Source organism: Atopobium minutum 10063974 (assembly GCF_000364325.1).
GTDB classification, from domain to species: domain Bacteria; phylum Actinomycetota; class Coriobacteriia; order Coriobacteriales; family Atopobiaceae; genus Atopobium; species Atopobium minutum.
The window spans coordinates 170,847-228,517 of sequence record NZ_KB822534.1 but is presented as its reverse complement, the minus strand read 5'-3'; the positions used below and the strand labels follow the sequence as shown (position 1 = coordinate 228,517).

The window sequence follows — 57,671 nt, the reverse complement described above, 5'->3', positions numbered from 1 at the left end:
ATTGCCTTTGCCACAGTTTTGGCTTCGACGCTTGGTTATTTTATCCCTTACTTCTTGCCAGGGAATAATATAGGGTCCATTCTTATGGGTTCCGTTGTTACTTGGCTGCTCGTGTTGCTTGTTATCCGTGGTATCGAAAGTGCTTCGTTCCTCAATGCCCTTATCATGATTATTAAGGTAGCAGCGCTTGTGATGTTTTGTGTCTTTGGTATTGCGTTGTTTAATGCGGGAATTTTTACCGCTGACTTCTGGGGCAATATTCACGACGCTGCAGTTGCTGCTGGAAGCACGGGAAAAGATGCGGTAAGTTTTGGCAGTGTTGCCAACCAAATCACAAATTGCCTCATTACCATGATGTGGGTCTTTATCGGCATAGAGGGTGCAAGCGTTGTGACCAAGCGAGCCCGCAAGCGTGAACAAGCCGGCGTTGCCACCATTATTGGGTTGCTGATAGTGCTGGTTGTTTATCTGGGTGTTTCGCTGCTGCCCTATGGCTATATGTCGTATATCGAAGTCGCCAAGCAACCGTATCCTGCGCTTCTGTATGTGTTTGAGCAAATGGCACCTGGTTGGGGCGGCGCATTCATTTCTATTGCCATGCTCATCTCAGGATTTGGCTGCTGGCTTTCCTTTACTTTGCTTCCGGCTGAAGTCACCAAAGACATGGCAAGCGATAAGCTCTTAGGAAGCTGGTGGGGCCAACTCAATAAGAACAATGCACCTGCTCATTCACTCATTGTTGTTGGCTTGTGTGCACAAATCTTTTTGATTACCTTGCTTTTCTCGGGGGACGCCTATAATTTTGCTCTTTCGATGTGTACTATTACGATTGCTATTACCTGGTTTTTAGCTGCTGCTTATCAGGTCAAGCTTTCGTATCAGCGTCATGAAACTGGTCAGCTTGTTGTTGGTCTTATTGCGGCTGCATTTATTGCGTATGGCACCATTATTAGTGGCTGGTCCTATTTGCTGCTGAGCTGTTTAGGTTATATACCAGGCATCATCTTTTATGTTCTTGGGCGCAAAGAGCAAAATCTGAGCAGTTTTACCAAGCGTGACTATCTGCTTATTGCTGGCATCTGTGTGGGTGCTGTTGCAGCAGTTGCTCTGTTGTTGGTGGGCATCATTACCATTTAATCTTAGAGTAGCATTGCTGATAAACAAGGTATTTTTGATAAACTAAGGGCTTGCGTTAGAGTTGATGTATTCCAGAATTTTGGGGATGCAAGAAGCTACGCAAGCCCTTTTCTTTATACAGAGAGATAAGATTTAATATATATTTAGCAAGAGCGTGCTCAGGCTTGATTTTTATAATTAATTTAACCCTATTTTATCTTTCCTAAAAATAAATTTAGTTTTGTAATTTTGTGTTCATAAAACCACTTAAATGAGAGCATTTTGCTTTTTGTGAAACAAGTTCTCAAAGACATGTGCTAAATTGTCTCCACAATTTTGAACGGGAGTATATTTTAGGGGGTGACAATGCTGAATGTCATGCCGCTTTGCGCTGCTCTGTATGGACTCATTTTTTCGTTTATGTTGCCTCGCTTAACAGAGATGCTCGTTGATTTTAAGCAGGCTCAGCGCAAACGTGAAATCATTGCAAATAATTCTAAGCTTGCATTTACTGCGGCCGGTTTTGCTCATGCACTATTCTGCATTGCCTGTGGTGTTTTGCTTCCTGTGCCCCTTGTTATTCCAGTGCTTCTTCTGACAACCATTTGTATTGTCAGCTCTTTGGTAGACAACATGCTTCGCATCATATCCAATGAAGCGGTTTTAGCTGTTTTGCTCATTGGCATTGTGTATTGAATCCTTGAGGCTGGACCTGTTTCTCTTCTTACAGGTGCTGCTTGCATGCTTGGCATAGCAACAATGTTCTTTTTAGCTATGGCTATTACAAAAGCACGAAGCGGTTCACGTGGTGTTGGTGCTGGTGATATTAAGCTAGCGATGGTATGTGGCTTTATTGCGGGATGGCCTGCTGTGGTGTATTTCCTTATGGGTCTGGCTGTCTCTTCCATTGTTTATTTTGCCGCCAAGTGGCTTATGAAAAACTTCACCTTCATGGCGTATTTTCCCATGTGCTCCTTTATTTCCATTGGGCTTGCAACTGCAGTCTTGTGCCCATACATCCCAAGCTTTACACAGGTCTTAGGAGTTTCGTTTTAATGAATACCTTTGCGTACATATCAAAAAATTTGTGCAGGAGTCATTTTGTTAGTGTATTGGCCGATGAGGAGTCTGGTCAAGCGCTTGTAGAGTACGCCCTAATACTTTGTTTTGTGGTGCTTATTTGTATTGGCTCATTACAAGCAATGGGAAAAGCCGTAAAAAGCCCTCTTAAATTAGTCGTCGATAATCTGAGCAAACCAAGTCATCCCTAATGCTCAGTTTCGAAATAGTTAGTTCTGTAAGGTAGGCCAATTGCGTTTAGAAAGGAGAATACTATGAACAACGCAATTGCTTGGTTTAAAGATGAGGAAGCTGGTTAGGGTCTCGCAGAGTACGGCCTGATCATCGCTCTTATTGCCGTGGTCTGCATTGCTGCACTTGAAGCAATGGGTACCGGTGTAATGTCTAAGCTGAATCAGATTAATGAGAAGCTGAAGTAGTATCTCGGATTTGTCGAAAGACAATTGGGTCGGCAGCATTGTCTGTCGGCCCAATTCCCCTTTTTTGTTGGATGTAATACGAGCAGATGAGAGGCATAGATGGCCGGTTTACCTGTGGATAAGAAAAAACAGCTGAGGACTATTGCTGTCGTCTCTGCTGTGCTCATTATTGTTTTAGCTGCCTATCTCCTGGTAGTCCCAAGGATAATCCAGAAAGGCGGTCAGGAAAACGAATCAATTCGTAAAGTTGTTGTGGTTAAGAATTCCATTCCTGCATTTGCTCAGATTATATCCGATATGTTGGAAGAAAAAGAAGTGCCCGCAACAGAGCAGAATGCAAATGCGGTTAAGTCCATTGATGAAGTAACAGGCTCCTACACGCTTGTGTCGATGGTTTCTGGGGAACCCATCCTAAAGAACCACATATCTAAACCTGATCAAAATGGTATGAGTTCTGGATTAGGTACCAAACTTGCTCAGGGTATGCGTGCCATGACGCTCAAGGTTGACGATGTGTCTGGTATTGCTGGATTGCTCAGAGTTGGCAACCGCGTAGACATCTTGTTTGCTATGAACGCGGATAAGTCTGCTACGTCTGGAAGCGTTAACCATGAAGTCAAAAACGACACCACTGCCGTGTATCTTGTTCAGAATGTGCCTATTTTAGCTCTGAACAAAAACCTTACGTCAGAAAATAAGACTTCTGAGGGTGATTCCTCTGCGGCTTCTTCGTCAAATATTTCATCGTATTCGCTGGTAACGATGCAGCTTACTACCGAACAGGCACAACAAATAACCGCTGCTATGGCATCGGGTGGCAAGTTGTATTTGGCATTACGTCCTCAGGATGATGGCGATGCAACAGTACAGACTGCACCTATTAGTACAAGCGACATCATTCTTAAGTAGTGGAGGGTCATCGTGACAACGAACGTATATTTGTATGGTGACGAGTCCGCGTGCAAATCGGTGCTCTATCCTATTTTTACTGGCGAGGAAACCTACAAGATCGTAGGAGCCTGCTCTCGCGAGACTGATGTATTGCGCGGAGTAAGCGGTGCTGGTGCTGACATATTGGTTGTGTACGTAGATGGTTCTGATGCCGTGCTTCGTGGCGTACAGCAAGTATATGCACTTAGACCAGGCATCATAATCGTGGGTATTGTCGCCCAGTCCGCAATTCAAGATACAAGAACCCTGTCTTCTGGTATCCAATATGCCTACGATGAGCATATGTCCAAAAAGCAAGTACTTGATCAGCTGCACGTGGTACTTACGGTGGAGCGCAGTCGCATAGAAGCGCTGTCCGGTGCTATGGTTGTGGCCGATACCAAGTATATGAGCTTCGTTTCTGCAAAAGATGGTGTTGGTAAGACAACGGCACTTGTAAATACAGCGGTTGCCTTGGCACGTTGCAACAAGAAGGTTGTCGTTGTTGATTGTGACATGCTCTACGGCGATGTGGGCTGCTACTTTGGTATCGACTCAGGCAATAACGATATTGGTGAGCTGCTTCAGGAAGTAGGGGAACCCACCATTGACGATATTCGCCAGCATCTTGTTATTCATGAGTCCGGCGTAAATGTTTTTGTGCGGTCCTCGTGGACCTGAGATTGCCGAGAAGATCAGCCCTGCGCAGGTATCTAGGGTTCTTATGGCTTTGCGTGGCTATTACGATTATGTCTTAGTGGATACTGGCACTACCATTGACGATACCTTTATTGCAATTTCTGAGGCAGTGGGTGACATTTTTGTGTGCGTACGTCCAGACATTGCTGTGCTTAAGCATACTAAGACACTTCTTTCACTGATGCACAGCCTGGGTATGGCATCCAAGACGAGCTTAATCATTTCTTTTGTCAGCCCCGATACGCGCATTACTACGAATGACGTTGTGTGTGTACTTAAAACCAACCTTGCTTTTGAGATTCCCTATGATTGGGCAAATTGCTGCTCTGCTAGCAACAATGGTGTGCCCATAGCGTTAAGCGCACCTAAAAATCCCGTTTCTCGTTCCGTAGTGGATCATGCGGTGCGTATAACGGGGCATGTTGCAGAGTCCGTTGCAGGGCGTCATAGCAAGGGCAGAAAGAATTCTGGTGGTCCAGTACCGCTTACAGTTGCTGAGACTTCTCAAAACAGGGGCAAGCGTCGCGGGTTTTTTGGCTTAAAAAAGGGATTTAAATGAGTTTAATCGAGCGCCTTGAGCAGGCACGTACTGGTATAGCGAGCACTGATGTAGGTTCTTCTGGGGGCTTCTCGTCAGCAGAGGCTTCTGTGGTAACGCCTACAGCTAATCGTTATGCCATGCTCAAGAAAAGTGTTCAGGCAGAAGTAATCAGGCAGGTTAACTCACAGGACCTTTCTTTAGATGTGGAGACCGAAGAGGGTATGCGTGAGCTTATCGCTCGTATCCTGATTGCCGAGGCCGCAGAGGTACCACGCGCAGATCGTTCTGCCATTGCTGATGATGTGTATTCTGAGGTTGCTGGCTTAGGTCCACTGGATCGTCTGATGGATGATCCTTCCATTTCCGAAATTATGGTCAATGGTCCCAAGCGTGTGTATATTGAGCGCAAGGGTAAGCTGATTTTGAGCAATGTTACCTTTGAAGATGACGCCCATGTTGTGCGCATTTTGGATCGTATCGTAAGCAAGGTTGGGCGTCGTGTTGACGAAGCAAACCCTATGGTAGACGCCCGTTTATTGGATGGATCCCGCGTTAACGCTATCATTCCACCCATTGCGCTGAATGGTCCCTCCATTACTATTCGCCGCTTCTCGTCCGCGCCTTTGCAGATTGCCAATCTGATTGAGGGTGGTTCGATCAATTACGCTATGGCCTCATTTTTGGAGGCTTGTGTTAGAGGCAAGGCCAACATGGTAGTTTCTGGCGGTACCGGCTCTGGTAAAACCACCTTGCTCAATATTTTGTTGGGTTTTGTTTCTGGCGATGAGCGCATTGTTACCATTGAGGACGCCGCCGAGGTCCAACTTGAGCAGGATCATGTGGTTTCGCTCGAATCACGTCCCGCCAATGCAGAGGGCAAGGGTGCTGTTGTTATTAGAGATCTGGTAAAGAACGCTCTGCGTATGCGCCCTGACCGCATTATCGTTGGTGAGGTTCGTTCTGCAGAGACCTTGGACATGCTGCAGGCCATGAATACCGGTCATGAAGGATCGTTGACTATGGTACACGCAAACTCTCCTCGCGATGTTATTTCTCGTATGGAAACCATGATTTTGATGGGTGGCATTGAGCTGCCGGTTCGTGCAATTCGTGCTCAAATTTCTTCTGCTTTGGACATTATTGTGCAGCAGGCACGCTTTAGGGATGGTTCACGTAAGATCGTGAGCGTTTCTGAAGTTCTGGGTATGGAAGGCGACAATATCACCCTGCAGGACATCTTTGTGTTTCAGCCAGATGGCCTGGATGCAGGTGGACGCATTAAAGGCAGCTTTGTAGCAACGGGTATTCGTCCCAAGATTTTGAAGAAGTTTGAAGAGTCGGGCATCATGATTCGCGACGAGTGGTTTGTCTAGGCGGTAGCTATGGATACAATCATCATTTTATAATCGTTGTCTGTGCTCTCCTTCTGGGGCACTGTCTCTATTTGCTGCATACATCGAGTACTATTGCAGAGCGTTTAGAAGAGATAGAAAACTCTGATAACGACAGTTATGCTCAGCGTCCAAGTGATAAAAAGACAGAGCGCAAGCAGATTAAGCTGAATATCCAGGTATCTGATCGCCCGAGGGAAGAAATTCGTAATTCAGGTCTCCAGATACGGGTTGAGGAGTTCTTGCTTTTTTGGATTACCGTACCTTTTGTCGTGGGTATTTTGAGCGTGTTTCTTACGCATAATTTGTCTCTCAGCGCCATAGCGACCCTTGCTGCGTCGGCAATACCTCCTGTTGTTCTGCGTATTGCTCATGCTCGGCGTTTAGCAAAGTTTGATTTACAGCTCTACGATGCCGTTATGCTACTGTCAAATGGTCTGCGTGCTGGTTTTTCATTTGAGCAAGCTCTCTCTTCTGCCGCTGCTGACATGCCTGAACCTATCGGAGAAGAATTTGCCCGTGCTGTTGCAGAGATGCGTTTGGGCACACCGCTAGAAGATGCGCTTGAGGGTATTTGTGATCGTACCAATAATGCGGATATGCGTCTGATGACCTCTGCTGTTATGGTACAGAGGCGTGTGGGTGGCAATTTGTCACAAATTTTGGACAATATTGCCGATACCATACGTGAGCGCGTCCGACTTCGTAATAAGGTTAATGCACTTACAGCACAAGGCCGCATGTCCGGCCTTATTGTGGGCTCTTTGCCCGTGGTCATGTATTTCATTATTTCAGGTATAAACCCAGGCTATATGAGCACGTTCTTTACCTCTGCCTTAGGCATGGCATTGCTTTTGGCCTGCTCAATTCTTGAGTTTGTAGCCTTTGTTCTTATTCGTAAGATCACAAAGATTTAGGAGGTGAACAGTGGAATTTAGTTTTCTTGTCATAGTAGTGCTGGTCGGTGTGTACCTTGTTCTGTTTTTGATTCTTTCAAAGCGTTTAAGGCACGATCGTGTTTCAGATCGCTTGGAAGCTATTGAGCAGATGGATGCATCGGTCCTTTCGATGCCCAAAAACGAGCCAAAGACACTGTATCAGCGCGCTCTTAAGCCCTACATGGATCGTGTCTTTATGGTATTTGGTAACGCTATTCCGCTGGACACTAAATCTCAGGAACAACTCACTAATGATTTGCGTAGTGCTGGTAGTCAACAATCCGCTCGAGAATGGCTTGCTCAGCGCGTATTACTGTCACTGATCATGGGCGCTATGGGTTGGGTATTTATTAGGCTCCTATTTGGCATCATATTTGTACTGGGTGTCTATATCTTATCGCGCTTTATGCTTAAGGCTCAGATTACAGAGCGCAAAAATCAGATTGAAACGGATATGCCTGGCTCACTTGACCTGCTAAGTTCTTGTGTGAGTGCCGGCCTTGGTTTTGACCAGGCACTTCAGCACGTTGTCAATCGCACCAGCGGTCCTCTTTCTGATGAGTTCAAAACAACGCTTCGTGAGATATCTTTAGGCGGATCAAGGCATGAAGCACTGACTTACCTCTCTGAGCGCTGTGGGGTAGAGCCCATGCGCAACTTTGTAACTGCTGTTAATCAGGCGGATAAGCTCGGTGTTCCCATTGCAAATATCTTGGTTGCTCAGTCGGAGTCAATTCGTGAGTACCGTGCGGCGCAGGTAGAAGAACGTGCGGCAAAAATGCCCATTAAAATGATGCTTCCGCTCGTAGTGTGCCTGCTGCCTTGTCTTCTTATTGTGCTGCTCGAGCCGGCGGCTCTCAACATTATTGAGACCCTGCATTTGGGTTAGGTTTTGTTTGATGGTTGTAAGGATGAAATACCAAGATGTAGGGATGAGACGTCGACAAAAATGTCAGAAAAGGAGCATGCGCATACCATGACAGTTTGTGTGACCAACAAAGAGAAGACATGTGAGGTCAAGGTAGAAGAGGCTACAAGCTTTAGCTCTCGTCTCCGTGGCCTTATGTTGCGTAAACCGCAGGACGTTCATGGGGGTCTTTTGTTGTGGAACTGCTCGTCAGTGCATTGCTGCTTTATGCGCTTTCCTATAGATGTGGTGTATCTGGATGGCAGTATGCACGTGCTCTACAAAGAAGAAGTCAAGCCGTGGCGTCTGGGCGCGTATGTTCGTGGAGCAAAGCATGTTCTGGAGTTGCCGGCAGGACAGGCGGCAGCCCTGAGCGTGGGTGACACTCTTAGTGCCCAGCCAATAACACCATCTGAATACAGGGATAAAAACTAGAAAGGGGTGCGGTATGGAAAATACAGCTCGCACAATGGATACCGCGCAAGACAAGAATATGACCGATGCTTCACAGGGGTAGGAAGCATTTGGTTTGGAAGATCCTGAAGGCTCATGGTTTTTCTCGGCACCCAAGGAGTTTGATGTGAGTAAGCTTTCCGAAGACGAGCGTAAAAATCGTTTAAATCTTATTGATACGCTTTCCAATGCGTTTACCGAGGCGGAGTCTGAGACTGCGGGTAGAGCTGATGTTGCTGGGGCCGTGAGGGCTGCCTATGGTCTGCAAGCTCAGGATTCTGCTGTTGAAGCCGCCAATGGGGCTGCGTATGAAGGCGTGTCTGCCGATAAAACCGGCGTGCTTGGGGGAAATAACGGTGTGCTTATTTCTGGTGGCATGTCTTTTTCAAATGACATGACAAGTTCAGATGGCACGACTGCTAGCAGCTTTGTAACAAGTGAGGACACTGTTTTGGACGGAAGCTCAGCGGTGCCTGACAGCACTATGATGCCTTCTTTTGATCGTGATGAGATTTCTTTTGCGGGCTTGGTTGATACGCAAGGTCGGCCCACTATTGATCTGCAAAGCGTGCTCAAGCGCTCCATGTTTGGCGGCTATTCTGAGTCCAGTGTCCATGATCTGATTGATGAAATTTCTCATTCCGATGCTCAGATGCGCGCGGGCTTTGAGCGCCAGATCCAGGATTTGTCTCGTGAGGTTGCAAGCTCTACCAGTGAGTGTAGATTGCTGCGTAATCAGATGGAGCAGATAGAGGCTCATCGTGCAAAACTGGAAGCCTCTTTGTCCGAGGCCTCCACGCAGCTAGATCTTGCTCGTGAGCAGAGTGAAGACAAGCACGAGCAGCTCTCCGGTATCCGCTCACAGCTAGAGCAAGCTATGGACATGAAGTCCAAGCTTGAGCAGGCGGTTGCGGAACTTGAGGCTCACAAGCGTGATGCAACTGCTCAGATTGACCGCCTCAAGGACGAGCTTGACCGCGTGTCCAATGAGCTTACCCATGTATCTAAAGAGCGCACTGATGCTCTGGATCGTCTGGAAGAGGCCTGTGCAAGCATGAAGGAAAATGCCTCTTTGCTTGAGGCTGCTCAGCATAAGAATACAGAGCTTGAGCAGCAGATTGAGACGCTTACCAATGAATTGTCCGCCGCACAAAAGCAGGTTGCAACGCATGCAGATCTTGTCGAGAAGGTCGAGCAAACCGTGCAAGAGTGTGCGGAGCTGTCTGACCGCATTGAAGAGCTCTCCAAAACCAACATAGCGCTCGTAGGGCAGAACAATGAGCTTGCTGCTCTTTGCCAAGACTTTGAGACTGAGTGTACTCAACTGGTTGCTCGTGTAGCTGCTGCGCAGGACGAGGCTGCACGTGCCCGCAATGAGGTTGCCGCTGCTCAGCAGCAGGTGGCTCAGGCAAAAGATGAAGCTACTCGCGCATATCGTGAGGTTGCATGTGCTCAAGATGAAGCTACTCAGGCGCATGATGAGGCAGCTCAAGCGCGAAACGCCGCTGCTTATGCACAAGATGAAGCAGCTAAAGCGAGAAGCGTGGCTGCGCGCGCCCAAGATGAAGCTGTCCGCGCTCAGAATGAGGTTGCCGCTGCTCAGCAACAGGCTGCTCAAGCACAACAAGACGTTATGGCTGCGCAGCAGCTCGTAGCTGAGTACAAAACTGCTCATGGCGCCATCCAAAAGCGTTGTGATGAGCTAAACGCTACACTCACCACCGCTACCAGGCAGTATGAAGCTGTTCTTACAGAGATGACAAAAACACGTACGGATAACCAGAGGCTTGCAGAGGCTTTGCATGAGGCTCAAGCCACGAATAACCGTCTTACTTCCGTATGTGGCAAAACGTATCAAGTACTTGCTGCACTACTGGGTGAGTTTGATGAACTCAGCGCCGACGCATCAAGGCTGGCGCCTGAGGTGGTTGACTTTGCACCTGATGCAACAAGCGCTGCTACTGATACTGCTACCAGCGCTTATCCCAGTTCTGGTGCGGATGCAGCAGACAGTCCAGCTAAGCATTTTTGTGATTTGAACGACGATTCGGATGAGTGTGCACCTGAGTCTGAGCTCAAGGAAGCTCCCAAGGAGGCTCGTTCCTTTATCTTGGTGGACGAGAAACCCGCTGAGCCTGCCGTTCACAAAATGAGCGCCGAAGAGTATCTGCGTCAGCGCAATTCTCGTCAGTAAGCAGATCTTGTCCGTGTGCAGCCACTGTGTTGCCGTATTTTGTAGTATCCGCACTCACCCATATTTGAAGGAGGGGAGTCATGAATGGTAAACCTACCACGCACAATCGTTTGCGTGGATCCTTACACCGCATTTTGCGTTACGTAGCACGTACTGAAGAGGGGCAGTCTTTTGTTGAATTTGCTCTTATCGTTTCTGTCATGTGCCTTCTCGCCTTGGTCCCCATCGATCTGGTGCGGTATGCTTCGCTGCGCATGGCCCTTAATGAATGCAACTGCCTCATCGCTTTCTAGCGTAAATTACGAGTCTCTTACTCAGGGCAATTATCAGGAAAGCATCAACGCATCACTTCAGGCAGCTGGCCGCAAAAAGCTTACCAACCTTCGTGTGGCGTCTATCGATCTTGGTGCTGCAGGTCAGCAGGCATATACCTATCGCGTTTACTCATCCGATAAAGAAAAGGAAGGCAACTTCAACGAGCGCTTTGAAGATCGACCTTCCAACTATAGCTACCAAACCATTACCGTGCGAACTCAGTGTGAAGGTCAAGCCATTACGCCACTTGGTGCTTTGTTTACGGGCGGCATGGATTGGACCATTACCAGCGACCCTATGAGTCGCAACGTGTATGCGAGTGGATATAAGGAGTGATATGATGCAAAAATTATCAGCAGCACTCCGTTGTAGCGTTTCTCGTCAGGCACATCGTGAAGAGGGCCAGGCGCTCTTAGAGTTTGCGCTGGTATTTCCCCTCTTTGTTCTGCTTATTTTTGCCACCATCGAATTGGGTTGGGTGGGCTATCAACACATAAGTTTTGAGTATGCGTGCAGCCATGCTAATTGGGGCTACGTCAAAGAAAAATACAAGGATGCAGGCGATTATGCAGACACCGCTCCTACCGATATTAACAGCGGTGTCGATACGGTAGTTAAGAAAGCCATTACCGATTCTGGTTGGTTTGGTATGGACGCCTCCAAGCTTGTTGTTTCTGGTGCTGAAGTAACGCTTACGAGCACGTCCAGCTCGTTTGATGTGCCTAACTACGATAAAAAACCGCATGATGCCACGCAGTACACGCGTCATATGCATGCCCGCGCCACTATCAGCTACCGCGTAAAGCCGCTAGTAGGACTCTTTATTACAGAGCATGGGATGGAACGCACGGTTGATTACGACCAGATTATTGGTCAGCAGAGGCGGAGCTACTAATGAAGTTTGGATTGCAACATATACGCCGCGCGCACATGTGCAAGGCGGCAGCCTAGGCTCAGGATGAGCAGGGAAATGTTCTTGTCATGTTTGCTGCTGCGCTTGTAGTCATGATCTTTTTTGTAGGCTTGGCTATGGATGCCAGTATGGTGCTCATGGCGCATAGTCGTCTTAATAGTATGTGCCAGCTTGTGGCTCAGGACCATCTTACATATCAGGATACGGTGCGCTACAGTGAGCAGCCAGGTACAGATTTTTCTAAATGCATTATAGAGACCCTGGGTGCGAATGGTTTTACCAACAAAGGGGAGCTGTACTTTACCGAGGATGTACGCTCTGAGAATGCACGTCACTATAAAGCACGTATTGTCTTGCATGGCTCATGTGATACCTATTTCCTCAAACTGTTTGGTTTGAAAAAGATCGACTTTGCTGCTCAGACTGATTTTGATGATACCTACGGTGAGCCTAATGACAACGTGGTCTGGTCTCCCTCGGCTTCTGCATCACAATACTCTGAGCGCTACAGCTTTGATAAGGGCGCTGTTACTAACTTTAATGCACGTGATCTACCTAATGGATGGACTATTGAATGAATGTTCCCGTTAAGCGCAATGCATCCATAGGTGCTTATCGCAAGCAATATGAGCAACAGCGCAAACAAAAAATTAAAAAAATAGCGGTTGCAGGCTTTGCCTTTGTGGCCTTGTTACTGCTTGTGGTTTCTTTCTTTAACTCAGTAACCATTGTGGTGCCGCAGTCGTTGAGCGGGGCCATGCTTCCGCTTTCGCTCAAGTATGGCATTACTCACCTAAGTATGGTTCATATGCGCGTGGTCCCGGATTCCGAGCTTACTAGCTCCACCATTGCGGATGTTATGAAGCGTGAGGGTGCCAGTTTATGTATTTGGCCAAACTCTATCAATGATGGGTTAGGTACTACGGATAAGTTGGGTGACCTTAAAGAAGTAGCAGCAAAAAATTATGATCGTCTTATGGTTATGCCCTATTCCACTGCAGTAAATCCTGCTGATGATTCCAAAACTGCTTCTACAGATGGCCAGGGCGTGATTAAGGGTGAATCGTCTCTTAATTATGGTAACTCTGATGGTGCAGAGGCCACTGCGGCAGCAATTAAAGAGGCGGGCGGCATACCCTCTAATGAGGAACTCCAAAATGATACGGCAAAAAGCAAGGAAGAGGACCAAGAACAGGCTGCAAAGAAGGCAGAAGATGCAAAGAAAGCAGCGGCTAAAGCAGGTGACTCCTCTGGCCATGCGCCTGAGTTTTGGGGGGGTTGCAAGTATTCCTTTAGTAGGTAACGTAAGCGCTTTTGTTTACAATCCCAATTCCTTTAATGATGCAAAAGCTCAGATTCCGCAGTCCAGTGAGGGTGTGGTTGCGGTTGGTCATAGCTATCCCGAGCTGTTTCCCCAAGGGGTGGGGATGTGGGCTGCATCTGATAAGTAGCTTTCGTCGTTGGTGTACCTTACAGATTCTCTTGACCAAGGGGATTTGAATTGGCCTGTTGCAACTCAGCGTTATATGAGCGAGCTGTATAACTGGAAGGCAATAACTTCTGATGACAGCACCATTGCTCCCAACCTTACATCACTGCCGTCCCGTGAAGAAGTTCTGTCGTCGTTTAAAGAGGGCAAGCTTGCTGGGTTTATCGGCAGTTCCGAAGAAGCGATGGAGCTAAAGGATCAGGGTGTCAACTGTGAATTTATGACTCTTCCAGGAACTTCTGACGATAATCCCGCAGTATTTTATCCACGTTACTCCGCTTCCATTTTGCCTGAAGTGGGATCGCGTGAGCTCGATCTTCTTAATTGGCTATTGGGGGACGATGCACAAGCTTCTTTGGCGCATGATACAAAAAGCCTGCAAGCTGCATACAACCCAGACGAGAACACCACTAAGCCTGCCAATATTTCTTTACAGCACAAAGCGCGTATTACCTTACTTGAGCGTGTTGATGAGCAGCGGCGTAAAGATGCTCCTGATGCCGCTCATACGGCTGTCTCTCATATAGGAGGGACTTCTGATGAATGATCACTCTTTTTTGCGTGCAAAACCAGTGGCTGCGTTAACCAGTATGTGCATAGCGGTCTTTGGACTTGCTGTTGCTCTTGTAGGTGGTCTACCTGCGCAGACAGCGTACGCTCGCGGAGGATCAACGCTATATGTTGAGACCGTTATAGATAACTATGATGAGTTGTCAGATGAGTCAAAACATGTCGTAGATACATCTGGATTTTCTTATGACTTTAAGTTCTTTTCACAAGTAAAGCAAATTTATCATACTGTAAACGGTCAAATCCCTACAGGGGAACAGGTAGTAAGTCAACAGCTCAGACGGGGCCAAAGTATGGTTTCAGCTGGCAGAAGAATCCCCTATTTCTATGCGACGCCTAATGATAGGACTAATTCTCGGATTAGTTTTGTTGGGATGGAATTTAGTGGTGGAGTGTCTCAGCTGGCATTCCCAATGGCACCAGGTAAAAGATGGGAACTTCCTGGCTATGGGCAGTTTTTTACCAATAATTATGTGGGTACTATCACGCTACACTTTCGCTATAACGAGGAACTTGGCCCCGTTAAGCCCCCCAAGCCCGATATCGGGATCAAAACTACCAAAAAGATTGACTATTTAGGTGATGGCAATCCTAACGCAGATACACAGCGTAAAGGTCCCAATGATTATCGTACGTATTTGTCGGCACAGGCGGCAGATAACTCTAACTTCCCCAAGTACCGCCGTAAGAATTTTATTATTGTGGCTGATGTTTCGGGTTCTATGAAGGAGAGCTATATACATGGTTCTCGCGAGTCTAAGATAGACTCACTCAAACGTAATCTTTCTACAATGATTCATACGCTTGGTACCTTTGATTCTAATAATACGTTTTCGATTATTACTTATGCCAATGAGGTAAAGGCAGTTTTAAATAAAGGAAGCTATCGTCAGGCGGAGTGGGCAATTAGGCAATTATATGCTGAAGGTGGCACCAATACTGGTGGTGCTTTGTTAGAAGCACAGCGCTATGTGGATCACAGTCCGGATGTAGACAATGTTTTACTCTTAGTAACCGATGGTCTGCCTACCGAGGTTCCGTATAACTACTTTGGTGCGAGCTATGGTGGCTACACCAATGCAGGAGATGTTGTATATCCAGCAACGCAGATGCTGCTCAACCAGCTTAAGGGTGTTGATTACTTGTACTCCATCTTTATTGGTTCTGGCCGCGGTGCTTCAATACTACAAACTATTACCCATAGTGTAAGTACCAATAATGAGAAGGCTGCCTTCTCAGTAAATAGCGATACTGAGATGAAAAACATGCTTGACCGCCTTACGCAGCGTCTCAGAAATCCCGAGGTGTACTTTACTATTTCTTGCCAGCTGAGTGAAAACGTGAGTTTGTATGGCAACTCTTATAAGCTGGTAGCAACCGATGCTCAGGGTAACAAGCGGGACCTCAACTATGGCGTAGACTACACCGTTACCTATGATGGAGCGACCCGTACGGTTACCGCAACCATCACCAATAAGGTAAAAGAGGATACAAAATACGAGTTTTCGTTTGATGAGCGAACGTCTACAGCCGCTATTAAGAAATGGCTTGCTGCTAATGAAAGCTATCCTGATGTAGGCGATGCTGATACTGACTATGACTTGGTCAACCCCACCTCTTCTGCAAGGCCTGGTTTTTATGATATTGATAAGGCCGAGGCGCAGGTACAGTATGTGGCTCAAGATGGCACGAGCTCGGGAGAAACGTTTGCGTATCCCAAGCCTGTTGTGCAGGTGTACTTCAAGCCCAGCAACAAGGGTAAGATAAGCCCGCATGTTGTGCTGTACAACATGAAATTATCTCCCAATATGTTCATGTTTGAGCTATTGGATGCAGATGGCAATGTCTTGGAACAAGCCGGTAATGATGAGAATGGTGATGTCGACTTTAAGGACATTGAGTATAAGCGTGAGGGCGTGTACCACTATCTGATTCGCCCCTATGTTCCTCAGCCAGGTCAGGACGGATTCATAGAGAATATGCGCTTTGATAGCCATACGATTCCCGTTGTGGTTACGGTCGAAGTGAAGGACGATGACTTCTCTACACAGGTTGAATACGATCCGGACAATATGTATCACGAAAGCTATGGCCTTAAGGGCGTTGTGAACTAGCGTTTATAGCCACGAGTCAGCAGTGCCTCTTTCATAAGCTACGATAAGGTACTGCATACCAGCAGCAGGCTGTTCCATAAAGGAGCAGCCTGCTTTTTAATAGGCACACAGGTAAGCAGTATCGCCCTCAAATACGAGTTGCTCGTTTACATTAAAGCTATTCCAGTTCTTGTCCTTGAAGTAGCGCTCCTTTACCTCATCGAGCACTGGCACATCAATAAGCTCCATGCCGTTCATATAGTTAATGAGGCAGTAATATGAATAGGGGACAGTCAAAATTCTGTTGCTCAATTCGTAGCGATTGTAGCGTGTTTCAAAAAAGGCACCGGTGGGCTTTGTGTCGGTAGTCAAGCCAATCTTTGTTACTTGAATACCACTTTGCTGCTCATAGGTACGAATGGCAGTACCAATAGCGAGAGCATATATGCGGTCGGCTTCGTTAGAAATATATACGTCTTGAGCAATGTCTTGGACGGATAGAGCAGTAAATACCAGCATAAGCATGAGCGCACTTTTAAGTATGGTAGGCAGGCTTAGCAGGCGATTGCTTTGCAGAATGCCTTGATTGTGCCAGTTCACAATCACCAGCAACACAAGCGCCGCAATAAAGGACCATACCGCAATGTTGCTGCGTGGAGTAAGGAGAATATGGGATTCAATGATGTGTGGCGCAAAGGCCGCTACGTATGATAGTACAGCTGTGAGAGCAAAGAGCTTTTTAGTGCGGCGAGACGCAGTGTGCAATACGCGCACCAGACACAACACGACAACAGCCATAAAGAGCAAGATAATGCCCGGAAGAAAGAGGCCATCTGCATTCCAGTACAGAGCTGGCTGATACGTAAGTATCTCAAAAAGGTTATGTAAAACATTGAGTGGAGAAAGGTCTGCACCGCGGCCAGAGTTGCCGATAATATTGAGAGCCCGCAAAATCTTTACCAGTCCCACATTGAGGATTGCGCCAAAGCCAGCGCTTACACAGGCGATGCCACCACGTTTTAGTGCTGCTTCATAGTCTTTATCGGTAAGGTAGTGCGTAAAACTACCAAACAAAACCAGCGCTACGTAGATGCCAATGAAGCTCTGATAAGTGCCCAGCGCAAGGTACAAGAGGAGGGCAGATGCAAGTTTTGCCACAGCTCCTTTCTTAAAGAAGAGCTTGACGGAAAATCCTGTGGCAGCAATTCCTGCGGCGTCGGATAGCGCAAGCTCAGGGAACAAAATAAGGTCCATGTGAAATACATTAAGCCAGCTTAAAGATGCCGCGGCAGCAAGTAATAGCTTAAGAGCTAGCTCGCCCGTTTTGGTGGCAGCAGGTTTGCAAAGACTGTAAAATGCCGTGGTTACCGCGTAGGTTGCTGCAGCACAAGCGACAATCCAAAACACGAGCAGGATCCTTTGGGAGTCAAGCGTGCCAATGCCCAGAGCGTCGGTTAACTTGTATAGAGCAAAGCTGGTATAGCGGCCAAGCGATAAATGCCAGAAGGGTGCGATGTAATCCCTGACAAGATATGAGTCGGTCGAGAAATGATTACGCCACAGCAGGCAAAAAAATATGAGAGTAAACGAGGACAAGATAATGGCAAATACCAAGCCATTTATATGATTAAGTGCTTTTGAAAACAGTGTTTGCTCAGAGTCGGTTGATGGGTGGAGATCCGTGCGCTTTACGGAGTTTGCCTGCGTTACGTCTGATAGATGGTTGAGGTGATGAGGCGTATCACTCTTTTTCTTGTGGGAGGGGGTTGCCTGTCGCCTTGTTGCGCGGTAAGAAGTGTTCATAAAACCTCGGTGTAGTTTGTGCACGAAATGCGTATTTTGACTCAGATTTAAATGATAGGAGTTTGTGCCTATTGTCGCTGTTCTCTTAAGTACATACGTGCGGATATGGGTAAAACTAGTAAAGCAACAGAACTAAATGCTTCTTTTCTTCTCACATTTTGGTGGTATCAACCACAATATCTGGTATGTTTATAAGGATTCAGCCCCAATATATTCTATTCATATCATATTTGAGGTCCCTATGAACATTATTAAACGCAGTGGTGCAGTTGAGCAGTACGATGGCCAAAAGATTATTCGGGCCATGCAAAAGGTTTTTGTTGCAACGTCTGAACAGATAACTCAGGCGGAGCTTGAGCAGCTTTTAGCTCAGGTAGAGGCGCGTGTGTCCACTACGACTCAGCCAACGGTAGAGCTTATTCAAGATGTGGTTGAAGAAACCCTTATGCGTGCCGGTCACTTCCAGCAGGCAAAAAGCTACATTTTGTATCGTTCCAAGCGCAGTGAGCTGCGCAGCCAGCGCTCCGAGCTTGTCCGTCTTGCCGCGGATGAGGGCTTGCTTCCCGTTTTGTTAGGTATCGAGAAGGACTTTGAGCAAGAGCTTTACCCGCTGGATGCATGGGCTTCTCGCTTTGAAGGACTGGTCAAGCCAGAGATGACACGTGCCCAGCGCTTGGATACCTTGGCTCGTGCCGCAGTGGAGCTGTGCGATCGTGAGGCTCCGCAGTGGAGCCATATTGCCGCAAGGATCATGGCATATGCAACCCATCAGACGCTTGAGCAAACCATGGCACGCCACGGCATTAGCAATCTGTATGACAAAATTCAGCTTCTAACGGATGCCAACCTTTATGGCAGCTATATTTTGGAGCAGTATAGCCGTGAGGAAATTTTGCAAGCGCAGGAGCTTCTCGATAATACGAGGGATAAGCTTTTTGATTATGCAGGTCTTGACCTGGTGTTGCGTCGCTACGTTATTCGTTCGCATGAGGGAGAGATCCTAGAGACTCCCCAGGAGATGTTCTTGGGCGTGGCTCTGCATCTGGCCATGAAGGAGGATCACGCCAAGCGCCTGTCTTGGGTGGCTCGGTTTTACAACATGCTGAGCACGTTGGAAGTTACTATGGCAACCCCTACGCTTTCCAATGCGCGCAAGCCTCATCACCAGTTGTCCAGCTGCTTTATTGATACGGTGCCCGATTCTTTGGAAGGTATTTACCGCAGCATTGATAACTTCTCGCAAGTGTCAAAATTTGGCGGCGGCATGGGTATGTACCTGGGTAAAGTTCGTGCTTCTGGAGGCAGTATTCGCGGCTTCCAAGGCGTTGCTGGCGGCGTCATTAGGTGGATTCGTGTTATCAATGATACGGCCGTGGCGGTAGACCAGCTGGGTATGCGCGCGGGTGCCGTGGCTGTGTATCTGGATGTATGGCATCGCGACCTTCCTGAGTTCTTGCAAATTCGCACCAATAATGGCGATGATCGTATGAAGGCGCACGATGTTTTTCCTGCGGTCTGTTACCCCGATCTATTTTGGAAGCTTGTTCAGCAAGATATGTCCCAGCAGTGGCATCTGATGGACCCGCACGAGATTCTCACCATTAAGGGCTATGCGCTTGAGGATTACTTTGGTGAGGAGTGGGAGCGTCGCTATCTAGAGTGTGTGGCAGATCCACGTATTTCTAAACGCAGCATACCTCTGAGAGAGATAGTCCGCCTGATTATCCGTTCTGCTGTGGAGACGGGCACACCATTTGCCTTTATGCGTGATACGGTCAATCGTGCTAATCCCAATCCCCAAGCAGGCACTATTTACTGCTCAAATCTGTGTACGGAAATTGCACAAAACACCTCTGCTATGCAGACGGTTTCGCGTGAAATTGTAACGGATGAGGGCGACACCGTAGTGGTTACTACCGTGCGGCCGGGTGACTTTGTTGTGTGCAATTTAGCAAGTTTGTCGTTGGGCAACATTGATCTTGAGAACACCGCGCATCTGCGTGAGCTTACGCATACGGTGGTCCGCGCTTTGGACAACGTCATTGACCTCAACTTTTACGCTTTGCCTTACGCCAAGATTACCAACCATCGTTACCGCTCCATTGGTTTGGGCGTGAGCGGCTACCATCATATGTTGGCTAAGCGCGCTATTCGCTGGGAGAGTGAGGAGCACCTCGCGTTTGTAGATCAGCTGTTTGAGCAGATCAATCGCTTTGCCATTGAAGCTTCTTGCAATTTGGCTGCCGAGCGTGGTTCGTATGCTTTGTTTGAGGGTTCTGACTGGCAGACGGGTGCATACTTTGAAAAGCGTCAGTATGTTGGTGCACAATGGGATGAGTTGCGGGCTAAGGTTGCGGCCAATGGTATGCGCAATGCGTATTTGCTTGCGATTGCGCCCACCAGCTCTACCTCTATTCTTTCTGGTACTACAGCTGGTTTGGATCCCATCATGCAGGCATTTTTCTTGGAAGAGAAGAAAGGCATGATGCTGCCACGTATTGCCCCTGAGCTGAGCGCTGCAACCTATTGGTATTACAAGGCGGCACACACGATTGATCAGCATTGGTCTATCCGCGCGGCCGCTATCCGACAGCGCCACATTGATCAGGCACAGTCCATGAATTTGTACATCACCAACGAGTTTACTATGCGCCAGGTCCTTGATCTGTATCTGGATGCGTGGGCGCGCGGCGTAAAAACCATCTACTATGTGCGTTCCAAATCTCTTGAGGTGGAGGAATGTGAGAGCTGCGCTTCTTAAGCGCTGCCACGTGGACGCTTTTGCGCCTGCACGGGTGCATCCCAGTGTTGCTGAGTAAGCAGATGCAGGCAAGGTAAGCAAGATATACAACAGTTACATGAAGTGGAGAGACCATGACCGTTGACAAAAGCATGAAGTTGGAGCGTCGTCCCCTGTTTAACCCACAGGGTGATATTGATGTGCGCGAGCGCCGCATGATTGGCGGCAACACCACTAACCTCAACGACTTTAACAACATGCGCTACCAGTGGGTGAGTGACTGGTACCGCAATGCTATGAATAACTTTTGGGTTCCAGAGGAGATCAATCTGGCTCAAGACATCAAGGATTATCCGTTGCTGTCCGAGCCTGAGCGCACCGCTTACGATAAGATCCTCAGCTTTTTGGTGTTTCTCGACAGCTTACAAAGTGCCAACCTGCCCAATGTAAGCAGCTATATTACGGCCAATGAAGTCAACCTCTGCTTGGGTATACAGACCTTCCAGGAATGTGTCCATTCTCAGAGCTACTCCTACATGCTGGACACCATTTGTTCCCCCGAGAAGCGCAATGAGATTTTGTATCAGTGGCGCGATGATGAGCACCTGCTTGCCCGCAACACCTTTATTGGCGATCTCTACAATGAGTTTTTGGCGGAGCAGAGCCCTCGCGCGCTCTTGCGTGTGTGTATGGCCAACTATATTTTGGAGGGCGTGTACTTCTACTCTGGATTTATGTTCTTCTATAATTTGGCACGCAATGGAAAAATGCCTGGTAGCGCCCAGGAAATCCGCTATATCAATCGAGACGAGAACACGCATCTGTGGCTGTTCCGCAATATTATTTCTGAGCTTCAGCGTGAAGAACCCCAGCTGTTTGACGAGAAGGTCGTCCAGGAGCTGCGTGAGATGTTGCTCGAAGGAGTGCGCCAAGAGATCGCTTGGGGTCGCTATGTAATTGGCGATAAAATCCCTGGTCTAACGGGTGATATGGTGGAGCAGTATATCCGTTACTTGGGCAATCTTCGCTGGAGTGGCCTGGGTTATGGGCAGTTGTTTGAAGATGTGTCTGGTGAGCCTGAAGGTATGGAATGGGTATCTCAATACTCCAGCGCCAATATGGTAAAGACGGACTTCTTTGAGGCGCGTTCTACAGCATATGCCAAATCAAGTGCTTTAGTAGATGATTTATAAGTTGTATCCGACAATACAAGTTTTCATGTCAGCGCTCTTCTTTATGGGAGCGCTGATTTTTATGCACGCTGTCTGTTACACGCTGTCTGTTACACGCTGTCTGTTGCACAAGCCATTCTGATGTCCGCCATCCACTGTGTAAGCCATACGGCAATTCCAAGCACAAAGATAGCCAAAGAGCCATAAAAGTGCAGGTAACCATATCTGTCACAGCTGCTGTGACAATTTGGTGCTTAACTTTGCAAAGGTCCTCGTGAATACTGTGAGTATGGAAGTCATAGTGTTGTTGCATAGTTAGGAAAGGCATGGGGAACCATGACGCTTTTTTCTCAAGACCACATGCTGGGGACCTTGCAGGCTGCCAATCAGGCGGAGGTATTTCAGGCGCTTGCTAACCGCGCCCAAGAGCTTGGGGTTGTCGCCAATACGTCTGCAATCATAGCCGACTACACCCAGCGTGAGGATGAAGCAACCACGGGGTTTGGCGGTGGCATTGCTATTCCTCATGCAAAGTCTGCGCAGGTTCTAACTGCGACCGTGCTGTTTGCAAAGCTTGATCCTGCGGTGGATTGGGACGCTATTGACGATAAACCCGTGGATACCGTGATCTCTTTACTGGTTCCATTGGGAGAAAACGCAGAGCACCTCAAGCTTTTATCGGCACTCAGTCGTAGGCTTGTCTACCCTGAATTTGTGCAGGTGCTCAAAAATGGAAGCACTGATGAGGTATATGAGCTTATTGCTAGTGTGCTTGCAGGAGATTAGGCAACAAGCTGCCGAGCCGCTCAGCTAACGAAGCAACGAGCTTATGAGTTTGTTTTTGTAACGAGTTTGTTTTTGTAGGCAAATCCAGCAACAAGGATGCTGGTAAGCATAACAACGGTGAGAGGAGGGCCTATGTCTCAGTCAATTGTTGCAGTAACCAATTGTCCGGCAGGTATTGCACATACCTATATGGTTGCGGAAGCAATTAAGACCAAGGGCGAGGCTGCGGGGTACGAGGTTCATGTAGAGACGCAGGGCGCAAACGGTATTGAGAACGCGCTGACTGCAGAGCAGATCAAACGTGCCGATTACGTAATTCTTGCACTGGGTAAGGGCATGACCGATGATGACCGCGTGCGCTTTGATGGAAAGAAAATCGTAGAAGTGCCGGTATCCAAGGCACTTAAGGATATGGATACCATCGTGTCCAATCTGGAGACACAAGCTCAGGTGTATCGTGCTACCGCGGTTGATTTGGGTGGTCGCGCAGCTAAAGAGGCATCGGTAAGCGGGCTTATGTCTCATCTTATGGCTGGAGTATCCGCTGCTCTACCCTTTGTTATTGGCGGCGGTTTGCTCATGGCCATTGGCTCTATCATGGCTCAGTTTGGTGCACCTAATGTAGAGCCCAATGTGGAAACGGGCACAGTTGCCTCTTTGGCTTGGGTACTCAACACCATTGGTGGCTTGGGCTTCTCATTTATGGTTCCTGTTATGGGTGGCTATATCGCTCAGTCTATTGGTGGTAAGCCCGCTTTAGCACCTGCGTTTATCTGCTCTTATTTGGCAAATCGTTCTGATTTGCTGGGCACTCCTGCAAATGCAGGCTTCATTGGTGCTGTTGCTATTGGCCTGTTAGTGGGCTATTACGCCAAGGCTATGAAGGACATCAAGCTTCCAAAGAACATGCAAGGACTCATGGGCTTTTTGATCATTCCGTTTACCGCACTTCTTATCTTTGGCATCTTGACCTACTACGTGTTGGGTCCCATTGCTGCTGGTATGATGAACGGCTTGGTGACCATGCTTCAAAGCGTCCCCGAGAGCGCTCGTTTGTTTGCAGCATTTCTTGTGGGCGCTATGCTTGCCTTTGATATGGGTGGCCCTGTTAATAAAGCAGCGTGGTTCTTCTCATTCTCATTGGTTGCCTCTGGCGTGTATGAGTGGTACGGCATCGTTGGTGTAGTAACCTTGCTACCTCCTGTAGCTGCGGCTATTGCTACTTGGATTAAGCCTGCTCTGTTTACCGAGGCAGAGCGTGACGCGGCATGGCCTGCTTTGATTGTTGGTGCAACCACTGCTACCGAACCCGCCATTCCTTATGCCTTAGCAGCGCCTTTGCCTATGATTTCTGCGAACGTTTTGTCCGGTGGTATTGCGGGTGCTCTGTCTATGGCGCTTGGGATTAAGCGTATGGCTCCTGGCATTGGCGTGTTTGATCCCTTGCTTGGTCTTATCACTCCGGCGCCACAGTATTACCTTGTATTCTTTGCTGGCCTTGCACTCAATGTGTTGTTTATTATCGTATTCAAGTCCGCTTGGATGAAGAGGCGCGCTCAGAAGAATAATGCGTAAGCAGCTTATATGCGCACCTGTTGTATGCGCGCCTGTGAGATACTTCTCACAGGCGCGTTTGTGCCCTTGCTCTAAGGAGGTTTTCTCATGCAGCTAGAGACGCTACACTATGATTTTGATGCCGTTATCGACCGTCGGGGTAGCTATAGCACGCAGTGGGATTATAGGGCAGATCGCTTTGGCACCAATGACGTCATTCCTTTCTCGATCTCTGATTCTGATTTTGAAGTCCCTACTCCCATAGTTGAGGCATTACAAAAGCGCTTGTCTCATCCCGTGTTTGGCTATACGCGCTGGAACCATCAGGACTTTAAACAGCCCATTGTGCAGTGGTTTTCCAGGCGTGGTGCTGCAAAGGTGGATCCAGACTGGATTGTGTATAGCCCCAGTGTCATCTACTCTGTGGCAACACTGATTCGTATGCTGTCTTGTCCAGGAGATGCGGTGGTTACGTTTATACCTCTGTATGATGGGTTTTACGGGGCAATCCAGGCAAACGGACGAGAAATGCTTCCGGTGTATATGCCTGCAGCACATGAGGGCTATCATTTTGATTTGGATGCGTTGTACGCGGCTTGTGAAAACCCACGCGCAAAAATTTTGCTTCTTACCAATCCGCATAACCCTACGGGCAAAGTGTTTTCTCGGCAGGAGCTTACTGATATTGTGGCGATTGCCCAACAAACCCACACCTTTATTATTTCCGATGACATTCATCGTGACCTCATTTTAGGGGATGTTCCCTACACGCCTATTACAGAGATCACTACGACCGGCGTGGCGCTTGCGTGCTCCAGTTCCAAAACGTTTAATACGGCTGGGCTGATTGGCTCGTATCTTTTTATTCCAGAATCGAATATTCGTGACGAGTTTTTGGTGGAGCTCAAACAGCGCAATGCCTTGTCTAGCGTAAGCATTATGGGTATGTATGCTCAGATGGCGGCATATACCAGTTGCGATTATTATGCAGATGGGCTGGTAGAGCATACGCGCTCAAACATGCAGCGTATCAAGGAGTTCTTGAGCAGTGCTATTCCGCGCATCAAGTTTGAAATTCCGCATGCTACCTATTTGGCTTGGATGGATATTTCTGAGTTGCAGCAAAGTTCAAAGCGCCTGCAACAGGCATGCGTAGAGCAGGGTCATGTAGGCATTATGAGCGGTGCAACCTATGGGGATGACCGCTTTATGCGCATGTGCGTGGCCTGCCCGCGGTCCAAGCTGGAGCAGGGACTTGAAGGACTGCTCAAGGGCGTGCAGAGCCTATGAGGCTAAACGGACGAGAAAAGCAGCTTATCCAGCTCTTACAAGAAGCTCCAGCAACAGGGCAACAATTAGCCGCAGCATTAGGCGTTTCTCGGCGTACGGTTTTGCGTGATGTCACCCGTCTTAACACGCTTTTGGAGTCTTGCGGTGCAGGCCAGATTGAGTCGGGGCTTAATTATCGCTTGCGTATTGACTCTCCGCGTGCGTTAGATACGCTGGTGCAACATGCCTACGATGAGGCCACGGAGGTGTTGCTTGCGCTTTTGACCACGCCTTCCACAACGGTGGGCGAGCTTGCCGAGTATACTGCTCTGCCTTTGGTCACAGTGCGTCAGTCAATAGACAAACTTAATATGCGATTTCGGGATATTTTGCATATTACCTCGCGCGCAGGACATGGCTTGAACCTCATATTTTATAAGCTTGGTCCAGTGGATTTGCTCACGGCACTGTGTGCACAAAATAACGCTCTTAAAAATGATATCGAGCTTTTAGCCAACGCCGGTCTTACGGCCCTGGGATCTTTGGTGCCAGAGGTGGAGGAGTATCGCGCCAAGCTCAAGCCCTGGTTGTCTACCGCTCAAGTAAACATGCAGGTTAATGCCGCTATTGCAACAGCGGGGTTTGTGCATAAAACAGCTACTTCTACCAATACATATCGCAGTGCGCTGCGTGCGTTTATCGATAAGAAAATGCAAACGTATACCTGGCTAAGCGATAAGCGCTATGAGCTTATGGGCCTTGCAACAGACATGCTTAATCAGCATGGCGTTCAGGGTGTGAGTGCTAATCTGCCACATTTGATTTTTGCGCATGTGGCTCGCGCTTCGTTGTTTCCAACCATCATGGACGATGAGTTTTGCACGCAGATTGAAGAATTGCGCATGGCTCATCCGTTTGAGTTTGATTTTGCCCGTATTTATTGCTCGCGTATAGAGCTTATGTACCCTGGGCTGTTATTAGAGCCAGAACTCTGTGCGCTGTATGTGATTGGCAGCTCGGCACGCGATTATACAGCGCCTACAACTATTTTGCTGGTAAGTGCTCGTAAGTCGCTGGAAGCTATCAATTGTGCGTTACTTGAACAAGCCATGAGCGATACCACCATTGTTGTGGTGGATGATCTTGCTGCTGCCGCCGCAAAGTATCGGACACAAAATTTTGACCTTCTTATCCGAGATGAAGCTTGCAATGGTCCTGGAGCAGATGATCTACCTTGGGATTTGCTTACCCATGGAATTTTGCGTGATAAGGACATAGCACAGCTCCAGCGCAGCGTGCTGTATACCTCATATAAAAGATCGCTTGCATCTATGTTGCCGAAAGAAAACTATGTGGCACTACAGACAAAGGGTTTGAGCTATGAGGCAACCCTCACCAAGGGTTTGGATATGCTGGTATCTTGTGGTCGCATGAGCAAAGAAGAAGCCACTGCTACTTTAGCGCGTGAGCTGCAGGCAGATCGCCTCGAGTTTAACGGCGTGGCCGTTCCTCATTGTGTGACTAAAACGCCGTCTCACAGCTTTAGGCTTTTTGCGATTTGTCCCACAACCGCTGTGCCTACACCACAGGAAGCTATTAAGCTGATCTTGATAGTGTTTGCAAGTAAGCATCAAGATGATAAGAATACGATCTTCTCGTATCTGTATTCTACGCTGTCTTCTCAAGCGTCCATTGAGCCAAATATGAGCTATCAGCAGCTCATGGGCCTGCTCGGTTTGGAGAACTAGTATGGATCATGCACACCAGTCAAAATCCTGTGGAGCGGACACTTCTGTCGTGCGCCTGCCAACCCACCAACAGATTGAGGCTTTTGTAAACCAACACTGGGAGGATGTTGTTGCGGATATTGCGCAGCTTGTTTCCATTCCCAGCACAGAGGATCCATCAACCGCTTCTGCCCAAAAGCCCTTTGGAGAAGCCGTAGATCAAGCACTACGCTGCGGTATGGAGATTGCTGTGCGCTTGGAGCTTGACGCACATTCCTGTGATGGGTATCTTGCGTTTGCGGATGTGCCCCTCTCAAAGTTGCGATCTCATGCGGCGAGCGACAGCTGCCCAAGAAAGCAAATCGCCACCATGGCACATCTCGATGTTGTTCCTGCGGGATCTGGATGGGATAGGGACCCCTTTTTGTTGCAGCGCCGTGATGGATATCTGGTTGGACGCGGCGTTTTGGATGACAAAGGCCCGGCAGTTCTGACTCTATGGGCGGCGCATTTCTTTACGCAGCCAGAATTTGCGCCATATCATAGCCTGCGGGTGCTTTTGGGTGGCAATGAAGAGACAGGCATGAAGGATGCCCACTATTATCAATCAAAATATGAAGCCCCTAATTTTCTCTTTACCCCTGATTCCTCTTGGCCTGTAGTGTGTGGCGAGAAAGGCTCATATAACGCACTCATTTCTTTTCCCGTGCAGACAGACGGACGTATTATTTCCATGGAAGGTGGCACCGTACGCAATGCGGTAGCGGCTCATGCTCATGCACTGGTACGCGCTGCGCTTAATGAATTGCCACAAGCAGAGCATATTTCGTTTTCCCCTGAAGGCGAGGGTTGTGTGCGCATAGCTGCTCAAGGTATTGGAGGCCATGCCGCCATGCCTGAGGGGACCAACAATGCTCTTGGGATTTTGGCAGAGTATCTCCTAGAAAATGGTCTGTACGCTCCAAGTGAGAAGCGCTGGTTAGAATTTCAGCAGCTCATGCATGGGGCATGGGATGGCTCTTTGTTGGGTGTAGACGCCACTGATGACATTTTTGATCCGCTTACTATTGTGAGCGGTGTTATGTACGTCCGTGATGGCATGTTTGTCCAGACCGTGGATAGTCGCTATCCCAAATCCACTACGCCTGATGCGTTGTGTGTTCAGCTTCAAAAGGTCTGTGCTCAGCATGGTTTGGAATTCGAAGAAGTGCGCCGCGGCAAGTATCTGTATGTCGATCCGCAAAGCCCTGAGATTATGACGCTGCTTAAAAGTTATGAGGAGTGGACTGGCGAGCACAAACAACCGGTAACACTGGGCGGTGGGACCTATGCTAAGCATTTTCCGTATGCTGTGGCTTTTGGTCCGGAAGAGGATCCAGATCCTCATGCGCCTGAATGGGTGGGTACCATCCATGGCCCCCAAGAGGCAATACCAGAGGCTTCACTCAAGCGTGCGCTTGCAATTTATATTACCGCGCTTGCCCAGCTGCTTAACGGGTAACAAGCGTTGCATAACGTCCGTTCAGCGTCTCTTATGCCTAGCGCGCACCCAGGGTCTTGCGGAGTTTCTTGGCAGTGGTAAGCGCCTTGTAATACACAGGGCGCAAAGGGATGTCTCTACCGGCTGCAACAGGAGTAATCTCGCTGGTAAACTTGGTTTTGAACTCATTGAGACCTTTAAGTGAAGGTGCAAAGTCACTGCCAATACCCATAAGGTCATAGTGGGTAATGCCCATCTCTCCCAGTAGACAGCACTCGGAATACAAGAGCTTATCGGTAACGTGCATGCGCATAACCTCAGAACGCATGCCAGCATAATAGCGTACGGCTGTGTGTCCCATGAGGGTTACGATGGACCAACCAACCACACGATCATCAATACGGGCAGCAAAGACGCGACAGTGGTCTTGGCCAAGCGCATTGAGCATGTCAGTGTAGTCGGACAGGGGAGCAGGAACAAAATTATCGCGCTTGCCCGTGTCTATCATGACCTCGTAATACTTGCTAAAGTCTTGGTAAGCACGATCGGTCTCATCCAGGCAGGTTGCAGGGCATTCACGCAACGCTTTGCGAACATCGCGCCTTCCTCGGCTTTTCATCTGCTTCAGAATTGCTTCATCGCCGCCTTCCAGCGGAATGACAACGGTTTGATCGTAGGGAACAGTGCTCAAAACGGGGAGTGCTAGATTGTCGTACCAGGTATCTACACGCATAAATACCAGGTGTTTATCGCTTTGCTTGAGCTGTGTCGCCAAAGCCTGCAAAACCTGCGTTTCTGTTTCTTGACTGGGATGCTCAAGCCAGGCAGGACCATGTACGGAGCGCAGATAATGGTAGCCGTGGGTCTCAAAGTCGATAAAAGAAATAAACGCGAGCGGCTGCCCATCCTGTTGGATAACAAAACTACCCCAAGGCTTGCGTCCCTCAATGGTTGCCTGGTAGCGCGCCCAGGCGGCAGTCTGTTCTATGGGAAGTAAAAAATCGCAGCCCTGGGCTGCGGATTCTAGCTCGGATATGCTTACTTTTTTAACGGTAATCATGCTGCTCCTTATACGTATTACGCGGCTTTATTATACCGAGCGCACTCCGAGCGGGGTGCTCTTTGCCTGGTCTGCGTGAAAATTACGTGATTGTTGCGGACAAATCTAAGAAATCGAGGGCGGGGCGTGACCTTTATTTTGGGGTGGTGTATACTTTTAAAGCTATTTTTGTAGAGCCCCGTAATCTCTGTAAAAGAATTAGCAGCAGTTGTTCGTCCAGGAACAGCTACGTATCCGTATGTTGGAGGAGTCAAGTGAACAAATCGACTCATTACGCCAAGGCCGGCGAAGTCGAGCGCAATTGGGTGCTCGTTGACGCTGAGGGTGCTACCTTGGGCCGTCTTGCTACTCAGGTTGCAATGATTCTGCGTGGTAAGAATAAGCCTCAATACACCCCTCACACTGATACCGGAGACTTTGTAGTAGTTATCAATGCCGATAAGGTAGTGCTCACTGGTGTTAAGGCAGAGCACAAGTCTTACTGGCGCTACTCTGGTTTTCTTGGCGGTCTTAAGACCGAGTCTTTCAAGGTGGCTATGGAAAAGCATCCCGAGCGTGTAGTAGAGCACGCAATCAAGGGCATGCTCCCCAAAACTCGTCTTGGTGCTCAGCAGTATCGTAAGCTTCATGTATACGCTGGTTCAGAGCACCCTCACACCGCCCAGAACCCTACCAAGATTGATTTGGAGGCATAACCGATGGCTGATAACACCGCTGTATACACCGGCACTGGCCGTCGCAAGGAGGCCGTCGCTCGCGTACGCCTCGTTCCCGGCACCGGCAAGGTTACCATTAATGGTCGCGAGGCTCTGGCTTACTTTGGTCGTCAGCAGCTCGTAGACAATGCACTTGCACCTTTTAAGGTCACAGATACCGTAAACGCTTTTGACGTCATTGCTCGTTGTGATGGCGGCGGCATCAACGGTCAGTCTGGCGCACTTCGCTTGGGTATTGCCCGCGCTCTTCTCAGCGCTGGTGAGTATCGTCCTGAGCTCAAGAAGGCCGGCTTCCTTACCCGTGATGCCCGTGCTGTTGAGCGCAAGAAGTACGGTCTGAAGAAGGCCCGTAAGCGTCCTCAGTTCTCCAAGCGTTAATCTGTTATTTATTTCAGATTCATCGAAGGGGTTCGTCCTAGTGGCGAGCCCCTTTTTTGTTGGGTTACCATAGTACAAGCCGAAAGAACGGGAGACAAAATGAAGTATTTCGGGACTGATGGATTTAGAGGTAAGGCAAATGAAGGCCTTACGGTAGACCATGCCTTTCAAATTGGTCGTTTTATTGGTTGGTATTATGGTGCCAAGCAGGAGCGCAAGGCTCGTGTGCTTATTGGTAAGGACACACGTCGCTCCAGCTATATGTTTGAATCTGCTCTTGTAGCAGGCGTGGTTGCCTCGGGCGCTGACGCCTACCTGTTGCATGTCATTCCAACCCCAGGTGTGAGTTTTGAGGTGGTTGATGGCAATTTTGACTGTGGCGTCATGATTACTGCCAGCCACAATCCGTATACCGATAACGGCATTAAGCTGGTCAACAACGATGGCTACAAGATGGAAGAGGACATCTTGGAGCAGGTTGAGGACTATATTGATCATAAGTTTGAGCTGCCTTTGGCCACGGAAAACGCAATCGGCTGTACGGTGGATTACATGCAGGGGCGTAATCGCTACATTGCCCATCTCATAGCCAGCGCAAACTTCTCGCTCCAGGGTGTAAAGGTGGGTCTGGACTGTGCCAATGGTGCTGCTTCCAGTGTTGCCAAACCTGTTTTTGATGCCCTTGGGGCAGATGTACGCGTAATCAATAACTCACCCAATGGCTTTAATATCAATGTGGACGCGGGATCCACTCATATTGAGGTTTTGCAGCGTCACGTGGTGGAGCAGGGCTTGGACGTGGGCTTTGCCTACGATGGTGATGCAGACCGCTGTATTGCTGTGGATGATCGTGGTCGCGTGGTAGATGGTGACCTCATTTTGTACGTGTGTGCTAAATACCTCAATAAGCATGGTCGTTTGGCGGGCGGTACGGTAGTTCCTACCGTTATGTCCAATTTTGGCCTGTTCAAAGCCTTAGATGTCGCCAAGGTTGCCTATGAGAAAACCGACGTGGGCGATAAAAACGTCTTTGCCTGCATGCGCGCGCATGGCTACTCGTTGGGTGGCGAGCAATCTGGTCATGTTATTTTTGGCGACATAGAAAATACCGGAGATGGCATCATGACCAGCCTTCGAGTAATGGAAGTTATCCGTGCGGAGCATGAGACCTTGTCCGAACTGGTTCGTCCTGTTTCGCTGTATCCTCAGCAGCTGGATAACATCCGTGTGGCCAACAAGCAGGCCGCTATGGAATCTTGTGAGGTCAAGGCTGCGGTGGCGGCTGCCGAGAAGTTCCTCAAAGGTAATGGCCGCGTTTTGGTTCGCGCATCGGGTACCGAGCCACTGGTGCGTGTGCTGTCAGAAGCACCAGACGAGAAGCTTTGTCGCGATGCAAACGCCATTGTTATTGCAGCGCTAGAACCCTTTAAGGCTTAGATAGACATCAGTCCGGATCGTTAGGATAGGTATGTGCGGAATCGTTGGCTATATTGGAACAAAACAGGCGGCGCCGTTTTTATTAGAGGGGCTTGCCGCTCTTGAATACCGCGGATATGACTCAGCGGGCGTGGAAGTGCTGTCTAAGGACGGTGGGTTGCACGGGGTTAAGTGCGCTGGTCGTGTGTCTGTATTGGCGCAGCGCTGCTCTACGGCAAATCTGTTGGGTACCAGCGGCATTGCTCACACGCGTTGGGCAACTCACGGTGCTCCCTCGGATAAAAACTCTCACCCTCATGTGGACTGCTCGGGACGCGTGGCCATTGTCCACAACGGTATTATCGAGAACTACCGCGCGCTTAAAGAGGAGTTGCTGGTAGCGGGGCACAGTTTTGTATCCGATACAGACTCTGAGGTGATAGCCCATCTGATCGAGGAGTCTTTAGCCGGTCCGGCTCAAAAAAACCTGCTGGAGGCGGTGTGCATTGCAACAAGCCGCTTGGAGGGTTCGTGGGCCCTGGCGGTCTTGTGTGCAGATACCCCTGATGAGTTGGTGGTTGCTCGCAATCGTTCTCCGCTGATCATTGCTCAGGCACCCGATGGTGTGTATGCCGCATCCGATGTTTCTGCACTGGCCGGCAAGGCCTCTGAGGTCATTCAGTTGGACGATAAGCAGCTGGCGCGTCTTTCCAAGAACGGCAACGTGAGCGTCATCAGCTCCGAAGGCTCGCTTGTTGCACAACCCAATAAATACACGGTTGATTGGGAGGCTTCCGCAGCTACCCTGGGCGGCTATCCAGACTTCATGGCAAAAGAAATTGCCGAGCAGCCCGAGGCGCTAGAGCGTCTGTTGCATGAGCGCATGTCTGATACGGGCATCACACTGGATGAGCTTAAAATGTCCAATCAAGATATTGCTGCTATTGATAGGATCTATGTCATTGCCTGTGGTACCAGCTATCATGTGGGGCTTATCGCCCGTACCGTGATAGAAGCCTGGGCAAAGGTGCCCGTTGTGGTAGAAACGGCATCAGAATTTATTTATCAGGATGTGTTGGTAACGGATCATACGCTGTGCGTGATTATCTCTCAGTCCGGAGAAACAGCCGATACCCTCTCTGCCGCTCGCAAGATGCGTAGCTTGGGTGCGCGGGTGTTTGCCATCACCAACGTGATTGGCTCTACCGCCGCGCGCGAAAGTGACGGCGTGCTGTATATTCAAGCAGGTCCTGAGGTATGCGTCTGTTCCACCAAGGCCTATACGGCTCAGATGGTTGCAGCTGTTCTGTTGGCGCTGTACTTAGCACACCACAAGGGCACTATGAGCTACGAGCAGGTGCAAGACAAGTATTCTGAGCTGCTCAAACTGCCCGATCAGATGCGTGAAGTGCTCAAGCGTGGTTGGCAGGACAAGGTGGTGTCTCGGGCCTTTGCCCAGGCAAACTCCAGCTTGTTTTTGGGGCGTGGCGTTAATGCCACAACGGCTGCAGAAGGCGCCTTAAAGCTTAAAGAAGTGAGCTATCTTCATGCAGAAGCCTATGCTGCCGGTGAGATGAAGCACGGTCCCATTGCGCTTCTCGAGAAGGGCTTTCCTGTTGTGGCGCTTGTGCCGCAAGATCGCGTGCATGATAAAACCGTTTCCAACATAGAGGAAGTTATCGCTCGTGGAGCTACCTGCATTGCTGTAGCTACCGACGGCGATGCGGATGTGGCTGCGCTGTGTCATCATGTGCTGTGGATTCCGCCCATGCAGGAGGAGCTCTTTGTTCCCATTGTGGCCGTTGTTCATTTGCAGATGCTTGCACGTAACGTGGCGCTGGCGCGCAAGTGTGATGTCGATAAGCCACGCAACCTGGCTAAATCGGTTACGGTTGAGTAGGGCAAAGGTGGCAAGACTATGGCACTAGCTGGTGTTGGGGTAGACATTTTTGAAATTGCACGCATGGAGCGCGCACTTGAGCGCTATCCTCATCTTGCTGCGCGCGTGTTTACACCCCAAGAACAAGCGTACTGCAATGCCAAAGCGCGTCCCGCTCAGCATTATGCCTGCCGATTTGCAGCACGTGAAGCTGTGCTTAAGGCTTTGGGCACGGGTTTTTCACAAGGTATTGGTCTGTCCGATGTGAGTGTTGCGCACGATGCCAATGGCAAACCCATGGTCGTGCTGTGCAATAAGGCGTTTGCCATTGCGCAGAAAAACGGTGTACTTGAGGTGGCGCTTTCGCTATCGTTTACTCATGAGTTTGCCGTAGCCAATGCCGTTGCTGTAACGGCTCAGGCTCGTCCCAAAAAGGACGAGAAGCCCGATCCAAAGGAGCAGCTTGCCGCCTCATTCAAGGAAGCTCGTTGCGTGATAGATGAGCTAGAACGTGTACAAATTTCTGCCATGGAGCCCCTAGGAGCACCGCGTGCCCAAAAGCAAGCTGCTGATCCTACCGGCACGACCATGCTTGATGTTGTTGATGTTGCCAACCAGTCCACCGAGGAGTAGTGATAGTCCATGCAACCAGTTCTTAATGTCGAGGACATTAAGCGCGTTGAGAGTAGTCTTAATCGTGCTGGGGTAAGTGTGTCCGAGCTCATGCATCGTGCGGGTGCGGCTGCGGCGGCAGAAGTTGCTCATATGGAGGATGTCCATTCTGCCCTCATCTTTGTTGGTATGGGCAACAATGGTGGAGATGGCTGGGTTGCAGCAGAAGATCTCCTTAAGATGGGCTTGGCTGTTACGGTGGTCTGTCCTGTTGCGCCAGAGGCACTGCGTTCGGATTTGGCGTTGGTTGCTGCTCGCAGCGCTGTTGCAGCGGGTGTATCGGTACGAGTGGCCCCGCCGCGCTCCCAGCTTGATGAGCTGTTGTTTGAGCATGACGCGTGTCTGGATGCCATGTTGGGCACCGGGTTTCATGGCGTTGTTTCCGCTCCGTTTGACATCTGGATTGATGCCATCAATATGAGTGGTATTCCGGTTGTGTCTGTGGATGTACCCAGTGGTTTATCGGCACAAACAGGGCATGCCTCGGGTCTTTGTGTCTATGCGGACATCACGGTAACCATGATTGCATTAAAGCCCGGCCTTCTGGCGGATGAAGGCCGTGATGCTTGCGGCGCCATTGTGATTGCTCCGCTTGACGATAAAACAGAAGAGCTGGTTTTGAAGGCCGATCCCGTAGCGTGGCGTGCCGAGACAAGCGACTACATGGATGTGATTGCTAATCGTACCAGCGCTATCGATAAGTACACGCGTGGCAGCGTATTGGTCGTGGCAGGCTCCACGCGCTATCCTGGCGCAGCAATTTTGGCAGCGCGCTCTGCTGCACGAAGCGGCGCGGGCTATGTAACACTGGCGGTTCCTGCTTGCATTGCTGCAATTGTGCAGGCACAGCTTATAGAAATTCCCGTAGTACCCTGTCCCTATGACCCTGAATCCGGAACTTTTTCTGAGGATGCGGTTGATATTATCGTAAAGCTTGCCGGACGCGCTAACTCCGTTTTGGTTGGCCCGGGTATGCGTGTTACTGCAGCCACCGTATGTTTGTGCTCCCACTTACTGTCCACTAAAGTTCCACTGGTTATGGATGCAGATGCGCTTAATTGCTTAGCGCGACTTACAGAAAATCGTCTGGATAACTACCCGGAGCTGATCCGCCGTCAGTCCACCTTGGTCCTTACGCCACACCGTCGTGAACTTGGTCGGCTTATGGGCTTGCCCGATACCCCACCAGATTCTCTTACCTCTGCACTTGAGGCATCACGTCGTATTGTTTGGTCTGATGGTGGTTCTGAGCTTACGATTGTGGCAAAGGGCAGCGCTACCGCTTGTGTGGGCGTTGAATCTGCCGTGTTACCTAAGCCCGGTCCTGCATCGTTGGCAACGGCGGGTTCTGGAGATGTACTGTCTGGTGTTATTGCAGCACAGTTGGCGCAAAACAAACCAGAGGGTGCACTGCTTCCCTTGCTGTGCGCTTTGGCCTGCGAGATTCATGGTGGTGCAGCAGTTATGGCAGAAGCACGCTTTGGAAGCCGCGGTGTCATGGCGTCCGACCTTATCGACAGTCTGGGCCTAGCAACTGACCAGATAGAAACGCAGGCTGCCATGCCAGAAGATATGGACTTTAGCCTTGATTCGCAGCACGGCACCGAGGGAGATGACCGGATTGCTTAGTAAGGCGTGCCCCGACACTCGCTGGGCGTGGGTAGAGATTGATCAAGCTGCACTGCGCTACAACACCCGTGCTTTTAAGGCTCGCCTTGCACGGGGCGTTAAGATGATGTGTGTGGTTAAGGCGGATGCCTATGGCCATGGGGCGGTGCCTTGCGCCAAGATTATGGCTGCCGCTGGAGCAGATCAATTTGCCGTAGCGACGGTAGAAGAGGGCGTGCAGTTGCGGCACGCTGGGATTCTTGAGCCAATTTTGCTGCTATCAGAACCTCCCGTAGAGGCCATTCCTACTCTTATTGAGTACGATATTATGCCTTCAGTGTATACCGAAGAGTTTGCCTATGCACTGGGTGAAAGTGCATCGCTTGCAGGCAAAGTGGCTCACTATCATATTGCCGTAGATACGGGCATGAGCCGCATTGGTTTGCGTCCTTCAGATGTGCTGGAGTTTCGTCGTAATGTAGAGTTTCATGCAGGGCTTGAGTGTGCCGGAATTTTTACACACTTTGCTACGGCAGACGAGCCTGGCGGTTGGGACTTTGAGCTGCAATATAAGCGCTTTATGGACGCGGTGCACTCCCTTGATGAAGCGGGTTTATCGTACGGCATTGTGCATTGCAACAATACTCCTGCAACCATGCTACATACAGAAACACAGCATATGATGTGTCGTGTTGGAGTTGGCCTGTACGGCATGCATCCCGCTAGCACAACGGTGTACACCATGGAGCTCAAGCCCGTTATGAGCGTGCGCGCTCGGGTGACACACACCTGCTATCCCGCAGTGGGTGAGGGCGTAAGCTATGGTCTTACGTATCGTATTCCAAAACAGAATATTCAGATTGCCACCATTCCTCTTGGGTATGCCGACGGACTTTCTCGCAATCTTTCCAACAAGATGGAGGTGTTGGTTAATGGGCAGCGCTGCAAACAGGTTGGTCGTATTTGCATGGATCAGTGCATGTTTGCTGTGGACGTAAATAGTCGGAGCTATAAGCCCAACACCCCTGTTGAAGTGGGAGACGTGGTAACCATCTTAGGCACCGATGGCCAGCAGGCCATTACCGCAGAAGACCACGCATATATACGCGATACCATCAACTACGAAGTTACTTGCAATTTTGGAATGCGATTGCAGAAAGTATATGTATAGCATATGGCTCGTGTGCGAAAGGAGCGCCCATCGCTAGCGGACGCTGAAGGGACTATATACACCATGGAGATTCCGGGACATCCACATCCAAAACCCGGTGAGGTTTCACTGGATGAGCTTGCGGCTCTTATGCAGGATTGTCGTAAGTGTACCTTGTGTGACACGCGTACCACCATTGTGTTTGGTGATGGCAATCCGCATGCGCGGGTGATGTTTATTGGTGAGGCTCCCGGCCGTAATGAGGATTTGGGAGGCAAGCCATTTATTGGTGCTGCAGGTCATAAGCTGGATGCCCTCTTAAGCTGTGCAGGTTTAATGCGAGAAGAGATTTTTATCGCCAACGTACTCAAATGCCGCCCGCCCGCAAATCGCAATCCGCGCTACGATGAAATTCAAGCCTGTTCACCCTACTTACGTGAGCAAGTGCGCTCTATTTGGCCCGATGTGATTGTTTGTTTGGGTAACTTTGCTTCGCAATGGGTACTAAAAACAGAGCAGGGCGTAACCAGTTTGCGTGGACAGCTGTATCAACAAGGACACTTTGTTGTCTGTCCAACCTTTCATCCGGCGGCGACCATCTATCACAGGGAGTGGCAGCCACTTTTGGAGGAAGACCTGCGTCTTGTGGGTGCGTGGCTTACGCAAAATCCTCGTTCGGGCAGTGCTCAAGCTGATCGAACACAACTCCCTAAGGAGTAGGCATGATGTTACTTCCAACCAAGCTTGACGATACGAGCTACGAGTCTGCCTGTTTTGAGCAAACTATTGGCTTGGGAGCGCAGCTAGGTGCTTTGTTGCAAGCGGGAGATGTTGTGGTGCTTACGGGTGATCTGGGAGCAGGAAAGACACAGCTTACCAAGGGTATAGCACAGGGCATGGGTATCACAGATGAAATAACCAGTCCTACCTTTACCATTCAGATGATATATCAGGGTACATCCATGCCACTCTATCATTTTGACCTGTATCGCCTGTCTGATCCAGAAGAGCTGGGTGATGCCGGTGTGTGGGACGCACTGGAAAGTGATGGCCCCTGTGTTATAGAGTGGGGCGAGCAGTTTTCTGAAGAGCTGGGGGAGGAGCGCCTCGACGTGTTTCTCACCAGATTGGATGATCAAGCAAAAGCTGGTCAGGAGCCAGCTCGTCAAATCAAATTTGAACCAAAGGGAGAGCGCGCACGAATTCTTGTGTCGCAGCTTGCCTGTGCAATTGAGTAGAGGTTTTTATGGCATTAGCAGATGGGCGCAAGCTTGTTCTTGCGCTTGATACGTCTTCCGACATGCTGGTGTGTGGTGTTGCCGCATGGGACGAGACTGACCTTGGCAGCGCATCCACAACTACCGGTTCTGCCCAGAAGCCCCGCGCTATGGTGCAGATGCTGGCTTGTCGTGACCACCTGTGTCGTCGGCAAGCAAATGTAGAGTTGGTAAGCACGGCACAGCAAGCACTGAGCGATGCGGGACTAAGCATAGAAGATGTGGATAGCGTGCTAGTGGGTCGTGGTCCTGGTTCATTTACTGGTGTGCGTATTGGTATTGCTACGGCCAAAGGCCTTGCTTGTGGTGCAGGAACTCCCTTGTGGGGTGGCTCTACCCTCGATAGCATTGCGTGGACTGCCTGGAAGGCTGGTGTGCGCGGCACTTTGGGCGTGGTAGCAGATGCTATGCGTGGCGAGGTCTATCCTGGCACCTATCAGCTGGATGATATGGGGGCGTGTCGTCTGTTTGGCACCGAGGTGGTTCGCAAGGCTCAGGTCTGCGTAGACCAGTGGCGTACACAGCTCAACGCTGCAGAACTTATCTTGTGTGGTGACGGCTTGGTAAAGCATCGTGAAAAATTTGAACAAGCAGGCTTTACCACCATTCTTGATGAAAACCTTTGGCGCCCTACCAGTGAAGGCTTGTTGCTTGCCTATGCCGCACCCAATGCTGTGGCGGATAGGGCTGCGGGAGATCCGGCATTGGTATTGCCCGTATACACCCGTCTGTCCGATGCAGAAGAAAACGAGCGCAAACGTTTGGGTATGCAGGTGCCTGCGAGCGTAGCAATTACAGGCACGGCAGATGTGCTTGCCGATATGCACCTGCGGCTGCGTCCCATGAGCGTTAACGATATAGATCAAGTGGCTGCCCTTGATGCCCTGTGTTTTGAGGACTCCGTTCATATGCCGTGGACGCGCACCATGTTTGAAGAGGAGCTTGCCGCACCAGGTAGGAGTTGGTGGGTTGCTCATGATATGGATCAGATTATTGGTGTTGCAGGTGGCATGCTTGTGGGCGACGATATGGAAATCAGCACGGTGGACGTACTGCCCGCTCGTCGTCGCGAGAAGATCGCGTCGCGCCTGATTGCACGACTTGCCTACGATGCGCAAATGCTCAATGCACAAAGCATTTCCCTTGAGGTATATGAGCACAATGATGGGGCACTAGCCCTGTATGAAAGCATGGGATTTGTACAAGAAGGAGCACGCCCCAATTATTATGGCGCTGGTAATGCGGCATATATCATGCGTGCCAGCCTGCCTTTATCGGTAGATACACAGGTGGATACCGTTGTGCCTACCCCACAGGCATCCATTCGCCCTTGGCCCATTGTGGCACACGAGCGCTCGCAAAAAACCCAGCAAGCACTTGCCCAGGCCGGGGAGCTCATCTTGTCCATTGAGTCTTCGTGCGATGAAACCGCCATGGCCATCATAGATTCGCATGGACAGATTTGTGCCAATGTGGTGGCAACCTCCATTGATTTTCATGCCCGCTTTGGTGGCGTTGTTCCAGAGATTGCTTCGCGCAAACATGTTGAGGCCATCGTGGGCGTTTTTGAGGAGCTTATGGCACAGGCGGGTGAGTACTTTGGCTGTGACACGCTTGAACCATCTGACCTTTCTGCCGTCGGCGTAACCGCAGGTCCTGGGTTGGTTGGAGCCTTGGTTGTAGGCGTTGCTTTTGCCAAAGGGCTGTGTGTGGGCGCACAGTTGCCCTTGATTGCCGTGCACCATCTAGAAGGTCACTTGCTCGCTAATTTGTTTGAGACGCCCGACCTGGAGCCACCCTTTGTGGCAAGCCTTGTTTCTGGTGGTAATACCATGCTGGTGTACGTGCGCGCGTGGGGAGACTACCAAATTTTGGGTACGACCATTGACGATGCCGTGGGTGAGGCCTTTGATAAGGTAGCTAAGGCGCTTGGTTTAGGCTATCCCGGTGGTCCTGTTATAAGTAAACTTGCCGCCAAAGGAAATAAAAAGGCTATACATTTTCCGCGCGCAATGATGCATAGTCACGACTACCGTTTTTCTCTCTCCGGTCTTAAGACCTCAGTGATTACCTACATAGAGAATCAAAACAAAAACGGCAACCCCATCAACCTTCCGGACTTGGCGGCTTCGTTTGAGGCTGCGGTGGTTGACGTGCAGGTGTCAAAGGCGCTGGCCGCAGTAGAAGAAACGGGCGTACATGACTTTTGTGTGGGCGGAGGCGTGGCGGCAAATCCTGCCCTCCGTGCAGAATACCAGCAAAAATTCGGGAAGCGTGGCGTTCGTGTGACCGTTCCGCCTCTGGTGGTGTGTGGCGATAACGGCGTGATGATTGCAGCTGCAGCGCTGCGCAATTTCCGCGCAGGACAGTTTGCGCCACTGAGTTTGGACGCAGATCCTAACGCTGTTTTGGGTACGTGGTCCAGCACGGTCAAGCCGATCGTGCGTCCTTTAAGCCAGTAAAATGTAGCCTGTAATGCTTCTTAAAACCTAGTCTTTTTCTAGGATTGTGATGCATAAAATTGGATGGTATATTCAATAAACTGGGACCATGAATCAAAATATCCACTTAGATTTTATGTCGATGGTGTTTCTTTCTGATGTGTGCGTGCTTTAGATAGATGTATGTACTAGACTACTCTAATAGCACATAGAACTTTCACGCATTCAGTTGCAAGGGGGAAGGGAATGGGTCCCTTCCGGTTGTATGTGCGGAGGGGGTCGCTCAAAATTGCTGGAAAGAAGGAAATAATATGACCTTACCCATGCGTAAAGAACCACCACAAAGCTCTTGTTCAACTATGATGGTCAAACCTCAACGATCGCAATTCTCGCGGCGTGATTTCCTTAAGTTTTCTGGTATCTCAATTTTGAGCATAGCAGGCGTATCTGTTTTGACGGCTTGCGGCCCTGCACCTGAGGGCACGGTAGATTTGGTTGCCCGTAAAGACGGCGCATCTTCAGCGACTGTTTTGGGTGATGGCAAGACCTTGCGTGTTGGTATGGAGGCTGCGTATGCCCCCTTTAACTGGCAAGCAACCCAGGCATCTGATACCACTATTCCTATTCAAAATGTTTCTGGCGCTTATGCCGATGGCTATGACGTGCAGCTTGCCAAGGTAGTTGCGGCTGCATTGGGCATGGAAGCTGTTGCGGTCAAGATGTCCTTTAGTGGCTTAATTGACTCTTTGAACAATGGTCAGATTGACATTATTATGGCGGGTATGAGTGCTACGGATGAGCGCCGTCAAGCGATTGATTTTTCCGACCCCTATTTTGTAGGCGGTTTTGGTTTGTTGGTAAAAGAGGGTTCAAAATATGCCACGGCAACGTCTTTGGCCGACTTTGATGGTGCTGCCGTCCTGGGTCAAAAAGATACGATGCTGGATACGGTTATCGATGAGATCCCTCATGTTAACCATCTCACGCCGGTAGAATCCGTTCCATCTCAGCTGTCACAGCTTAACCAAGGTACCTGTGACGCTATTACTTATAACACCGAGAATACCAAGGGCTTGCTTCGCGCCAATAAAGGTTTGGTAGCAATCCAATTTGACGAGGGTAAAGGGTTTGGTGAAACCGTACCCTGCAATGCAGGTATTAAGAAGGGACAAGATGCCATTCTTGCAAAGATCAATGAGGCATTTTCCAAGATTTCTCAAGACGAGCGTACCAAAATTTTTGATGCGTGCGTAGACCGTCAGCCTGCATAAGCTGCTTTTAATCTGCCTGTTATACAATTTATTTCATAAGGAGCAATCCACATGAGCAATCAACAAGGGGGCGCTGTGCCTCCAAGTACTGGGTTTAGCGCGCTTCTTCGCTTTATTAAGACCGACCACCGCTATGTGTTGTTGGGTACCAGTGCTATTGCCTGCTTAGGCATGTGGTTTTCTAGCCAGGTTCGTAGTACTTGGAGCTTTTTGGCTCCCGTGTACACACTGGAAGTTGTCATGTATTACACGCTCTTTGCGTTTGTAGTTTTTTCTGCTGTTGCGCTGGTAAATAAGCTCGTGCATTGGAAGGATTATGCTACGACCTCTTGGTTTGTCTCGACACGAGCAAAAAAGATTGAGCGCATTGCCTCGTATGTAGTGGTAGCACTGACCATCATCTTGGCTGTTGATCGTGTGGTTATGGGCTTTGGCTCCATTGTTGCAGGAAGTGTAGGTGCACAGGCCAACCCTGATGGATTTTTGCCCAGTGCGGTATACATGGTGTACCAAGGTCGTGGCATTTTTGCACGCGGCATTGCAACCACTATTGAGCTGGCTGTATTTGGTACCGTTATCGCTTTTTTCCTTGCAGTTCTGCTGGTGTTTATCCGTATTCAGAAAATTGATAGGCCAGACAATGACTTTGTTCGCTTTCTTAAGGTAGTGGGCGTAGGCTTTGCCAAGCTGTATTCTGCTGTGGTGCGCGGCACACCTATGATGGTGCAGTCCTTGCTTATTTACTTTGCTGGTTTTGCTGTACTCAGTTCTACGGGCATGTCTGCTGGTGAGATTCGTGCCATTTGGAGTACTTTTATTGCTGGTTTGGTTACCATCTCGCTTAACTCTACTGCGTATATGATGGAGGTCTTGCGCGGAGGAATTGAGGCGGTAGACGGCGGTCAAAATGAGGCGGCACGTTCTCTTGGCCTTTCTCAGTGGCAAGCTATGACACGCGTTGTCTTTCCTCAGGGCATTAAAAACGCCATTCCTGCCCTGTCCAATGAGCTGGTTGTAAACATTAAGGACTCTTCGGTTTTGTCCGTTATTGGCGTGTTTGACCTCATGTTTGCCACCACTACGGTTGCTGGTATTTATTATCGTCAGCTTGCGGTGTATGCGGTTGCTACCGTGTGCTATCTGATTTTGACCATGATTGCTTCTAAGCTTTTGGGCATGCTTGCTTATCATCTGGAAGTGTCATCGCCTGGTCCGGTGTTATCCACCTCAGACATGACGCATACCACTGGTGTTGCGGGAGCTAAGGCAGATCCCACGAAGGTTGTAGTGCATAAAGCACCTGTGGCTAAAGCATCTCGTAAGGGTTCTGGCTCTACCCAGTCAGCCCCATCATCTAAATCGGCACAATCATCCAAATCTGCCAATTCATCCAAATCGACCAAATCGACGGAAAGGTAAGCATCATGACTGACACAGCTTCCAACACCCCCGTCACTGCTCAAGATCCGGTTATTAAGATTGAAAACCTGCGCAAGAGCTTTGGTACCCATGAGGTACTTAAGAACATTGACTTTGAAGTTTTTCCTGGTGAAGTAGTCACTATTATCGGTGCATCAGGCTCTGGAAAATCTACCCTGCTGCGCTGCATCAACTTGTTAGAGATGCCCGATTCTGGCCATGTATGGTTCCGCGGTCATGACCTTGCAGCTCAGCATGTAGATGTGAATAAGCTGCGTTCCAGCATTGGTATGGTATTCCAGGGCTTTAACCTGTTTAACAACCTCAACGTGCTGGATAATTGCACGCTGGCACCCACTGCGCTCAAGAAGATGAAGAAGCCTCAGGCAGAAGAGATAGCCAAAAAACATCTTGATTCCGTGGGTCTTCTCGACTTTGCGCATGCATCTGTTACATCACTGTCGGGCGGCCAAAAGCAGCGTGTAGCCATTGCGCGAGCCCTATGTATGGAGCCCGAGATCATGCTGTTTGACGAGCCTACCAGCGCGCTTGATCCAGAAATTGTCGGCGAAGTCCTCATGGTTATGCGTGACCTGGCAGCCCAGGGTATGACCATGGTTGTGGTTACGCATGAGATGGACTTTGCAAAAAATGTTTCCGATAAGGTCGTGTTTATGGATCAGGGAGTCATTGCAGAGATGGGTGACCCGCACAAACTGTTTACTAATCCAGATTGCGATCGTACGCGCGAGTTTTTGTCGCGTTATTTGGAAGATACCGGCGTAGAAGGCGTAGACTAGCGGCAGAGTTCTGCACTTTTGGCTTTTCTGCTCGTGAACTTTATCGTTGTTTTGGGAGTGGATATGGGACAACAATTGCGTGTGATTTCCTCTAATCACCTCTTTATTTCTGCCGATAAGCCCAATGAGGCGGCAACGCTTGTGCTGGAACAAGATCGCGTGGCTCAGGTTTTGCCTCGTGAGGCCTTCGCTCAATTTGCTGGTCAGGCAGATGCGCTTGATGTGGGAGACAACTTTGTCTGCCCAGGGTTTCATGACGCACATCAGCACGTGTTTCACGCGGCGTTGTTTCCCTCACGCTTGGCAACTGAATATCCCGGTACTAGCGAGAAGGACTGCGTAGAGCACATGCGCGAGTTTGCCGCCACAAGACCAGGCAATGGGTGGCTGGTCAGTCATGGCTGGCGCGAGATTTTGTGGAGTCCTTCCAATGTTCCTACGCGAGCCTCTTTGGATGAGGTATTTCCCAACAGACCCGTGGCTATGTACTCGGGGGATGCGCATACGCTGTGGCTTAACAGCTGTGGCATGCGTGAACTGGGTATTACGGATGACACCACGCCACCTGCAGGTGGTAGCTTTGACAGGGATGAACAGGGCCATCTTACCGGCGTGTTGCGTGAAGCGGCGGGCATGGTATACATTGCACGTATTTTGGCGAGCTTTAGCACAGAGGAGCTCAAAGAAATATATGCCAACTACTTTAAGCAGCTTAATGCCTTGGGTATTACGAACGTGTGCGACATGGCGCTTTCTTTGGTGGCAGGTGCCGATGGCATCAATTCCCACATATACGAGGCGCTACAGGCAGACGGCTGTTTGAGTGTTCGTGCTCATATGTATCCCACGCTTACCGATGATCTTTCTACCTTAGAAGACTTACAGGCACGTCTAACAGGACCAAAACTGCGTGCTCCTGGCTTTAAGCAATTTTTTGATGGCGTTTCTAGCCAGCATACGGCTTGGTGTTCTCAGCCGTATACCAACGCACGTTTTGCAGGGGATGTGGGGCGCCCAACGGTGAGTCCCGAGCGCATGCGTGAGCTGGTGCTTAAGGCCGCGGCAGCTGGTCATTCTGTGCGTATCCATACCATTGGCGATCGTGCGGTATCCGAGGCACTTGCTATTTTTGAGGAAGCTCATGCACGCTATGGTACGCCCACTCAGGGAGCCAACACCATGGAGCACATAGAGGATATTGTGCCTTCAGACCTTACCCGCTTTGCTGCTGCTCAGGTGGTTGCTTCCGTACAGCCCCCTCATGTGACCATTGATATAACGCAGCCCGCACGAGACTTGGGAGAGCAACGCGCTTCTCGCATGTGGCCATTTGCTCAGATGCTTGATGCTGGAGCTACGTTGGCATTGGGCACCGATGCTCCCGTTGTATCGGCCAACTCGGGTGATGTGCTCTACACTGCTTGCACACGCAAAACTCCTGTGGGGCATCAGCCTGCCGGTGGATGGTATCCTGAGCATGCGCTCACACGTATCCAAACCGTGGCTGCCTACACCCAGGGAAGCGCTGCGGCAACAGGGCGTGCGCATGAGCTGGGCACCCTAGAGCCCGGCATGTTTGCAGACCTTGTTGTGTGGGATACCAATTTGCTGAGCTGTGCAGATGAGCAGCTGCAGCTGGCTCGTCCTATACTTACGGTATGCGCGGGCGAGAAGGTCTTTGAGCGCGCCTAAACTAGTACTGTGCAGCAGCATCAAAAGAGCTGTAGAAAGGGTTGCCATGAAAGACGGATTTATAAGCGTTGCAGCGGTGACGCCTCAGGTGAAAGTGGCTGATGTTACCTACAACATGGTGCAATCCTTTGAAGCTATTAAGCAGGCTGCTGCTGAGGGCGCACGCGTTATTGTGCTGCCCGAGCTGGGCCTTACGGGCTATAGCTGCGAGGATCTGTTTTGGCAAGATGCCCTTTTGGATGCTTCAGAGCAAGCGCTTGCCACACTTATCGAGCAAACCGCACAGCTTGATGCACTTATCATGGTGGGTGTTCCCGCTTGTATTAACGCTCAGTTGTACAACTGTGCTGCCGTCTTTTGCCATGGTGAGCTCTTGGGGCTTGTGCCTAAAAAGGCGTTGCCTACCTATAACGAGTTTTATGAAGGTCGTCATTTTAGTGTGGGTCCCGATGACCTCTTTCTTGTGGATTTTGCAGGCTACTCAGATGTGAGTTTTGGCACTCACCAGCTCTTTGTCTGTTCTGATATGCCTTCTCTGAGCGTTGCGGTAGAAATTTGCGAAGACCTGTGGGTGCCACGTCCGCCTTCTCTTGATGCGGCGCTTGCCGGAGCAACGGTTATTTGTAACCTGTCTGCTTCAAATGAAGTGGTGGGTAAGACAGATTACCGCCGTGATCTGGTACGTGGGCAAAGCGCACGTCTTGTTGCTGGCTATGTGTATACCAGTGCAGGTTGGGGAGAATCTACCACCGATGTGGTCTTTGGTGGGCATAAGCTCATTTGTGAAAATGGAAGTATCTTGGCAGAATCTGCGCCCTTTAGTGACGCACTGTGCCTTTCGCAACTTGATCTTTCCCGTCTTGCTGCTGATCGTAGGCGTATTTCTACCTTCCAAACAGCAGCTGCACCAGAGCAGGCAGACTACTTTGTCAATACGTTTAATCTGCCTGTGGTGTCCACCCAGCTTACTCGCCACATTGATCCTCATCCCTTTGTGCCCTCCAACAAAACCCGTAAGACTGAGCGCTGTGAAGAAATTTTTGAGATTCAAGCACATGGTCTGGCCAAGCGCTTGCAGCATACCCACTCTGAACATGTGGTGATTGGCGTTTCTGGTGGTTTGGATTCCACTCTTGCGCTTTTGGTGTGCGCACGAGCCTTTGATCTTCTCGATTTGGATCATGAGGGCATCATTGCAGTTACCATGCCCGGCTTTGGTACCACCGCACGCACCCATAACAATGCAACAGAGCTTACAGCTGCCTTGGGAGCAACTCTGCTTGAGGTTTCCATTGGCGATGCGGTTCGTCAGCATTTTGCGGACATTGGGCATGATGAGTCGATCCATGATGTTACCTATGAAAATGCTCAAGCACGTGAGCGTACACAGATTTTGATGGATATTGCTAACCAGGAAAGCGGTCTGGTTATTGGCACGGGAGACCTGTCGGAGCTGGCGCTTGGGTGGGCTACCTACAACGGTGATCACATGAGTATGTATGCGGTTAATGCCTCCATTCCTAAAACGCTCATTCGTCATTTGGTGGCGTACGTTGCCGATAAGTGCGAGAGCGAGGAGCTTTCCAGTGTACTGTTGGATGTATTGGCAACACCCGTTTCTCCAGAGTTGTTGCCCGCAAGTGCGGACGGTACGATATCGCAAAAAACAGAAGACCTGGTTGGCCCCTATGAGCTGCATGACTTCTTCTTGTACAACATGCTGCGTTGTGGTTTTGCTCCGGCAAAGATTTATCGCTTGGCTTGCCTTGCCTTTGATGGAAACCATGGAGCAAAAGCCTATGATGGCATAACTATTTTGTTGTGGCTTAAGGTCTTTTATCGTCGTTTCTTTGCCCAGCAGTTTAAGCGCAGCTGTTTACCCGATGGACCTAAGGTGGGTTCTGTTGCTGTGTCTCCGCGTGGTGATTTGCGTATGCCATCCGATGCCGTGGCGCACCTGTGGCTTGATCAACTAGAACAGCTGTAAAACCAAAAAAGAAAAATCGCACCTGGATGTGGAGATGATATCCCTCATTCAGGTGCGATCTATTATCGGTGCTCGTAGCGTTTACGCAAGCAGGGACAGCACGTGGTCAACCGTGAGTCCATATTTTTCTTTCAGTGCATCACCTGGACCAGATTCTGTAAAGACGTCATTAACGCCAATCCTATACAGAGGTGCATGAGAAGGTATATCACAAATGGTTTCTGCAACCAGACTTCCCACACCTCCAATAACACTGTGGTTCTCAACGGTAATGATGCGTTTTACATCTTGTGCGAGTGTGCGCAACAGCTTAGTATCCACTGGCTTAATGCTGCTGATATTTACCAGCTTGCCGTTGAGGTTACGCTGTAAGGCAGCCTCAAAACTCCTCATGGCAAGGTCTGTAGTTGAGCCCTCATAAATGAGTGCAAAGTCCTGGCCCTTATCGCAAACAATCTGGGCTTTACCGGGTGCAATACGCTCAGTAGCAGGAAGATTGGGTACATCACCTCGCGTCGTACGAATAAATACAGGACCTTTAATGGCAATGGCACAATCAATGGCGTCATACAGTTCATCGGGATTAAAGGGATCAAGAATAGTGAGATCGGGGATAGCACGCATAACGGCAATATCCTCATTAGCATGGTGAGTGGCGCCGTCATACCCACCGTCCATGCCGTTGTGTGTTCCGATCATCTTGACATTCAGATTTCCATAGCAGGCTTGACGGATTTGGGTCCAACAGGTGCCCGTTATAAATAACGAGAAGTCCACGAAGAAGGGAATACCTCCCTCAACCGCAATACCAGCCGCTGCGGACAAGGCATTTTGTTCTGCTATGCCTGTTTCGACAAAATGCTCAGGGTGCTTTGCAGCAAACTGGGCTGCCGTTGTTGAGCCAGCTAAGTCAGCATCCAGAACAAAGATGTTAGAGTGTTTTTCAAAGGCGGCATTAAGAGCATCTCCTACCAGAGTGCGAAGGGAAATAAGCTGATAGTCCATTGTGGTTACACCTCCATTTCATGGGCTGAATCAGTTGCATCAGGTGTTGAGATGGCTGCTGAGTAAGCGTCCTCCTCAGCAGCTAAATCCGCCAATGCAAGCTCGTATTGCTCATCGTTGATGCCCTTGGAGTGCCAGGCTGGATTATCTTCCATATACCGTATGCCCTTGCCCTTAATGGTGTTACAGATAATGGCACAAGGTGCATCTTGAGAATCTTTTGCGGCCTTGATAGCGCTCAGGATTTCATCCATGTTGTGTCCATCAATCTCATATACCTTGAAGTTAAAAGCTTTGAGCTTATCGGCCAGCGGCTCAAGGGTGATATTGTCATCGGTAGGGCCGCCTGATGACAGGCGGTTACGATCGATAAAGACAGCAAGATTGTTGAGTTTATAATGGCCAATAGCCATAAAGGCTTCCCAGTTTTGTCCCTCTTGCAGCTCCCCGTCGCCAACAATGACATATACCATGTGTTTATCATGGTTGGTTCGCTTTGCCATTGCCATGCCAAAACCAGCAGAAAGACCTTGACCCAACAAGCCGGTTGTCGCATCAATCTGGGGATACGAGCGCGCACAGGGATGGCCCTGTAACTTAGAATTTAATTGCCTAAAGCTTGCATATTCCTTCTCGTCAATCAGGCCTTTCTCGGTAAATTCTGCATATAGCGCAGGAGTACAGTGCCCTTTAGAAAGAACCAAACGAGCTCGTTGGCTGGCAGCAAAATCTATTTCATTTTCATAGAGAGCGGTAAGAACATCAATAACGGAAAGAGAGCCGCCCACATGTCCTACACCAGCCTTATGGACCATGTCTATAATGCGACGTCTATTTCGGTGTGCGATAAGCGCAAGTTGTTTTGCAGTATACATACTAAAGCTGCCCTCCTGCCTATGCGCCCATAAAGAGACGACCGATATACCAAATCAAAAGTCCGATGACATTAAAGTCGGTTTCTGGGAAGGCGGTACCGGTAAGGCCAATGTTTGCCATAACGGGATAGATAAGAGCAGGACCAACAGCAATCAAAACACCTACTACAAAGGCACCCGCAACACAGCCCTTCCAGCCACCAGTTGCGTTACCAAAGACGCCTGCAGTAGCACCAATAAAGAAGTAGGGAACAGCCACCGGAATAACCACCAGTGCTCCAAGGGCACTCATAACTGCCATGGAAAGCAGTCCGCCAACATAGGCAGCGATAAAACCAATAACAGTAGCGGTTGGGGCGAAGCCAAAGATAACGGGGCAGTCAAGTGCAGGCTTAGCGTTGGGAATGAGTTTTTCAGAGATGCCAACAAAGGCGCCTTCAATTTCACCCAAAAAGAGACGAACACCCGTAATAACAACGTAGAGCCCACCAGCAAATTTAAGACCTTCAAACAAGGGGAAAACAAGCCAGCTTTGTCCGTTTGATAACTCTTCTACAGCACCTTTACCGGCTGCAATACATGCAACGTAATAAATGACAACCATGGTTACTGCAACGCCAATGACATAGTCTTTAAAGATGCTTAGCCAGCCAGGAAGTTTAATATCTTCGGTACTTTGTTCTGGGTCGCCAACCTTAGATCCAATCCAGCCTGCAAGGGCATATCCCAAGGTTACATAATGGCCAATGGCAATGTCATTACTGCCGGTAACTTTGTCCATATAGGGCTGTGCAATTGCAGGAAATATTGCTGCACAAAAACCGAGGATGATACCACCAAAAATAATGATTACTACATCGGGTACACCAAGAGCTTTAAACATAATGGAGATTAACGCTGCAAAATACAGGTTGTGTTGGCCGGTAAGAAAGATGCTCTTAAAAGGTGTGACGCGCGCAACAATAAGGTTGCTCACAAATCCAATGAGCATGACCAATGAGACAATGGCGCCAAACTTTTCTTGGGCTAATGCTGTCATTGCTTCTGCAAGTGGCAAGATACCCTCAATGCCAAAGCCTGTTTGGAAAAGGGTTTGGAAGCTGGTTAATGAATTTGCAACCGCTGCGGTACCAATATTAAAGACCAAAAACCCGATGATGGTTTTGAGAGTACCCGTAAGAATTTTATAGGGTTTCTCGCGCTGTAAAATAAGGCCAACCATAGCGATAAGCCCAACCAAAACAGCGGCATTTGCCAAAACATCAAAGGCAACGGCCTCAAAAATAGCTTGAATCAGTTCCATTGCTGTCTACCTCCTTATGCCTCATGTGCTTTATCGTCAAGAAACTTTTGGAGCTTTTTGGTGATTTCCTCTTTGTTCATAAGGTTGTCGATGCCAATGACATAGGGCACGTCATCCTTAAGCTCATCTGCTAGATCAGACATAGTGATAAAGAGATCACCCTTAAACGATTTCACTGCGTCGAGCGTGTCATGATGCAGCTCAATAGGGAAATCATGTGCTTTGACTACCTGCTGAACCTTGATCTTAAGCATCATCGACGAACCCATGCCGGTACGACATGCGATGAGTGCTTCATACGTTTGAGTGTTCATAAATCTCCGTCTTTCCGTAGTGCTTAACAGTCGATGGTTGCCGTCATGGTCTTTTCAAAATGTTTAATCTGTTTTGTGATTTCGGCCGGCTGTATGGCCTGAGCCATGCAGGTAAGTGACGTGCTGTCTTGCAACAGCTCACTAAGACATTGCAAGGCTGTCATGTGTGTTTGAGGGCCTGTTGATGCAAGCATAAAAACGTATTTAACGGGATCATTGCTGGTATTTCCATAGCTAACAGGCGTTTTAAGCCGTGCCAGAGACATACCGGTTTTATTGACGCCAATGGCACTGCTTGCATGTGCCAGCGCTATTCCTTTGGTAATAACAACATAGGGCCCATACTCCGCAATGTTTTTAATGACCTCATCAACATATGCTGAGGTAATTTCACCTGTTTTGAGTAAAGGTTGGCCTGCGGCCTTAACAGATGATTGCCAGTCATCACATGTAACGTCCAGTACAATGTGGTCCTTGCTGAGTAAATCGCTTAACATGGGATCTTCACCTCCTTGTTCTTTGAGTGCTCCATAGGTCTGTAAGTAGCTTTGTAGGGCTGCAATAAGTTTTGCTTCGTCTTGTGGGTGGGAGTATTCCAGTAAAATAGCCTGTAGCTTTTTTGCACTGGTGCTAAGGATTGGTCCAAGGTGGGCATCTTGCTTTGTATAGAATCCCAGTTGGCTTAATTTGGTAGCTACCTTTATGCAATCTTCTGCATCCAAAAGTGGTCCAACCTTTAACCAAGGAGTGCTTATTTTTGTAATGCTGGAAGGCAGGGTTGAGATAACAAGATCGATCTCACCAAGAGGCATGGAAGTAAGGCGATGTGCAGCCACTATAGAAACAATGTTTACGCTAAATTGTTGTTGTAAACGAGAGGCTAAAAGTTCTGCAGTTCCAATTCCCGTGGCACAGACAACAATAATCTGCGGTTTGTGCTGGTATGTTCTATGGATACGAGCCAGTGCAGCACCAAAGTGCACCATAATATAGGACAGCTCGTCTTCTGTAGGATTGATCAATTGGTCAAGACCACAGCTGCTACTTTTTTGGCGGATGATCTGATACAGGTCACTATATTCCTGCAGAAGCTCATCTCGTAAGGGATTTGTGAGTGTAAGCTTGGCAGCTTTACGATTTGCTGCAGTTGCAACATGTTGAACCAAATTGGTATAAAGCTTCTTGTCCTGTTTAAAGCCAGCGTGCATGCAGGCATCAACCGCACTAATAAGTGCTGTACAGGCAAGCTCAATAGCGGTATTAACCTGAGGCTTATCGGCTTGTACCCTCCAGCCATATAAGCCAAGATGCAAGCCAATATAAAGTAGCTCATCATCAGGAAGTGCAATTTCAAAATAGTCGTTTACCTGTTCCACGATATAGTGTGCGATTTTGTAGCGCACCTCATCAAGTTGAGTACTGGCGGTAAGCAAGCTGGTATCTGGCGTTGCCTTATCGCGCATATCCTTAAAGCGCTGAACTGAAAGAAGGATATGAATGATAATGGCCTCAAATGACGCATCATCAAGTAAAACGGAGCAATACGCCTCGGCATTGCTGACAATAGCTGCCACTTCTTGCAGGTTTTCCAGGGGAAAGAGCTCTTCATAGTCATGCGGATCAAAAGCCAAATGAAAGCGCGAGAGGTTCTTATATTCTTTTACAATGGCCGATAAAACTTCTCTGCGTGCAGATTCTGGGGCTTTAAGGTATAGGCCTTTACCTGCTTCTGAAATAAGCTTTGTGTTGTGTGCAGCATAGTATTTACGCACTTCTGCCATATCGCGAACAACCGTGTCGTAACTGACAGAAAAGTTATCGGCAATCTCTTGCATGGTGACATAGCATTCAGAAGACCAAGCAATGTAGAAAGCCGTAAGCAGTATGCGCTCTTTGACGCTTAGGGGATTTTTATTAAAGTCTCGTATCTCGTCAAGAAACTCTGATTGTATGAGGCTTTGACTCGTAATGCCAGCATGAAGGTAGGCAATATTGCGATAAATACTTACCGCCTCTATGCCAACTGTTGACTCAAGTGCGGTGTTTAACTCATCAATATCGTAGCGAATTTGTCTTTTACTGAGAGAGAACAGGTCAGCAAATTCATTCAGGCCAAATGACCCATGCTCAATAAGGAGCTGCAATTCTTTTCTTTGTCGGCTGTTCATACTTCATCACCACCTTTAACTATGGGGGTAGAACCAGAGGGTCTCAATACGCATTACTTTCACTTTTGCAGTGAAATAATTTAATATGTGCGTGCATAGGAGAAAATCTAAGTGTGTCATATAGAGATTTTTCAAAATACTTGTGTATATTCGTGTGCGCTGGGTACTATCAACAACAGTAACAACGAAAGGCGGCAAGACAGTGGTTTTATTGGCCCATTGTTTTGTCTCAACAGTCGAGCGCCCCTACCGGCGCAATGGAAGGAAGGCTCATAATGAAGCTCAAGCCATTAGGTGATCGCATTTTGGTAAAGCCCGCTCCCAAGGAGGAGAAGACCTCCTCTGGCCTGTTTATCTCTAGCGGTGCTCAGGAAAAGCCTCAACAGGGCGAGGTTATCGCTGTAGGTGCTGGTAAGTATAACGATAAGGGCGAGCGTATTGCGCTTGATATTAAGCCTGGTGACCAAGTGTATTACGGCAAGTTTGGCGGCAATGAGGTCAAGATTGAGGGCGAGGATTATTTGCTGCTTCGCGCTGATGACATCTATGCAATCGTAGAAGAGTAATCAACAAGCTTGTCTTATAAAGTACACGCAAGCACATACAATCATTTTCGGAGGATTTTGCAATGGCAAAGAACATTGAATTTGGCACTGATGCACGTGCTAGGCTTGCAAAGGGTGTTAATACCCTTGCAGACGCAGTAACCACTACCATGGGCCCCAAGGGTCGCTATGTTGCCCTTGAGCGTTCTTATGGTGCTCCCACTATCACTAATGACGGCGTTTCTGTCGCTAAGGAAATTGAGCTTACCGATCCCGTAGAGAACATGGGTGCTCAGCTGGTCAAGGAAGTTGCTACCAAGACCAACGATACCGTGGGCGACGGCACTACCACCGCAACCTTGCTTGCTCAGGTTATTGTCAATGAGGGTCTTCGCAACGTTGCAGCAGGCGCTAACCCCATTGCCATTCGTCGTGGTATCGATAAGGCAGTCAACGCTGTTGTAGCCAAGATGGCTGCTGCTTCTAAGGAAGTTTCCACCAAGGATCAGATTGCTTCTGTTGGCACCATTTCCGCTGGTGATCCAGAGATTGGTAAGAAGATTTCTGACGCTATGGACGTTGTAGGCAAGGACGGCGTCATTACCGTTGAGGAGTCTCAGACCTTTGGTATGGACATTGATACCGTAGAGGGCATGCAGTTTGATAAGGGCTACATTTCTCCTTACTTTGCAACCGATGGCGAGAACATGACGGCCGAGCTTAAGGATCCCTACATCCTTATGACTGACCAGAAGATCTCCAACATCCAGGACATCCTGCCTGTTCTTGAGGGCATCCAGAAGTCTGGCTCTCCTTTGCTCATCATTGCAGAGGACGTAGACGGTGAGGCTTTGGCTACGCTTATTCTGAACAAGCTTCGTGGCACCCTTAACATTGCTGCTGTTAAGGCACCTGGTTATGGTGACCGTCGTAAGCGCATGCTTGAGGACATTGCTATTCTGACCGGTGGCCAGGTAGCTATGAAGGAGCTCGGTGTTTCTTTGACTGACATCTCTGCAGAGATGCTCGGCCGCGCTAAGTCTGTCAAGATCACCAAGGACAACACCACTATTGTTGGTGGCGCTGGCTCCAAGGATGCTATCGATGAGCGCGTTGCTCAGATTAAGGCAGAGATTGAGCACACCGATTCTGACTTTGACCGTGAGAAACTCCAGGAGCGCTTGGCTAAACTTTCTGGTGGTGTAGCAATTATCAAGGTTGGTGCAGCTACCGAGGTTGAGCTCAAGGAGATCAAGCACCGCATTGAGGATGCACTCCAGGCAACCCGCGCAGCTGTGGAAGAGGGCATTGTTTCCGGCGGCGGCGTAGCCTTTATTGAGGCTTCTGCTGCTCTGGATGAGGTCAGTGCCAATGACGCTGACGAGAAGATCGGCGTAGACATTATCCGCAAGGCACTTGAGGCTCCTGTAAAGACCATCGCTAACAACGCTGGTTATGAGGGTTCTGTTGTTGTCGAGAAGATCAAGAGCTTGCCTGCTGGTCAGGGCCTTGATTCTGCTTCTGGCACCTATGGCGACATGATTGAGATGGGCGTATTGGATCCTGTAAAGGTAACCCGTACCACCCTTCAGAATGCTGCTTCTGTAGCATCGCTTATCCTCATTACCGAGGCTACGGTATCTGATGTTCCTAAGAACACCACTATCGAAGAGGCCATTAGCGCTGCTGCAGCACAGGGCGGCCAGGGCGGCGGCATGTACTAAGATCTGCTTAGTACCTCGTACGCAGCCCCGTGCACAAGCTTATATGCAGCTTGCTTTAGCACTCGTTTTAAGGACCCCATGGCAACATGGGGTCCTTTTTTGATAATTGTGTATGCCCCTTACCGCGCTCATGCCCTTATCGTGCGTATATTCCTAACAACGTTCTTACCTTTTACCGGTTACGTGTCCACAAAATCTATACATAATGTTAAAATGCTTACGTTAACTAGAGCGATATAAACGAACGAGTGAAGTAGGTTACTGTGAAGGAAATGCTTAAGCTTGAAAACGTCCAGATCTTGCAGAGTGTTAAGGACTGGGAGCAATCCGTTTACGTTGCCGTGCAACCGCTGGTAGACGGTGGGTATGCAGAAGCTCGCTATATTGACGGCATTATCGCCAATGCAAAAGAACTTGGTCCCTACTTTGTTTTGTGCCCGGATCTGGCGTTGTTGCATGCTCGTCCCGAGCAGGGTGCGCTTAAGCAGCAGCTGGCGGTAACCGTTTTGCGTGAGCCTGTTCGCTTTAAGGAAGAGGGTCCCGATGTTCGTTTGCTGGTTACGCTGGTGGCAACAGATCCTGACTCTCACATTGATGTTATGCGTCAGCTTGCCATGATGTTTGGTGATCCTAACAACATTGCCAAGGTTGTTCAGGCGGCGTCTGAGCAGGAAATCTATAACCTCTTTATGGCGCAAGAGTAACAAGAGTAACAAGAGTAACAAGAGTAATAAGAGTAATAAGAGCTATTTGGTTTATTTTATTTTGGTCATTATTTGACGTAGCGGGCGTCAACAGTGATATGCATTGATGTATTTCTAGTAGCGAGTTTTATTTAAGGGGGAAACATGGCAATTGTAGATTTCTTTGTCAACATTTTGTCTACGCCAGCAATTCTTGTTGGTCTTCTCGCGCTTCTTGGTCTTGCACTTCAGGGCAAGCCTATCGAAGACATTGTAATGGGTACTGTAAAGACCATTGTTGGTTTCTTGGTACTGTCCGCTGGTGCAGGCTTCTTACAGTCTGGTTCCTTGCTTGCTTTTGGTGAGGTTTTTAACTTTGCCTTTAACATGCAGGGCGTTGTTCCTAACAACGAGGCTGTTGTTTCCCTGGCTCTGGAGAAGTTTGGTTCCGATACCGCACTGATCATGTGTGTTGGCATGATTCTTAACCTGGTATTGGCTCGCTTCTCCCGCATGCGCTACATCTTCTTGACCGGCCATCATACGCTGTATATGGCTTGCATGCTTGCTGTTATTTTGTCCATTGGCGGCCTGTCTGGCGCACAGCTCATCATTGCTGGCGGCTGCTTGCTTGCTTTTATCATGGTTGTATCTCCCGCTTACTGCCAGCCTACTTTTAAGAAGGTAACCGGTACCGACGGTGTTGCTC

Annotated in this window: 51 protein-coding genes and 1 pseudogene (2 of these 52 cut by a window edge); 45 read left to right on the top strand and 7 right to left on the bottom strand. The window is 49.1% G+C overall.

The features are described 5' to 3' along the window. The 19 genes and pseudogenes from HMPREF1091_RS07800 to HMPREF1091_RS07710 form a co-directional block, all read left to right on the top strand. On the top strand, window positions 1-1,137 hold the 3' portion of the coding sequence (locus HMPREF1091_RS07800; protein WP_002564268.1) for a basic amino acid/polyamine antiporter. 321 nt of this gene lie to the left of the window's left edge; only the last 1,137 of its 1,458 coding nucleotides appear in the window; the start codon falls outside the window, past its left edge; it ends in the stop codon at window positions 1,135-1,137. Between the two features lie 345 nt (window positions 1,138-1,482). Next, window positions 1,483-1,812: a hypothetical protein gene (locus HMPREF1091_RS08165; protein ID WP_002564267.1), complete on the top strand. Its 330-nt coding sequence runs from the start codon at window positions 1,483-1,485 to the stop codon at window positions 1,810-1,812. A 45-nt stretch (window positions 1,813-1,857) separates the two neighbouring features. Continuing rightward, on the top strand, window positions 1,858-2,172 hold the full coding sequence (locus HMPREF1091_RS07795) for an A24 family peptidase (RefSeq protein ID WP_002564266.1): 315 nt from the start codon (window positions 1,858-1,860) through the stop codon (window positions 2,170-2,172). A gap of 341 nt (window positions 2,173-2,513) precedes the next feature. Continuing rightward, complete coding sequence (locus HMPREF1091_RS08590; RefSeq protein ID WP_196792768.1) at window positions 2,514-2,615, top strand: hypothetical protein; 102 nt, start codon at window positions 2,514-2,516, stop codon at window positions 2,613-2,615. Between the two features lie 99 nt (window positions 2,616-2,714). Continuing rightward, entirely contained in the window at window positions 2,715-3,524 is an 810-nt protein-coding gene (gene cpaB, locus HMPREF1091_RS07780; protein ID WP_002564264.1) for a Flp pilus assembly protein CpaB, read from the top strand. A 12-nt stretch (window positions 3,525-3,536) separates the two neighbouring features. Further along, the gene (locus HMPREF1091_RS07775) at window positions 3,537-4,226 is read left to right on the top strand and encodes an AAA family ATPase (RefSeq protein WP_002564263.1); all 690 of its coding nucleotides are present in this window, start codon (window positions 3,537-3,539) and stop codon (window positions 4,224-4,226) included. Further along, on the top strand, window positions 4,198-4,803 hold the full coding sequence (locus HMPREF1091_RS07770; protein ID WP_002564262.1) for an AAA family ATPase: 606 nt from the start codon (window positions 4,198-4,200) through the stop codon (window positions 4,801-4,803). Before HMPREF1091_RS07775 ends, HMPREF1091_RS07770 begins: the two co-directional genes overlap by 29 nt. Then, a complete protein-coding gene (locus tag HMPREF1091_RS07765) occupies window positions 4,800-6,158 on the top strand; it encodes a CpaF family protein (protein ID WP_002564261.1) in 1,359 nt (452 codons plus the stop codon). Before HMPREF1091_RS07770 ends, HMPREF1091_RS07765 begins: the two co-directional genes overlap by 4 nt. 71 nt (window positions 6,159-6,229) lie before the next feature. Beyond that, window positions 6,230-7,093 carry a type II secretion system F family protein gene (locus HMPREF1091_RS07760; protein WP_021736011.1) on the top strand — a complete coding sequence of 288 codons (864 nt, stop codon included), beginning with the start codon at window positions 6,230-6,232 and terminating at the stop codon, window positions 7,091-7,093. A gap of 10 nt (window positions 7,094-7,103) precedes the next feature. Beyond that, window positions 7,104-8,003, top strand: coding sequence for a type II secretion system F family protein (locus HMPREF1091_RS07755; RefSeq protein WP_002564259.1), 900 nt, complete (start codon window positions 7,104-7,106; stop codon window positions 8,001-8,003). Between the two features lie 87 nt (window positions 8,004-8,090). Next, window positions 8,091-8,456 (top strand): DUF192 domain-containing protein, encoded by a 366-nt coding sequence (locus tag HMPREF1091_RS07750; protein ID WP_002564258.1) that lies wholly within the window; start codon window positions 8,091-8,093, stop codon window positions 8,454-8,456. Window positions 8,457-8,550: 94 nt separating this feature from the next. Next, complete coding sequence (locus tag HMPREF1091_RS07745) at window positions 8,551-10,668, top strand: coiled-coil domain-containing protein (protein WP_002564257.1); 2,118 nt, start codon at window positions 8,551-8,553, stop codon at window positions 10,666-10,668. Between the two features lie 80 nt (window positions 10,669-10,748). Beyond that, window positions 10,749-10,961: a TadE/TadG family type IV pilus assembly protein gene (locus HMPREF1091_RS07740; RefSeq protein WP_002564256.1), complete on the top strand. Its 213-nt coding sequence runs from the start codon at window positions 10,749-10,751 to the stop codon at window positions 10,959-10,961. Further along, window positions 10,933-11,319: a hypothetical protein gene (locus HMPREF1091_RS07735; RefSeq protein WP_002564255.1), complete on the top strand. Its 387-nt coding sequence runs from the start codon at window positions 10,933-10,935 to the stop codon at window positions 11,317-11,319. The genes HMPREF1091_RS07740 and HMPREF1091_RS07735 overlap by 29 nt, the downstream gene beginning before the upstream one ends. A 1-nt stretch (window position 11,320) precedes the next feature. Further along, entirely contained in the window at window positions 11,321-11,878 is a 558-nt protein-coding gene (locus HMPREF1091_RS07730; RefSeq protein WP_021736025.1) for a TadE/TadG family type IV pilus assembly protein, read from the top strand. A gap of 83 nt (window positions 11,879-11,961) precedes the next feature. Further along, window positions 11,962-12,474, top strand: a pseudogene (locus tag HMPREF1091_RS07725) (Tad domain-containing protein); the annotation flags it as partial. After that, window positions 12,471-13,199, top strand: coding sequence for a hypothetical protein (locus tag HMPREF1091_RS07720; protein WP_002564252.1), 729 nt, complete (start codon window positions 12,471-12,473; stop codon window positions 13,197-13,199). The pseudogene HMPREF1091_RS07725 and the gene HMPREF1091_RS07720, both read left to right, overlap by 4 nt. A gap of 193 nt (window positions 13,200-13,392) precedes the next feature. Continuing rightward, the gene (locus HMPREF1091_RS07715; RefSeq protein WP_143273471.1) at window positions 13,393-13,932 is read left to right on the top strand and encodes a type 2 periplasmic-binding domain-containing protein; all 540 of its coding nucleotides are present in this window, start codon (window positions 13,393-13,395) and stop codon (window positions 13,930-13,932) included. Beyond that, the gene (locus HMPREF1091_RS07710; protein ID WP_002564249.1) at window positions 13,925-16,069 is read left to right on the top strand and encodes a DUF7604 domain-containing protein; all 2,145 of its coding nucleotides are present in this window, start codon (window positions 13,925-13,927) and stop codon (window positions 16,067-16,069) included. Before HMPREF1091_RS07715 ends, HMPREF1091_RS07710 begins: the two co-directional genes overlap by 8 nt. A gap of 96 nt (window positions 16,070-16,165) precedes the next feature. On the opposite strand, the gene HMPREF1091_RS07705 is transcribed toward HMPREF1091_RS07710, so the two are convergent. Further along, window positions 16,166-17,851: a glucosyltransferase domain-containing protein gene (locus tag HMPREF1091_RS07705; protein WP_002564248.1), complete on the bottom strand. Its 1,686-nt coding sequence runs from the start codon at window positions 17,849-17,851 to the stop codon at window positions 16,166-16,168. Window positions 17,852-18,092: 241 nt separating this feature from the next. Between HMPREF1091_RS07705 and HMPREF1091_RS07700 the strand changes: the two genes are divergently transcribed. The 7 genes from HMPREF1091_RS07700 to HMPREF1091_RS07670 all read left to right on the top strand — a co-directional run bounded on the left by HMPREF1091_RS07700 (window position 18,093) and on the right by HMPREF1091_RS07670 (window position 28,600). Beyond that, entirely contained in the window at window positions 18,093-20,612 is a 2,520-nt protein-coding gene (locus HMPREF1091_RS07700; protein ID WP_002564247.1) for a ribonucleoside-diphosphate reductase subunit alpha, read from the top strand. Between the two features lie 113 nt (window positions 20,613-20,725). Then, on the top strand, window positions 20,726-21,784 hold the full coding sequence (locus HMPREF1091_RS07695) for a ribonucleotide-diphosphate reductase subunit beta (RefSeq protein ID WP_002564246.1): 1,059 nt from the start codon (window positions 20,726-20,728) through the stop codon (window positions 21,782-21,784). A gap of 315 nt (window positions 21,785-22,099) precedes the next feature. Then, the gene (locus tag HMPREF1091_RS07690) at window positions 22,100-22,549 is read left to right on the top strand and encodes a PTS fructose transporter subunit IIA (RefSeq protein WP_002564245.1); all 450 of its coding nucleotides are present in this window, start codon (window positions 22,100-22,102) and stop codon (window positions 22,547-22,549) included. Window positions 22,550-22,681: 132 nt separating this feature from the next. After that, window positions 22,682-24,124: a fructose-specific PTS transporter subunit EIIC gene (locus HMPREF1091_RS07685; RefSeq protein WP_002564244.1), complete on the top strand. Its 1,443-nt coding sequence runs from the start codon at window positions 22,682-22,684 to the stop codon at window positions 24,122-24,124. An 87-nt stretch (window positions 24,125-24,211) separates the two neighbouring features. After that, a complete protein-coding gene (locus HMPREF1091_RS07680; RefSeq protein WP_002564243.1) occupies window positions 24,212-25,393 on the top strand; it encodes a MalY/PatB family protein in 1,182 nt (393 codons plus the stop codon). Beyond that, window positions 25,390-27,120: an HTH domain-containing protein gene (locus HMPREF1091_RS07675; protein WP_002564242.1), complete on the top strand. Its 1,731-nt coding sequence runs from the start codon at window positions 25,390-25,392 to the stop codon at window positions 27,118-27,120. Before HMPREF1091_RS07680 ends, HMPREF1091_RS07675 begins: the two co-directional genes overlap by 4 nt. Before the next feature lies 1 nt (window position 27,121). Further along, entirely contained in the window at window positions 27,122-28,600 is a 1,479-nt protein-coding gene (locus HMPREF1091_RS07670; protein ID WP_002564241.1) for a Sapep family Mn(2+)-dependent dipeptidase, read from the top strand. Window positions 28,601-28,637: 37 nt separating this feature from the next. Here HMPREF1091_RS07670 and HMPREF1091_RS07665 read toward each other — a convergent pair whose 3' ends face one another. Further along, the gene (locus HMPREF1091_RS07665) at window positions 28,638-29,639 is read right to left on the bottom strand and encodes a lipid II:glycine glycyltransferase FemX (protein WP_002564240.1); all 1,002 of its coding nucleotides are present in this window, start codon (window positions 29,637-29,639) and stop codon (window positions 28,638-28,640) included. Between the two features lie 254 nt (window positions 29,640-29,893). On the opposite strand from HMPREF1091_RS07665, the gene rplM reads away from it, so the two are divergent. From rplM to HMPREF1091_RS07590, 15 genes are all read left to right on the top strand, one after another. Further along, the gene (gene rplM, locus HMPREF1091_RS07660; RefSeq protein ID WP_002564239.1) at window positions 29,894-30,334 is read left to right on the top strand and encodes a 50S ribosomal protein L13; all 441 of its coding nucleotides are present in this window, start codon (window positions 29,894-29,896) and stop codon (window positions 30,332-30,334) included. Window positions 30,335-30,337: 3 nt separating this feature from the next. Continuing rightward, on the top strand, window positions 30,338-30,733 hold the full coding sequence (rpsI, locus tag HMPREF1091_RS07655) for a 30S ribosomal protein S9 (protein ID WP_002564238.1): 396 nt from the start codon (window positions 30,338-30,340) through the stop codon (window positions 30,731-30,733). Window positions 30,734-30,832: 99 nt separating this feature from the next. Continuing rightward, entirely contained in the window at window positions 30,833-32,170 is a 1,338-nt protein-coding gene (glmM, locus tag HMPREF1091_RS07650; protein WP_002564237.1) for a phosphoglucosamine mutase, read from the top strand. A gap of 31 nt (window positions 32,171-32,201) precedes the next feature. Then, a complete protein-coding gene (glmS, locus tag HMPREF1091_RS07645; RefSeq protein ID WP_002564236.1) occupies window positions 32,202-34,049 on the top strand; it encodes a glutamine--fructose-6-phosphate transaminase (isomerizing) in 1,848 nt (615 codons plus the stop codon). An 18-nt stretch (window positions 34,050-34,067) separates the two neighbouring features. Next, window positions 34,068-34,661, top strand: coding sequence for a holo-ACP synthase (gene acpS / locus HMPREF1091_RS07640; RefSeq protein ID WP_002564235.1), 594 nt, complete (start codon window positions 34,068-34,070; stop codon window positions 34,659-34,661). A 9-nt stretch (window positions 34,662-34,670) separates the two neighbouring features. Continuing rightward, complete coding sequence (locus HMPREF1091_RS07635) at window positions 34,671-36,329, top strand: bifunctional ADP-dependent NAD(P)H-hydrate dehydratase/NAD(P)H-hydrate epimerase (RefSeq protein ID WP_002564234.1); 1,659 nt, start codon at window positions 34,671-34,673, stop codon at window positions 36,327-36,329. Beyond that, entirely contained in the window at window positions 36,313-37,479 is a 1,167-nt protein-coding gene (gene alr / locus HMPREF1091_RS07630) for an alanine racemase (RefSeq protein WP_002564233.1), read from the top strand. Before HMPREF1091_RS07635 ends, alr begins: the two co-directional genes overlap by 17 nt. 3 nt (window positions 37,480-37,482) lie before the next feature. Further along, entirely contained in the window at window positions 37,483-38,178 is a 696-nt protein-coding gene (locus HMPREF1091_RS07625; protein ID WP_002564232.1) for a uracil-DNA glycosylase, read from the top strand. Between the two features lie 2 nt (window positions 38,179-38,180). Continuing rightward, a complete protein-coding gene (gene tsaE, locus HMPREF1091_RS07620) occupies window positions 38,181-38,696 on the top strand; it encodes a tRNA (adenosine(37)-N6)-threonylcarbamoyltransferase complex ATPase subunit type 1 TsaE (RefSeq protein ID WP_002564231.1) in 516 nt (171 codons plus the stop codon). Between the two features lie 8 nt (window positions 38,697-38,704). After that, on the top strand, window positions 38,705-41,197 hold the full coding sequence (tsaD, locus tag HMPREF1091_RS07615; RefSeq protein WP_002564230.1) for a tRNA (adenosine(37)-N6)-threonylcarbamoyltransferase complex transferase subunit TsaD: 2,493 nt from the start codon (window positions 38,705-38,707) through the stop codon (window positions 41,195-41,197). A gap of 290 nt (window positions 41,198-41,487) precedes the next feature. Next, window positions 41,488-42,447, top strand: coding sequence for a transporter substrate-binding domain-containing protein (locus HMPREF1091_RS07610; protein ID WP_002564229.1), 960 nt, complete (start codon window positions 41,488-41,490; stop codon window positions 42,445-42,447). 51 nt (window positions 42,448-42,498) lie between these two features. Then, on the top strand, window positions 42,499-43,866 hold the full coding sequence (locus HMPREF1091_RS07605; protein WP_002564228.1) for an amino acid ABC transporter permease: 1,368 nt from the start codon (window positions 42,499-42,501) through the stop codon (window positions 43,864-43,866). Between the two features lie 5 nt (window positions 43,867-43,871). Next, on the top strand, window positions 43,872-44,666 hold the full coding sequence (locus tag HMPREF1091_RS07600; RefSeq protein ID WP_002564227.1) for an amino acid ABC transporter ATP-binding protein: 795 nt from the start codon (window positions 43,872-43,874) through the stop codon (window positions 44,664-44,666). A gap of 63 nt (window positions 44,667-44,729) precedes the next feature. Further along, window positions 44,730-46,358 (top strand): amidohydrolase, encoded by a 1,629-nt coding sequence (locus HMPREF1091_RS07595; RefSeq protein ID WP_002564226.1) that lies wholly within the window; start codon window positions 44,730-44,732, stop codon window positions 46,356-46,358. A 46-nt stretch (window positions 46,359-46,404) separates the two neighbouring features. Beyond that, window positions 46,405-48,345: an NAD(+) synthase gene (locus tag HMPREF1091_RS07590; RefSeq protein ID WP_002564225.1), complete on the top strand. Its 1,941-nt coding sequence runs from the start codon at window positions 46,405-46,407 to the stop codon at window positions 48,343-48,345. Between the two features lie 81 nt (window positions 48,346-48,426). On the opposite strand, the gene HMPREF1091_RS07585 is transcribed toward HMPREF1091_RS07590, so the two are convergent. Genes HMPREF1091_RS07585 through HMPREF1091_RS07565 form a run of 5 tightly spaced genes read right to left on the bottom strand, consistent with a single transcriptional unit; the run spans window position 48,427 to window position 54,010 of the window. Next, on the bottom strand, window positions 48,427-49,350 hold the full coding sequence (locus tag HMPREF1091_RS07585; protein ID WP_002564224.1) for a transketolase family protein: 924 nt from the start codon (window positions 49,348-49,350) through the stop codon (window positions 48,427-48,429). Between the two features lie 5 nt (window positions 49,351-49,355). After that, window positions 49,356-50,225 (bottom strand): transketolase, encoded by an 870-nt coding sequence (locus HMPREF1091_RS07580; protein WP_002564223.1) that lies wholly within the window; start codon window positions 50,223-50,225, stop codon window positions 49,356-49,358. Window positions 50,226-50,244: 19 nt separating this feature from the next. Next, window positions 50,245-51,528 carry a PTS ascorbate transporter subunit IIC gene (locus HMPREF1091_RS07575; protein ID WP_002564222.1) on the bottom strand — a complete coding sequence of 428 codons (1,284 nt, stop codon included), beginning with the start codon at window positions 51,526-51,528 and terminating at the stop codon, window positions 50,245-50,247. A gap of 14 nt (window positions 51,529-51,542) precedes the next feature. Next, the gene (locus tag HMPREF1091_RS07570) at window positions 51,543-51,842 is read right to left on the bottom strand and encodes a PTS sugar transporter subunit IIB (protein ID WP_002564221.1); all 300 of its coding nucleotides are present in this window, start codon (window positions 51,840-51,842) and stop codon (window positions 51,543-51,545) included. A 23-nt stretch (window positions 51,843-51,865) separates the two neighbouring features. Continuing rightward, the gene (locus tag HMPREF1091_RS07565; protein WP_002564220.1) at window positions 51,866-54,010 is read right to left on the bottom strand and encodes a BglG family transcription antiterminator; all 2,145 of its coding nucleotides are present in this window, start codon (window positions 54,008-54,010) and stop codon (window positions 51,866-51,868) included. Window positions 54,011-54,285: 275 nt separating this feature from the next. On the opposite strand from HMPREF1091_RS07565, the gene groES reads away from it, so the two are divergent. The 4 genes from groES to HMPREF1091_RS07545 all read left to right on the top strand — a co-directional run. After that, entirely contained in the window at window positions 54,286-54,576 is a 291-nt protein-coding gene (groES, locus tag HMPREF1091_RS07560; RefSeq protein ID WP_002564219.1) for a co-chaperone GroES, read from the top strand. Window positions 54,577-54,638: 62 nt separating this feature from the next. Further along, window positions 54,639-56,279: a chaperonin GroEL gene (gene groL / locus HMPREF1091_RS07555; protein ID WP_002564218.1), complete on the top strand. Its 1,641-nt coding sequence runs from the start codon at window positions 54,639-54,641 to the stop codon at window positions 56,277-56,279. Between the two features lie 272 nt (window positions 56,280-56,551). Further along, complete coding sequence (locus HMPREF1091_RS07550) at window positions 56,552-56,983, top strand: PTS sugar transporter subunit IIA (RefSeq protein WP_035424268.1); 432 nt, start codon at window positions 56,552-56,554, stop codon at window positions 56,981-56,983. A 144-nt stretch (window positions 56,984-57,127) separates the two neighbouring features. Continuing rightward, window positions 57,128-57,671, top strand: partial view of a PTS ascorbate transporter subunit IIC gene (locus tag HMPREF1091_RS07545; protein WP_002564216.1) — the 5' end (the start) only. The gene runs 866 nt beyond the window's last position; only the first 544 of its 1,410 coding nucleotides appear in the window; its start codon is at window positions 57,128-57,130; its stop codon lies off the right edge, out of view.

Excerpts from the sequence above, each read along its gene's own strand:
- HMPREF1091_RS07590 (WP_002564225.1), top strand. The coding sequence starts at position 46,405 with ATGAAAGACGGATTTATAAGCGTTGCAGCGGTGACGCCTCAGGTGAAA.
- HMPREF1091_RS07625 (WP_002564232.1), top strand. The coding sequence starts at position 37,483 with ATGGCTCGTGTGCGAAAGGAGCGCCCATCGCTAGCGGACGCTGAAGGG.
- HMPREF1091_RS07665 (WP_002564240.1), bottom strand. The coding sequence starts at position 29,639 with ATGATTACCGTTAAAAAAGTAAGCATATCCGAGCTAGAATCCGCAGCC.
- HMPREF1091_RS07575 (WP_002564222.1), bottom strand. The coding sequence starts at position 51,528 with ATGGAACTGATTCAAGCTATTTTTGAGGCCGTTGCCTTTGATGTTTTG.
- HMPREF1091_RS07595 (WP_002564226.1), top strand. The coding sequence starts at position 44,730 with ATGGGACAACAATTGCGTGTGATTTCCTCTAATCACCTCTTTATTTCT.
- rpsI (WP_002564238.1), top strand. The coding sequence starts at position 30,338 with ATGGCTGATAACACCGCTGTATACACCGGCACTGGCCGTCGCAAGGAG.
- acpS (WP_002564235.1), top strand. The coding sequence starts at position 34,068 with ATGGCACTAGCTGGTGTTGGGGTAGACATTTTTGAAATTGCACGCATG.
- glmM (WP_002564237.1), top strand. The coding sequence starts at position 30,833 with ATGAAGTATTTCGGGACTGATGGATTTAGAGGTAAGGCAAATGAAGGC.
- HMPREF1091_RS07675 (WP_002564242.1), top strand. The coding sequence starts at position 25,390 with ATGAGGCTAAACGGACGAGAAAAGCAGCTTATCCAGCTCTTACAAGAA.
- HMPREF1091_RS07570 (WP_002564221.1), bottom strand. The coding sequence starts at position 51,842 with ATGAACACTCAAACGTATGAAGCACTCATCGCATGTCGTACCGGCATG.
- glmS (WP_002564236.1), top strand. The coding sequence starts at position 32,202 with ATGTGCGGAATCGTTGGCTATATTGGAACAAAACAGGCGGCGCCGTTT.
- HMPREF1091_RS07720 (WP_002564252.1), top strand. The coding sequence starts at position 12,471 with ATGAATGTTCCCGTTAAGCGCAATGCATCCATAGGTGCTTATCGCAAG.
- HMPREF1091_RS07605 (WP_002564228.1), top strand. The coding sequence starts at position 42,499 with ATGAGCAATCAACAAGGGGGCGCTGTGCCTCCAAGTACTGGGTTTAGC.
- HMPREF1091_RS07740 (WP_002564256.1), top strand. The coding sequence starts at position 10,749 with ATGAATGGTAAACCTACCACGCACAATCGTTTGCGTGGATCCTTACAC.
- HMPREF1091_RS07690 (WP_002564245.1), top strand. The coding sequence starts at position 22,100 with ATGACGCTTTTTTCTCAAGACCACATGCTGGGGACCTTGCAGGCTGCC.
- HMPREF1091_RS07765 (WP_002564261.1), top strand. The coding sequence starts at position 4,800 with ATGAGTTTAATCGAGCGCCTTGAGCAGGCACGTACTGGTATAGCGAGC.
- HMPREF1091_RS07750 (WP_002564258.1), top strand. The coding sequence starts at position 8,091 with ATGACAGTTTGTGTGACCAACAAAGAGAAGACATGTGAGGTCAAGGTA.
- HMPREF1091_RS07700 (WP_002564247.1), top strand. The coding sequence starts at position 18,093 with ATGAACATTATTAAACGCAGTGGTGCAGTTGAGCAGTACGATGGCCAA.
- HMPREF1091_RS07600 (WP_002564227.1), top strand. The coding sequence starts at position 43,872 with ATGACTGACACAGCTTCCAACACCCCCGTCACTGCTCAAGATCCGGTT.
- HMPREF1091_RS07710 (WP_002564249.1), top strand. The coding sequence starts at position 13,925 with ATGAATGATCACTCTTTTTTGCGTGCAAAACCAGTGGCTGCGTTAACC.
- HMPREF1091_RS07635 (WP_002564234.1), top strand. The coding sequence starts at position 34,671 with ATGCAACCAGTTCTTAATGTCGAGGACATTAAGCGCGTTGAGAGTAGT.
- alr (WP_002564233.1), top strand. The coding sequence starts at position 36,313 with ATGACCGGATTGCTTAGTAAGGCGTGCCCCGACACTCGCTGGGCGTGG.
- HMPREF1091_RS07685 (WP_002564244.1), top strand. The coding sequence starts at position 22,682 with ATGTCTCAGTCAATTGTTGCAGTAACCAATTGTCCGGCAGGTATTGCA.
- tsaD (WP_002564230.1), top strand. The coding sequence starts at position 38,705 with ATGGCATTAGCAGATGGGCGCAAGCTTGTTCTTGCGCTTGATACGTCT.
- HMPREF1091_RS07585 (WP_002564224.1), bottom strand. The coding sequence starts at position 49,350 with ATGGACTATCAGCTTATTTCCCTTCGCACTCTGGTAGGAGATGCTCTT.
- HMPREF1091_RS07695 (WP_002564246.1), top strand. The coding sequence starts at position 20,726 with ATGACCGTTGACAAAAGCATGAAGTTGGAGCGTCGTCCCCTGTTTAAC.
- HMPREF1091_RS08165 (WP_002564267.1), top strand. The coding sequence starts at position 1,483 with ATGCTGAATGTCATGCCGCTTTGCGCTGCTCTGTATGGACTCATTTTT.
- HMPREF1091_RS07735 (WP_002564255.1), top strand. The coding sequence starts at position 10,933 with ATGAATGCAACTGCCTCATCGCTTTCTAGCGTAAATTACGAGTCTCTT.
- cpaB (WP_002564264.1), top strand. The coding sequence starts at position 2,715 with ATGGCCGGTTTACCTGTGGATAAGAAAAAACAGCTGAGGACTATTGCT.
- HMPREF1091_RS07795 (WP_002564266.1), top strand. The coding sequence starts at position 1,858 with ATGCTTGGCATAGCAACAATGTTCTTTTTAGCTATGGCTATTACAAAA.
- HMPREF1091_RS07730 (WP_021736025.1), top strand. The coding sequence starts at position 11,321 with ATGATGCAAAAATTATCAGCAGCACTCCGTTGTAGCGTTTCTCGTCAG.
- groES (WP_002564219.1), top strand. The coding sequence starts at position 54,286 with ATGAAGCTCAAGCCATTAGGTGATCGCATTTTGGTAAAGCCCGCTCCC.
- HMPREF1091_RS07565 (WP_002564220.1), bottom strand. The coding sequence starts at position 54,010 with ATGAACAGCCGACAAAGAAAAGAATTGCAGCTCCTTATTGAGCATGGG.
- HMPREF1091_RS07610 (WP_002564229.1), top strand. The coding sequence starts at position 41,488 with ATGACCTTACCCATGCGTAAAGAACCACCACAAAGCTCTTGTTCAACT.
- HMPREF1091_RS07770 (WP_002564262.1), top strand. The coding sequence starts at position 4,198 with ATGTTTTTGTGCGGTCCTCGTGGACCTGAGATTGCCGAGAAGATCAGC.
- HMPREF1091_RS07580 (WP_002564223.1), bottom strand. The coding sequence starts at position 50,225 with ATGTATACTGCAAAACAACTTGCGCTTATCGCACACCGAAATAGACGT.
- HMPREF1091_RS07670 (WP_002564241.1), top strand. The coding sequence starts at position 27,122 with ATGGATCATGCACACCAGTCAAAATCCTGTGGAGCGGACACTTCTGTC.
- tsaE (WP_002564231.1), top strand. The coding sequence starts at position 38,181 with ATGATGTTACTTCCAACCAAGCTTGACGATACGAGCTACGAGTCTGCC.
- groL (WP_002564218.1), top strand. The coding sequence starts at position 54,639 with ATGGCAAAGAACATTGAATTTGGCACTGATGCACGTGCTAGGCTTGCA.
- HMPREF1091_RS07680 (WP_002564243.1), top strand. The coding sequence starts at position 24,212 with ATGCAGCTAGAGACGCTACACTATGATTTTGATGCCGTTATCGACCGT.
- HMPREF1091_RS07550 (WP_035424268.1), top strand. The coding sequence starts at position 56,552 with ATGCTTAAGCTTGAAAACGTCCAGATCTTGCAGAGTGTTAAGGACTGG.
- HMPREF1091_RS07705 (WP_002564248.1), bottom strand. The coding sequence starts at position 17,851 with ATGAACACTTCTTACCGCGCAACAAGGCGACAGGCAACCCCCTCCCAC.